At 72.1% G+C, this 54,563-nt stretch carries 55 protein-coding genes (1 of these 55 running past the window's edge); 30 read left to right on the top strand and 25 right to left on the bottom strand.

Features of this window, described 5'->3' with window-relative positions:
• Window positions 1–91 precede the first annotated feature (91 nt).
• On the bottom strand, window positions 92–1,117 hold the full coding sequence (locus ACGFYQ_RS15725) for an alpha/beta hydrolase family protein (RefSeq protein WP_393744079.1): 1,026 nt from the start codon (window positions 1,115–1,117) through the stop codon (window positions 92–94).
• A gap of 81 nt (window positions 1,118–1,198) precedes the next feature.
• Here ACGFYQ_RS15725 and ACGFYQ_RS15730 point away from each other — a divergent pair, with 81 nt between their 5' ends.
• From ACGFYQ_RS15730 to ACGFYQ_RS15740, 3 genes are all read left to right on the top strand, one after another.
• Complete coding sequence (locus tag ACGFYQ_RS15730; protein ID WP_393744081.1) at window positions 1,199–1,795, top strand: GNAT family N-acetyltransferase; 597 nt, start codon at window positions 1,199–1,201, stop codon at window positions 1,793–1,795.
• Window positions 1,792–2,625, top strand: a complete 834-nt coding sequence (locus ACGFYQ_RS15735; RefSeq protein ID WP_393744083.1) for a PaaX family transcriptional regulator C-terminal domain-containing protein — start codon at window positions 1,792–1,794, stop codon at window positions 2,623–2,625. Before ACGFYQ_RS15730 ends, ACGFYQ_RS15735 begins: the two co-directional genes overlap by 4 nt.
• 110 nt (window positions 2,626–2,735) lie before the next feature.
• Window positions 2,736–3,587, top strand: coding sequence for a SigB/SigF/SigG family RNA polymerase sigma factor (locus ACGFYQ_RS15740; protein WP_393744085.1), 852 nt, complete (start codon window positions 2,736–2,738; stop codon window positions 3,585–3,587).
• 31 nt (window positions 3,588–3,618) lie between these two features.
• On the opposite strand, the gene ACGFYQ_RS15745 is transcribed toward ACGFYQ_RS15740, so the two are convergent.
• On the bottom strand, window positions 3,619–4,029 hold the full coding sequence (locus tag ACGFYQ_RS15745; RefSeq protein ID WP_393744087.1) for an ATP-binding protein: 411 nt from the start codon (window positions 4,027–4,029) through the stop codon (window positions 3,619–3,621).
• 175 nt (window positions 4,030–4,204) lie between these two features.
• Here ACGFYQ_RS15745 and ACGFYQ_RS15750 point away from each other — a divergent pair, with 175 nt between their 5' ends.
• From ACGFYQ_RS15750 to pucL, 3 genes are all read left to right on the top strand, one after another.
• Entirely contained in the window at window positions 4,205–4,945 is a 741-nt protein-coding gene (locus tag ACGFYQ_RS15750) for an SDR family NAD(P)-dependent oxidoreductase (RefSeq protein WP_393744089.1), read from the top strand.
• Between the two features lie 71 nt (window positions 4,946–5,016).
• A complete protein-coding gene (locus ACGFYQ_RS15755; protein ID WP_393744091.1) occupies window positions 5,017–6,402 on the top strand; it encodes an aspartate aminotransferase family protein in 1,386 nt (461 codons plus the stop codon).
• Window positions 6,403–6,633: 231 nt separating this feature from the next.
• Window positions 6,634–7,551: a factor-independent urate hydroxylase gene (pucL, locus tag ACGFYQ_RS15760; protein WP_393744093.1), complete on the top strand. Its 918-nt coding sequence runs from the start codon at window positions 6,634–6,636 to the stop codon at window positions 7,549–7,551.
• A 13-nt stretch (window positions 7,552–7,564) separates the two neighbouring features.
• Here pucL and ACGFYQ_RS15765 read toward each other — a convergent pair whose 3' ends face one another.
• Window positions 7,565–8,002 (bottom strand): histidine phosphatase family protein, encoded by a 438-nt coding sequence (locus ACGFYQ_RS15765; protein ID WP_393744095.1) that lies wholly within the window; start codon window positions 8,000–8,002, stop codon window positions 7,565–7,567.
• Between the two features lie 189 nt (window positions 8,003–8,191).
• Between ACGFYQ_RS15765 and ACGFYQ_RS15770 the strand changes: the two genes are divergently transcribed.
• From ACGFYQ_RS15770 to ACGFYQ_RS15795, 6 genes are all read left to right on the top strand, one after another.
• A complete protein-coding gene (locus tag ACGFYQ_RS15770) occupies window positions 8,192–8,407 on the top strand; it encodes a CbtB-domain containing protein (RefSeq protein WP_388558490.1) in 216 nt (71 codons plus the stop codon).
• A gap of 52 nt (window positions 8,408–8,459) precedes the next feature.
• Window positions 8,460–9,221, top strand: a complete 762-nt coding sequence (locus ACGFYQ_RS15775) for a CbtA family protein (protein WP_393744098.1) — start codon at window positions 8,460–8,462, stop codon at window positions 9,219–9,221.
• Window positions 9,222–9,242: 21 nt separating this feature from the next.
• A complete protein-coding gene (locus ACGFYQ_RS15780; RefSeq protein WP_393744100.1) occupies window positions 9,243–9,500 on the top strand; it encodes a hypothetical protein in 258 nt (85 codons plus the stop codon).
• A gap of 259 nt (window positions 9,501–9,759) precedes the next feature.
• Window positions 9,760–10,404, top strand: coding sequence for a hypothetical protein (locus ACGFYQ_RS15785; RefSeq protein WP_393744102.1), 645 nt, complete (start codon window positions 9,760–9,762; stop codon window positions 10,402–10,404).
• 106 nt (window positions 10,405–10,510) lie between these two features.
• Complete coding sequence (locus tag ACGFYQ_RS15790) at window positions 10,511–10,867, top strand: hypothetical protein (RefSeq protein WP_393744104.1); 357 nt, start codon at window positions 10,511–10,513, stop codon at window positions 10,865–10,867.
• Between the two features lie 89 nt (window positions 10,868–10,956).
• Entirely contained in the window at window positions 10,957–11,139 is a 183-nt protein-coding gene (locus tag ACGFYQ_RS15795) for a hypothetical protein (protein ID WP_393744106.1), read from the top strand.
• A gap of 182 nt (window positions 11,140–11,321) precedes the next feature.
• Here the strand turns inward: ACGFYQ_RS15795 and ACGFYQ_RS15800 are convergent, their stop codons facing one another.
• On the bottom strand, window positions 11,322–11,732 hold the full coding sequence (locus ACGFYQ_RS15800; protein ID WP_393744108.1) for a hypothetical protein: 411 nt from the start codon (window positions 11,730–11,732) through the stop codon (window positions 11,322–11,324).
• A 69-nt stretch (window positions 11,733–11,801) separates the two neighbouring features.
• Window positions 11,802–12,146 carry a RidA family protein gene (locus tag ACGFYQ_RS15805; protein ID WP_393744110.1) on the bottom strand — a complete coding sequence of 115 codons (345 nt, stop codon included), beginning with the start codon at window positions 12,144–12,146 and terminating at the stop codon, window positions 11,802–11,804.
• Window positions 12,147–12,157: 11 nt separating this feature from the next.
• Between ACGFYQ_RS15805 and ACGFYQ_RS15810 the strand changes: the two genes are divergently transcribed.
• From ACGFYQ_RS15810 to ACGFYQ_RS15825, 4 genes are all read left to right on the top strand, one after another.
• Window positions 12,158–12,985 carry a hypothetical protein gene (locus tag ACGFYQ_RS15810; protein ID WP_393744112.1) on the top strand — a complete coding sequence of 276 codons (828 nt, stop codon included), beginning with the start codon at window positions 12,158–12,160 and terminating at the stop codon, window positions 12,983–12,985.
• An 81-nt stretch (window positions 12,986–13,066) separates the two neighbouring features.
• A complete protein-coding gene (locus ACGFYQ_RS15815; RefSeq protein ID WP_393744114.1) occupies window positions 13,067–15,058 on the top strand; it encodes an FUSC family protein in 1,992 nt (663 codons plus the stop codon).
• Between the two features lie 97 nt (window positions 15,059–15,155).
• Complete coding sequence (locus tag ACGFYQ_RS15820) at window positions 15,156–15,878, top strand: hypothetical protein (protein WP_393744116.1); 723 nt, start codon at window positions 15,156–15,158, stop codon at window positions 15,876–15,878.
• Window positions 15,866–17,149 carry a sensor histidine kinase gene (locus tag ACGFYQ_RS15825; protein WP_393744118.1) on the top strand — a complete coding sequence of 428 codons (1,284 nt, stop codon included), beginning with the start codon at window positions 15,866–15,868 and terminating at the stop codon, window positions 17,147–17,149. Before ACGFYQ_RS15820 ends, ACGFYQ_RS15825 begins: the two co-directional genes overlap by 13 nt.
• A 105-nt stretch (window positions 17,150–17,254) precedes the next feature.
• Here the strand turns inward: ACGFYQ_RS15825 and ACGFYQ_RS15830 are convergent, their stop codons facing one another.
• Window positions 17,255–19,342 carry a PhoX family protein gene (locus tag ACGFYQ_RS15830; protein ID WP_393744120.1) on the bottom strand — a complete coding sequence of 696 codons (2,088 nt, stop codon included), beginning with the start codon at window positions 19,340–19,342 and terminating at the stop codon, window positions 17,255–17,257.
• 309 nt (window positions 19,343–19,651) lie between these two features.
• Between ACGFYQ_RS15830 and ACGFYQ_RS15835 the strand changes: the two genes are divergently transcribed.
• Entirely contained in the window at window positions 19,652–21,007 is a 1,356-nt protein-coding gene (locus tag ACGFYQ_RS15835; protein ID WP_393744122.1) for a VWA domain-containing protein, read from the top strand.
• Between the two features lie 67 nt (window positions 21,008–21,074).
• On the opposite strand, the gene aspS is transcribed toward ACGFYQ_RS15835, so the two are convergent.
• Window positions 21,075–22,892, bottom strand: a complete 1,818-nt coding sequence (gene aspS / locus ACGFYQ_RS15840) for an aspartate--tRNA ligase (RefSeq protein ID WP_393744124.1) — start codon at window positions 22,890–22,892, stop codon at window positions 21,075–21,077.
• 159 nt (window positions 22,893–23,051) lie between these two features.
• Between aspS and ACGFYQ_RS15845 the strand changes: the two genes are divergently transcribed.
• Together ACGFYQ_RS15845 and ACGFYQ_RS15850 are read left to right on the top strand one after the other, a co-directional pair.
• A complete protein-coding gene (locus ACGFYQ_RS15845; protein ID WP_393744126.1) occupies window positions 23,052–25,259 on the top strand; it encodes a SpoIIE family protein phosphatase in 2,208 nt (735 codons plus the stop codon).
• A gap of 39 nt (window positions 25,260–25,298) precedes the next feature.
• Window positions 25,299–26,363, top strand: coding sequence for an AI-2E family transporter (locus tag ACGFYQ_RS15850; RefSeq protein ID WP_393744128.1), 1,065 nt, complete (start codon window positions 25,299–25,301; stop codon window positions 26,361–26,363).
• 62 nt (window positions 26,364–26,425) lie between these two features.
• Here ACGFYQ_RS15850 and ACGFYQ_RS15855 read toward each other — a convergent pair whose 3' ends face one another.
• Together ACGFYQ_RS15855 and ACGFYQ_RS15860 are read right to left on the bottom strand one after the other, a co-directional pair.
• Entirely contained in the window at window positions 26,426–27,418 is a 993-nt protein-coding gene (locus tag ACGFYQ_RS15855) for a pirin family protein (RefSeq protein WP_393744130.1), read from the bottom strand.
• A 166-nt stretch (window positions 27,419–27,584) separates the two neighbouring features.
• Complete coding sequence (locus ACGFYQ_RS15860; protein WP_393744132.1) at window positions 27,585–28,043, bottom strand: SseB family protein; 459 nt, start codon at window positions 28,041–28,043, stop codon at window positions 27,585–27,587.
• Window positions 28,044–28,217: 174 nt separating this feature from the next.
• Between ACGFYQ_RS15860 and ACGFYQ_RS15865 the strand changes: the two genes are divergently transcribed.
• The 3 genes from ACGFYQ_RS15865 (at window position 28,218) to ACGFYQ_RS15875 (ending at window position 32,296) form a co-directional block, all read left to right on the top strand.
• A complete protein-coding gene (locus ACGFYQ_RS15865; protein ID WP_393744685.1) occupies window positions 28,218–30,044 on the top strand; it encodes an acyl-CoA dehydrogenase in 1,827 nt (608 codons plus the stop codon).
• 130 nt (window positions 30,045–30,174) lie between these two features.
• Window positions 30,175–30,903, top strand: coding sequence for a hypothetical protein (locus ACGFYQ_RS15870; protein WP_393744134.1), 729 nt, complete (start codon window positions 30,175–30,177; stop codon window positions 30,901–30,903).
• Between the two features lie 100 nt (window positions 30,904–31,003).
• Window positions 31,004–32,296, top strand: coding sequence for a M18 family aminopeptidase (locus ACGFYQ_RS15875; RefSeq protein WP_393744136.1), 1,293 nt, complete (start codon window positions 31,004–31,006; stop codon window positions 32,294–32,296).
• 84 nt (window positions 32,297–32,380) lie between these two features.
• On the opposite strand, the gene ACGFYQ_RS15880 is transcribed toward ACGFYQ_RS15875, so the two are convergent.
• Window positions 32,381–34,225 carry an NHL domain-containing thioredoxin family protein gene (locus tag ACGFYQ_RS15880; protein WP_393744138.1) on the bottom strand — a complete coding sequence of 615 codons (1,845 nt, stop codon included), beginning with the start codon at window positions 34,223–34,225 and terminating at the stop codon, window positions 32,381–32,383.
• Between the two features lie 179 nt (window positions 34,226–34,404).
• Between ACGFYQ_RS15880 and ACGFYQ_RS15885 the strand changes: the two genes are divergently transcribed.
• The gene (locus ACGFYQ_RS15885) at window positions 34,405–35,076 is read left to right on the top strand and encodes an MSMEG_1061 family FMN-dependent PPOX-type flavoprotein (RefSeq protein WP_393744140.1); all 672 of its coding nucleotides are present in this window, start codon (window positions 34,405–34,407) and stop codon (window positions 35,074–35,076) included.
• Here the strand turns inward: ACGFYQ_RS15885 and ACGFYQ_RS15890 are convergent.
• The 4 genes from ACGFYQ_RS15890 to ACGFYQ_RS15905 form a co-directional block, all read right to left on the bottom strand.
• On the bottom strand, window positions 35,067–35,594 hold the full coding sequence (locus tag ACGFYQ_RS15890; RefSeq protein WP_393744142.1) for a DUF4240 domain-containing protein: 528 nt from the start codon (window positions 35,592–35,594) through the stop codon (window positions 35,067–35,069). The genes ACGFYQ_RS15885 and ACGFYQ_RS15890 overlap by 10 nt on opposite strands.
• Window positions 35,595–35,622: 28 nt before the next feature.
• On the bottom strand, window positions 35,623–36,426 hold the full coding sequence (locus tag ACGFYQ_RS15895; protein ID WP_393744144.1) for a hypothetical protein: 804 nt from the start codon (window positions 36,424–36,426) through the stop codon (window positions 35,623–35,625).
• A gap of 85 nt (window positions 36,427–36,511) precedes the next feature.
• Window positions 36,512–36,946 carry a hypothetical protein gene (locus ACGFYQ_RS15900; RefSeq protein ID WP_393744146.1) on the bottom strand — a complete coding sequence of 145 codons (435 nt, stop codon included), beginning with the start codon at window positions 36,944–36,946 and terminating at the stop codon, window positions 36,512–36,514.
• A 31-nt stretch (window positions 36,947–36,977) separates the two neighbouring features.
• Complete coding sequence (locus ACGFYQ_RS15905; RefSeq protein WP_393744148.1) at window positions 36,978–37,757, bottom strand: carbon-nitrogen family hydrolase; 780 nt, start codon at window positions 37,755–37,757, stop codon at window positions 36,978–36,980.
• Window positions 37,758–37,913: 156 nt separating this feature from the next.
• Between ACGFYQ_RS15905 and ACGFYQ_RS15910 the strand changes: the two genes are divergently transcribed.
• Complete coding sequence (locus ACGFYQ_RS15910; RefSeq protein ID WP_393744150.1) at window positions 37,914–38,738, top strand: maleylpyruvate isomerase family mycothiol-dependent enzyme; 825 nt, start codon at window positions 37,914–37,916, stop codon at window positions 38,736–38,738.
• Between the two features lie 231 nt (window positions 38,739–38,969).
• On the opposite strand, the gene ACGFYQ_RS15915 is transcribed toward ACGFYQ_RS15910, so the two are convergent.
• Both ACGFYQ_RS15915 and ACGFYQ_RS15920 read right to left on the bottom strand, forming a co-directional pair.
• Entirely contained in the window at window positions 38,970–40,295 is a 1,326-nt protein-coding gene (locus ACGFYQ_RS15915) for a nitrate/nitrite transporter (protein ID WP_393744152.1), read from the bottom strand.
• Entirely contained in the window at window positions 40,292–40,939 is a 648-nt protein-coding gene (locus ACGFYQ_RS15920) for a GntR family transcriptional regulator (RefSeq protein ID WP_393744154.1), read from the bottom strand. The genes ACGFYQ_RS15915 and ACGFYQ_RS15920 overlap by 4 nt, the downstream gene beginning before the upstream one ends.
• Window positions 40,940–41,105: 166 nt before the next feature.
• On the opposite strand from ACGFYQ_RS15920, the gene ACGFYQ_RS15925 reads away from it, so the two are divergent.
• Entirely contained in the window at window positions 41,106–42,299 is a 1,194-nt protein-coding gene (locus ACGFYQ_RS15925) for a DUF418 domain-containing protein (RefSeq protein ID WP_393744156.1), read from the top strand.
• Here the strand turns inward: ACGFYQ_RS15925 and ACGFYQ_RS15930 are convergent.
• From ACGFYQ_RS15930 to ACGFYQ_RS15940, 3 genes are all read right to left on the bottom strand, one after another.
• A complete protein-coding gene (locus tag ACGFYQ_RS15930; RefSeq protein ID WP_393744158.1) occupies window positions 42,283–42,609 on the bottom strand; it encodes a protease inhibitor I42 family protein in 327 nt (108 codons plus the stop codon). The two genes, ACGFYQ_RS15925 and ACGFYQ_RS15930, sit on opposite strands and share 17 nt — an antisense overlap.
• Before the next feature lie 17 nt (window positions 42,610–42,626).
• Complete coding sequence (locus ACGFYQ_RS15935; RefSeq protein WP_393744160.1) at window positions 42,627–44,516, bottom strand: C1 family peptidase; 1,890 nt, start codon at window positions 44,514–44,516, stop codon at window positions 42,627–42,629.
• A 349-nt stretch (window positions 44,517–44,865) separates the two neighbouring features.
• Window positions 44,866–45,975, bottom strand: coding sequence for an FAD-dependent monooxygenase (locus ACGFYQ_RS15940; protein ID WP_393744162.1), 1,110 nt, complete (start codon window positions 45,973–45,975; stop codon window positions 44,866–44,868).
• Window positions 45,976–46,142: 167 nt separating this feature from the next.
• On the opposite strand from ACGFYQ_RS15940, the gene ACGFYQ_RS15945 reads away from it, so the two are divergent.
• Window positions 46,143–47,102: a TetR/AcrR family transcriptional regulator C-terminal domain-containing protein gene (locus ACGFYQ_RS15945; RefSeq protein ID WP_393744164.1), complete on the top strand. Its 960-nt coding sequence runs from the start codon at window positions 46,143–46,145 to the stop codon at window positions 47,100–47,102.
• 4 nt (window positions 47,103–47,106) lie between these two features.
• Here the strand turns inward: ACGFYQ_RS15945 and ACGFYQ_RS15950 are convergent, their stop codons facing one another.
• Window positions 47,107–47,535: a nucleoside deaminase gene (locus ACGFYQ_RS15950; RefSeq protein ID WP_393744166.1), complete on the bottom strand. Its 429-nt coding sequence runs from the start codon at window positions 47,533–47,535 to the stop codon at window positions 47,107–47,109.
• Window positions 47,532–48,395, bottom strand: a complete 864-nt coding sequence (locus ACGFYQ_RS15955) for an LLM class flavin-dependent oxidoreductase (RefSeq protein WP_393744168.1) — start codon at window positions 48,393–48,395, stop codon at window positions 47,532–47,534. The genes ACGFYQ_RS15950 and ACGFYQ_RS15955 overlap by 4 nt, the downstream gene beginning before the upstream one ends.
• A gap of 94 nt (window positions 48,396–48,489) precedes the next feature.
• Here ACGFYQ_RS15955 and ACGFYQ_RS15960 point away from each other — a divergent pair, with 94 nt between their 5' ends.
• On the top strand, window positions 48,490–48,945 hold the full coding sequence (locus ACGFYQ_RS15960) for an Lrp/AsnC family transcriptional regulator (RefSeq protein WP_393744170.1): 456 nt from the start codon (window positions 48,490–48,492) through the stop codon (window positions 48,943–48,945).
• Here the strand turns inward: ACGFYQ_RS15960 and ACGFYQ_RS15965 are convergent.
• Genes ACGFYQ_RS15965 through ACGFYQ_RS15975 form a run of 3 tightly spaced genes read right to left on the bottom strand, consistent with a single transcriptional unit; the run spans window position 48,902 to window position 50,207 of the window.
• Window positions 48,902–49,177 (bottom strand): mycoredoxin, encoded by a 276-nt coding sequence (locus ACGFYQ_RS15965; protein WP_393744172.1) that lies wholly within the window; start codon window positions 49,175–49,177, stop codon window positions 48,902–48,904. The two genes, ACGFYQ_RS15960 and ACGFYQ_RS15965, sit on opposite strands and share 44 nt — an antisense overlap.
• The gene (locus ACGFYQ_RS15970) at window positions 49,174–49,344 is read right to left on the bottom strand and encodes a DUF397 domain-containing protein (RefSeq protein WP_393744174.1); all 171 of its coding nucleotides are present in this window, start codon (window positions 49,342–49,344) and stop codon (window positions 49,174–49,176) included. The genes ACGFYQ_RS15965 and ACGFYQ_RS15970 overlap by 4 nt, the downstream gene beginning before the upstream one ends.
• A complete protein-coding gene (locus ACGFYQ_RS15975) occupies window positions 49,341–50,207 on the bottom strand; it encodes a helix-turn-helix domain-containing protein (protein ID WP_393744176.1) in 867 nt (288 codons plus the stop codon). Before ACGFYQ_RS15975 ends, ACGFYQ_RS15970 begins: the two co-directional genes overlap by 4 nt.
• Window positions 50,208–50,436: 229 nt before the next feature.
• Between ACGFYQ_RS15975 and ACGFYQ_RS15980 the strand changes: the two genes are divergently transcribed.
• From ACGFYQ_RS15980 to ACGFYQ_RS15990, 3 genes are all read left to right on the top strand, one after another.
• Window positions 50,437–50,841 carry an ATP-binding protein gene (locus ACGFYQ_RS15980; RefSeq protein ID WP_393744178.1) on the top strand — a complete coding sequence of 135 codons (405 nt, stop codon included), beginning with the start codon at window positions 50,437–50,439 and terminating at the stop codon, window positions 50,839–50,841.
• 9 nt (window positions 50,842–50,850) lie between these two features.
• Entirely contained in the window at window positions 50,851–52,077 is a 1,227-nt protein-coding gene (locus tag ACGFYQ_RS15985; RefSeq protein ID WP_393744180.1) for a DUF1266 domain-containing protein, read from the top strand.
• A gap of 65 nt (window positions 52,078–52,142) precedes the next feature.
• A complete protein-coding gene (locus tag ACGFYQ_RS15990) occupies window positions 52,143–52,562 on the top strand; it encodes a PPOX class F420-dependent oxidoreductase (RefSeq protein WP_266943911.1) in 420 nt (139 codons plus the stop codon).
• A 76-nt stretch (window positions 52,563–52,638) separates the two neighbouring features.
• Here ACGFYQ_RS15990 and ACGFYQ_RS15995 read toward each other — a convergent pair whose 3' ends face one another.
• Window positions 52,639–54,563 carry the 3' portion of a PKD domain-containing protein gene (locus ACGFYQ_RS15995; RefSeq protein ID WP_393744182.1) on the bottom strand. Its footprint extends 832 nt past the window's final position, so the window shows 1,925 of its 2,757 coding nt (coding positions 833–2,757); the start codon falls outside the window, past its right edge — the gene reads right to left on this strand; the stop codon is at window positions 52,639–52,641.

Genomic DNA, 54,563 nt, shown 5'->3' on the forward strand with positions numbered 1-54,563 from the left:
GAGCTGCAGACCCTCCTCGCGACATGGACCGGCGTCTGCCCCACCTGTCACCGCGGCATACCCACACCAGCCCCGACCTGACCAAGCCCTACTAGCGGGGGAGCTCTTCGAGGAATCGCTGCTGGTCGGCGAGGAGGCCGGGCGGGAAGAGGGCGCGCGGCGCGAAGACCGCCGTCAGGGTCAGCCGCCAGGAGGAGTGCTCGACCGGGGTGCGGAGCAGGGAGTGCGTCGCCCCCGGGTAGCGGCGGACGGTGAGCGTGCCGGGCCGGAGCAGGTCCCGGTAGACGGCCTCGGTCTCGGCGCCGTCCACGTTCAGGTCGTCGGCGCCCGAGATCAGCAGCACCGGGACGGCCCCCATGGCCCGCATCGTCCGCAGGTCCCCGGTCGCGTCCGCGGTGTGGTTGCGGGTGATGAACGACCAGCGTTGCGGGGTGAGTTCCCGGTCGGCGCCGGGGCTCGCGCGGTACTCCTCGTACGAGGCCCCGCGCCGCAGCAGTGCCAGGGTCGACTCCCGGGTGCGCAGGGCGGCCGCCGTGCGGTCGGCGTCGGCCCCGGCCGCGCGGAGTTCGGCGCGCAGGTTGTACTCGCCCTGGCGGTCCCAGTTCACGGCGGTGCCGACCGCGATGACGAAGCGGACGCCCGGGGCGGGGGCCCGCGCCACCACCTTGGGCAGCACCCATCCGGCCTGGCTGGCGCCCCACAGGCCGATCCGGTCGGCGTCTATCTCGGGCCGGGTGCGCGCCGCCCAGGCGATGGCGTCGAGGGTCTCCCGGGCCCGGTCGTCCATGGTCTGGCCGAGCCAGTCGGCGGGTTTGTCGAGTGAGAGCGAGGCGTAGCCGGCGCGGGCGAAGGCCTCCCAGTACGGCCGGTAGAAGCCGTCGTGGGTGGCGTCGACCTCGCCGTCGCCGTGCACGAGGACGACCAGCGGGAAGGGGCCGGGGCCCTTGCCGGTGGGAGTGGCGAGCACCCCGGGCAGCTCGTGGCCGCCGGCGGGGACCCGGACGCGCTCCTCGTGGAGGTCGTAGCTCTGCTGCCGGAGGACGACGCCGGTGAGGACGAGGGCGGTGGTGAGGACGAGGAGCAGGGTGGTCAGCAGTGCCTTGCGGGGCTTGGTCATACGGGGCTCCCGGTTTCGCCGTTCACATTCGATCGAATTGAAAACGATCGTAGCGCCAATGAACGTATTAAGCTTGTGCGTATGACGACGGAGAGCGTTGACGTGCTGCGCGAGGTGCCCCAGGGCGCCGAGGCGCGGGTGGCCGAGCTGTACTGGGAGGCCTTCGGGGGCAAGCTGGGCGCCGCTCTCGGCCCCCCGGAGGCCGGACGGCGGTTCGTCGCCGGGCACCTGCACCGGGACCGGGCGGCGGTCGCGGTGACCGGCGGCCGGGTGGTGGGCGTGGCGGGGTACCAGCTGGCCGGGCGCGGCCTGGTCGGTGGCGACGCGGCCGCGGTCAGGGCGCAGTACGGGCGGGTCAGAGGCCTGTACCGGGTGTTCCTGCTGGCCCTGCTGGAGCGCACCCCCACCCGGGGCGAGCTGGTCATGGACGGCATCGCCGTGGACCCCGCCGAGCGGGGCCGGGGCATCGGCGGCCTGCTGCTGCGGGAGATCGACGCGGTCGCCGCGGAGCAGGGGTGCCGGCGGATCCGGCTGGACGTGGTCGCGGAGAACCCGCGGGCGCGGGCGCTGTACGAACGGCACGGCTTCCGGGCGGTCCGGGTGCGGCGGACGCCGTGGCTGCGGGACGTGCTGGGGTTCGGGGCCGTGACGACGATGCACAAGGAGGTGGAACGGTGATCCCCACCCGTCTGGTGGTCCACGCGCTCGTCCGCGAGGACGGCACCGTGGACGCCGCCGAGCTGTACGAGGTCGCGGGCGAGCTCGGCATGACCGACCAGCAGGTGCGGCTGTGCGTGAAGCGGCTGGTGGTGGAGGGGCGGTTCGCGGTGGAGGGGCGCGGACGGCGCGCCGTACTGCGGATGGCCGGGGCCGGGGCCGAGGCCGGGCTTCCGCTCGTACCGGAGGTGGACTTCGTACGGCACGCGTACCGGCAGGACCGGGGGCTGGAGCCGTGGGACGGGGTCTGGCACCTCTTCGCCTTCGCCGTACCGGAATCCGCGCGGACGGCCCGGGACGCCCTGCGGGACGCCCTGACGGGGCTGGGGGCGGCTCCGGTGCAGGGCGGGCTGTACGTCACGCCGAACGCCATCGGCCCGTACGTGCGGGCCCGCGCGGCGGAACTGGGCGTGGCCTCCGGGCTGACCTGCCTGACCAGCCGGGACCTGGAGGCGGGCGGGACCGCCGACCCGGTCGCGCTCGCGGACCGGCTGTGGCCGCTGGACGAGATCGCGGGGCGGTACGAGCCGCTGCTGACACTGGCGCGGCGCCCGGAGGCCGGGCTGGCGCACGCCGTGGCGCTGGCCGCGGCCTTCTCCGCCGCGATGCTCCCGGATCCGCTGCTCCCGCCGGAGCTGCTGCCGCAGCCGTGGCCGGGAACGGTGGCCCGGGCCGCCGCGGCCGAGGCCTGGACCCGGCTCCGGGCCGACACAGGGCGGGGAGGGCCGGGCGGGCCGGGCACGCCGGGCGGGCCGCGGCTGTTCCGGCTGTACGGCGAGGCCGTGGGCTGAGCCGGCGAGCGGGGGGTACGGGGTGGTTCGTACGGGTATATCCCCTGGGACAGCGCGACGACGTACCCCCGGGCACCCCCGGGGCCACCCCGTCGGAGGAGCGCAGCGCCATGCACCGTACAGACCTCACTGACGTCTCGACCCACGAGGCCCGGGCCCTGTCCGTGTCCCTGTTCCGGAGACTGGCCGAGCTGGAGGAAGGCGGTGCGGAGTACTCGTACGTCCGCAACACCCTCGTCGAGCTGAACCTGAGCCTCGTGAAGTACGCGGCCCGCCGGTTCCGCGGGCGGAGCGAGCCGATGGAGGACATCGTCCAGGTCGGCACGATCGGCCTGATCAAGGCCATCAACCGCTTCGACCCGGAGCGCGGGGTGGAATTCACCTCGTTCGCGATGCCGACGATCACCGGCGAGATCAAGCGGTTCTTCCGGGACACGAGCTGGGCCGTCAAGGTCCCGCGGCGGCTCCAGGAGCTGCGCATCGACTCGGCCAAGGCGCACGACGTCCTGGAGCAGGAACTCGGCCGGGAGCCCACGGACACCGAGCTCGCCGGACACCTGCACGTCACGGCCGAGGAGCTGGTCGAGGGCCGCAAGGCCGCGTCCGCGTACTCCGCGCGCTCCCTGGACGCGCCGGTCCAGGAGGACGGCGACCGCGACGGCGGCGCCGACCGGCCCTCCCTCGGCGAGGAGGAGGAAGCGTACGACCGCATCGAGTGCCTGGAGTCCCTCAAGCCGATGCTGGCCGGCCTGCCCGAGCGCGAGCGCGTCCTGCTCTCGCTGCGGTTCGGACAGGAGCTGACGCAGTCCGAGATCGGCGACCGGCTGGGGCTGTCCCAGATGCACGTGTCCCGCCTGCTGGCCCGCACCCTGGAGCGACTGCGCACCGGGCTGCTCACGGACGCGGCCGCGGAGGAGGCGGAGGAGGCGGGCGTTACGACCGCGGAGCCAGCGGTCCGCTAGGCCCTAGGTGTGTCATGCGCAGGGGCTCCGGCTACGGGGCGTCCTGGCCGGACACCTCCAGCCACACGGTCTTGCCCGGCCGTCCGTCGGCCGACGGCTCCCAGCCCCAGCCGCGCGAGAGCCGATCCAGCACGATCAGCCCGTGCCCTCCCGGCAGCGCGCGGTCGCCGGGCGGGCGGCGCCGTGGCGGCTCGGAGCTGTCGTCGCTGACCTCGACGCGCAGCCGGTCGGGGGTGTGCCGCAGGACCAGTTCCCGCGGCCCGCCGCCGTGCAGGCAGGCATTGGTGATCACCTCGGAGACCAGCAGCAGCACGTCCTCGACGGCCTCGGTCTCCCCCGGCCACTGCCAGTCGGCCAGCGCCCGGCGGGTGAAGTCCCGGCACCGGCCCACGACACCGGTCGTGGCGCCTCCCAGGACCAGCCTCCGCGTCTGCTCGGCCACAGGGCCTCCCGTCTCCGCGCGCGCCGCTCAGCGCCGCACCTACCCCTACCCCGGGCCGCCAATCCTAGGGCGGCGGCCGTCACCCCACTCCCCACTGATTTCACATCTCGGAAACAAGATTCCGCGATACGATAAATTAAGATCCAATCCGCTCGACGACCCCTGGAGGAAAGCAATGGCCGAGAGCCGCGTCGCCCTGATCACCGGCTCCTCTTCCGGCATCGGCGCAGCCATCGCCCGCAGGCTGAGCGCCGAAGGCATCCGCGTCGTCGTCAACTCGGCGCGCAGCGAGAGCGCCGGAAAGGCCCTGGCCGCCGAGCTGCCGGGCGCGGTCTACGTACGGGGCGACGTCGCCGACGCGGCGGACGCGCGGCGGATCGTGCGGAGCGCCGTGGACGCACACGGGCGGCTCGACATCCTGGTCAACAACGCGGGCGTCACCCGCTTCATCCCCCTGGACGACCTGGACGCCGCGGACACCGACGCCTGGCGCGAGATCTTCGACGTCAACGTCGTCGGCACCTGGCAGATGATCACCGCCGCCGCCCCCCACCTGCGTAAATCCGGGGCGGCCTCGATCGTCAACATCTCCTCGGTCTCCGCCACCCGCGCCCTGGGCAGCTCCATCCCGTACGCCGTCAGCAAGGCCGCGGTCAACCACATGACCCGACTGCTCGCCTCCCGGCTCGGCCCGGCCGTCCGGGTCAACGCGGTCGCGCCCGGCCTCATCGACACCCCCTGGTACGAGGACGCCGAGCAGGTCTGGGAGAGCTCCCGCGACTGGATCACCGAGAACACCCCGCTGCGCCGCGTCGGCACCCCCGAGGACGTGGCCGAGGCCACGCTCTACCTGGTGAACGCCGCCTACACCACGGGGGACGTCCTCACCGTCGACGGCGGCCGCCACATCGTCTGAGTCCGCCCCTGGGCCCGCCCGCCCACCGGACGCCACCCCCATTCCGCATCGTGGACTACTACTCTCGTTTTATGAACGCAGAAGCCGACGCCCTCGCCGCCGCGAAAGACACTGCGAACGACGCAGTGAGAGCCGCCGTGAAAGACGCTGACCGGAAGCACGTCTTCCACTCGTGGTCGGCGCAGGAGCTCATCGACCCGCTCGCCGTCGCCGGGGCCGAGGGCTCGCACTTCTGGGACTACCAGGGCAACCGCTACCTCGATTTCTCCAGCGCCCTCGTCTACACGAACATCGGCTACCAGCACCCCAAGGTCGCCGCGGCCATCCAGGAGCAGGCTGCCAAGCTGTGCACCGTCGCGCCCGGCTTCGCCGTCGACGTCCGCTCCGAGGCGGCCCGGCTGATCGCCGAGCGCACGCCCGGCGACCTCGACAAGATCTTCTTCACCAACGCCGGGGCCGAGGCCGTCGAGAACGCCGTCCGCATGGCCCGGCTGCACACCGGCCGGCCCAAGGTGCTCTCCGCCTACCGCTCGTACCACGGCGCCACCTCCACCGCCATCAACCTGACCGGTGACGCGCGGCGCTTCGGCAACGACACCGCCACCGCCGGTGTCGTGCACTTCTGGGGCCCCTTCGCCTACCGCTCGCCCTTCTACGCGACCACCGAGGCCGAGGAGTGCGAGCGCGCCCTGCGCCACCTCGAGGACACCATCGTCTTCGAGGGCCCGCAGTCGATCGCCGCGATCATCCTGGAGACCGTCGGCGGCGCTCCGGGCGTGCTCGTGCATCCGGCCGGCTACCTGCCGGGCGTGCGCGCGCTCTGCGACCGCTACGGCATCGTCTTCGTCCTCGACGAGATCATGGTCGGCTTCGGGCGGACCGGTAAGTGGTTCGCCTCCGAGCACTGGGGCGTCACCCCCGACCTGCTCTGCTTCGCCAAGGGCGTGACCAGTGGCTACGTGCCGCTCGGCGGGGTCGCCATCTCGGCCGCCATCGCCGAGACCTTCGCCCGCAGGCCCTACCCGGGCGGGCTGACGTACTCGGGGCACGTGCTGGCCTGCGCGGCCGCCGTCGCCACGATCAACGTCATGGAGGAGGAGGGCATCGTCGAGCAGTCCGCCCGCACCGGCGCCGAGCTGCTCGGCCCCGGGCTGCGCGCGCTCGCCGAGCGGCACCCCTCGGTCGGGGAGGTCCGGGGGCTGGGCACCTTCTGGGCCCTGGAACTCGTACGGGACGCGGCGACGCGGGAGCCGCTGATTCCGTACAACGCCTCGGGCGCCGACAACGCGCCCATGGCGGAGTTCGGGGCGGCCCTGAAGAAGGGCGGCCTGTGGCCCCTGCTCGCCGGGAACCGCATCCACGTCGCTCCGCCGTGCAACATCTCGCCCGAGGACGTGGCCAAGGGCCTGGCGATCCTCGACGAGGCCCTGTCGGTCGCCGACGCGCACACAGCCTGACCCGCACAGACGTACGGTCGCCCAATCCGTGGGTGCCGCTCTCGGAGGATCCGCGCCATTCCGAACAGCACGTGAACGTGCTGAAATCCGACAGAGCACCTACGGACCGGGATGCACGTCAGTCCCGGGGCGGTCCCGCGGGACCGAACGGCGGGGAGCGGGCCGACCGCTGGACGCCGGGCGTACGGGATCCAGTCCGCCGGACTCCGTGTACCCGAAGGAAGTCATCCCATGAGCAAGCACGTCCTGGCCCAGAACCAGTACGGCAAGGCCGAGAACCGCATCGTCAAGGTCACCCGCAAGGGCGGCGACGGTTCCTGGCACGAGATCCGCGACCTCAACGTCTCGGTCGCGCTCCGCGGTGAGTTCCGCGACGTCCACCTGACCGGCGACAACGCCAATTGCCTGCCGACCGACACCACCAAGAACACGGTGTACGCCTTCGGCAAGGAGCACGGCATCGACTCCCCCGAGGCCTTCGGCATCCTGCTCGCCAAGCACTTCGTCTCCTCGCAGCAGCCGATCCGCGAGGCGCAGATCCGCATCGAGGAGTACGTGTGGGACCGCATCCCGGTCCCGACGCGCAAGGAGCAGCACTCCTTCGTCCGCAAGGGCCAGGAGGTCCGCACCGCGCAGATCACGTACAGCGAGACGACCGGCCTCCAGGTCATCTCGGGCCTGAAGGACCTGACGGTGATGAACTCGACGAACTCCGAGTTCCACGGCTACATCAAGGACAAGTACACGACCCTGCAGGAGGCGTACGACCGCATCCTGGCGACCAAGGTCACCGCGCGCTGGGCGCACTCGGCGCTGGCCGCCGACGACGCCGGGTACGACTGGGACCAGTCGTACAAGAAGGTCCGCAAGAACATGCTGGAAGCCTTCGCGGAGACGTACTCGTACTCGCTGCAGCAGACCCTGAACCAGATGGCCGAGCGGGTGCTCGACAACTGCGCCAAGGTCAACGAGGTGCGCCTGAACCTCCCCAACAAGCACCACTTCCTCGTGGACCTGGAGCCCTTCGGCCTCAAGAACGACAACGAGGTCTACTTCGCGGCGGACCGGATGTACGGCCTGATCGAGGGCACCGTCCACCGCGACGGCGTGCAGCCGGTCATCGCGACCTCCGACTGGATCGTCGCCTAGGCCCCGGGCCCTGTCAGACCTCGTCGGGGAACGGGTTCCCGATGCGCAGGTTCCACCGCCCCGCGCGCCCGCTGAGTTCGGTGAGCGTGCGGGGTCGCGCGTCCAGCCGCCAGAACGCGTGCGGCGGCAGCTCCAGCGCGTGTACGACGGCCGCCCGGACGAAGGCCTGATCGGCGGTCACCCGGTGGGTGCCGGGCTCCAGGCCGGTCAGCCAGCTCCCGGCGCGGGCGACGAGCGCCTCGACGGACTCGCCGCCGGGCGGGGCGTACGCGGGGTCCGTGAGCCAGCTGTGCACCGCGGCCGGGTCCTCGGCGGCCACCTCGTCCAGGGTCCGCCCGGCCCACTGCCCGGTGTCCGGGGCGTACGGCCCGCCGTGGCCGAAGCGGTGCTGCCGCATCGAGCCGTCGAGGGCCGGGGTGACCAGGTGAACTCGTACCGAAGAGGGGTTCATAAAGGGAGCGTAAGCGCGGTACCGTCTCGGACGACATAACTACATGACGACGGTACGACGGAAGCACGGTGAGAATCCGGCACGGTCGCGCCACTGTGAAACCTCCCCGCGGGGGAGGCAAGTCAGACCCGCCGCCGTCGTCGCGAGCACCACTGACCGGGACGCGTGTTCCCTCTGGAGGTACCTGCCATGGCCGCTCACACCGCCGTGCCCACGACGGCTCCCGCCGTCGCCCCGATTTCGCTCTCCGCGCTCGCTCCCTGGGCGGCCTTCGTCGCCGTCCTCATGCTCGTCCTGCTGTACTTCATCGGCGTCGAACAGGGCGCCACCGCGGTCTTCGAGGGCGAGACCATCCACGAATGGCTGCACGACGGCCGCCACCTGCTCGGCTTCCCCTGCCACTGATCTCCTGATCGTCCGATCACCTGATCCCCGCCTCGCAAGGGAACCCGCACCAATGAACTCTGTCTCCCCCCGCGTCCTTCTCGTCAGAGGCATGCTCGCCGGCCTGCTGGCGGGCGTCGCCGCATTCCTCGTCGCGTACCTCCTCGGTGAGTCCAAGGTGGACGCGGCCATCGCCATCGAGGAGGCCGGCCACCTCGCGGCCGGCCACGACCACGGCGCCGAGGAGGCCCCGGTCAGCCGGGCCCTCCAGGCCACGGCCGGCCTCGGCACCGGCGTCCTGCTGTACGGGGTCGCGCTCGGCGGAATCGCCGCGCTCGTCTACTGCTTCGCGCTGGGCCGCATCGGCCGCTTCGGCCCGCGGGCCACGGCCGCGCTGGTCACCGGCGGGCTGTTCGTCACCATCACGCTGGTGCCGTTCTTCAAGTACCCCGCCAATCCGCCGGCCGTCGGCGACCCCGAGACGGCCGCCCGGCGGACCGCCCTCTACCTCCTGATGATCGCGCTGAGCGCGCTGCTGGCGGCGGGCGCGCTGATCCTGGGCCGACGGCTCGCCCCGAAGCTCGGCAACTGGAACGCGTCGGCCGCGGCGGGCGCGTTCTTCGTCCTCGCCGTCGGGATCTCGTACGCGTTCCTGCCCGGCATCAACGAGGTTCCCGCCGACTTCCCGGCCGCGCTGATCTGGGACTTCCGCCTCGCGTCCCTGGCCATCCAGACCGCACTGTGGACGACTTTCGGCCTCGCCTTCGGTTTTCTAGCCGAACGTGCCCTTGTGCCGGGCGCCGCACCCAAGGAGGCTGTGCAGCCGACGAGTTGACCATGAGGGGGCCGGTAGTACATGCCGTACGTGCCGACGGCGATAAGGCAGTGGCGAGGCTGGACGGGCGCCGCCCCGTTCTGGCTGAACTCGTTCCTGCTGCTCCTGGCCCCCTTCACCGCCGTCACGCTGTTCGGGCAGATCGGCGTGATCGCGGCCCTGGCCGCGCTGGGCGGCCTGGCCCGCCACCTCTGGTCCGGCGACTACGGCCACCCGGCCGTCCACCTCGCCGCCATCCTCATGGGCGCGACGACGGCAACGCTGGTCGCGGTGTGTTGACGCTGACGGAATGATCTTCGCCGTCCACGCCCGCCGCGTCCGGGATCCGCGGCGGGGAACTCACCTGTTCGGGCGTACGGACCCCCACCCCACGACGGAGGCGGCCGGACCCGGCGTCAGCTGCGAAGACGCCGGAAATCCGAGGCGACACGCCCGTGACGTCCCGTCAGCCTCCCGTGTTGCACCACGTGCAGGCGGGCAGAGGAGGTGTCCACTGCACACATGATCCGGCCGCCCGAGCCGGACAGGAGGGATTCCCATGCCCCGCGCCAAGTGGGCCGTCGCCGCACTGACGGTGGTTCTGCTGTCCACCGGCATCAGCGTTCTGCAGCGCACCGAGGGCGCCACCCCCTCGGCCACGACCACCGACGACGCGCTGCCCTCGCGGGCGCTGGGGCTGTCCGACCACCGGCGTCTCGCCCGGCAGCGGGAACACTCCGGCGAGCACACCCCCGGCCAGGGCGCGCGCTCGCCGAGGACGGCCCCCGGTCCGCTGCGGCCGGTCACGAGACCCATGCGGCCCGCCCGCCCGGTGCGGTTGCGCGTCCCGAGCATCGGCATCGACGTGCCGCTGGCCGCGGAGCGCGAGGGGTACGAAGGGCGCGAGGGGCGCGAGGGGCGCGAGGGGCGCGACGAAGCCTCCTGGGACACCGCCGGTCCGCCGCCGGGCTCGGCCGGCACCGCGGTGATCACCGGACCCGGTCTGGACCTCGCCGGCCTTCAGCGCGGCCGGACCGTCGAGGTCTCCCGCGCGGACGGCCGTACGGCCGTGTTCACCGTCATCCGGATCTCGCCCGGCGAGGCCACCGGCCACGAGGACCGGGCCGGACGGGCCCAATTGCGTCTGATCGGCGGCGAAACAGCCGTGCTGGCCCGGCTGACGGGACAGCGGCGGGGCCGCTGACCCGCCCCCGCGGGCCGTCATCCGTGAGGGGTGTCTTCGTCCCCCGGTCGGGGGCTTCTGCGGGCCCATCCGGGAGCCGCCCCGCGTGGCGGGGCACACCCCCCGCATGAGCGGGAGGCAACGCGCGCGTGCGGCACTGACCCGGGCCCTGACGGCGGCCTGTGTCGTGCTGCTGTGCGTGTTCGGCGCCGGTCCGGCCGCCGCGACGGTCGCCGAGTCCCGGGCCTCCTCCACCGCGCCCGCCGAGCCCACCGAGGGACAGTCGGATCCGGCCGCGGACCCCGAAGTACGGGCCGCCGTACGGTGGCTGCCGCGCGGGGTGCCCGGCGTACGGCGGACACCGCTGCCGGTGTTCCACGTGAAACACGGGGGCCGGTGTGCGGGCGCGCCCGCACCCGGCCCGGGGAGGACCGAGCCGGCGCCGGCCCCGCCGACGGTGCGGAGTGTGGTCCTGCGCTGCTGAGCGGGCCCGGGGCCCGGTCCGGATCGACCGGCCCTGACCGGCAGCAGCGCTGTCCCCCCACACCCCCTTGAGCACCGTGAGGTTCCGCCATGCCCATCGACCCGTTCGCCGCCCTGAACGCCATGCTCCGCGCCGAGGCCGCCCGCTTCACCCCGCCGGTACGCCAGGCCGATCCGGCCGCGCCGGAGAAGACCCCGGCCACGGCCGCCGAGCCCGACAGCGAGAGCGAGAGCGAACCGCAGCACACGGCCGCGGCGGACTCGGCCGCGTAGGAGCCCGCCGCAGACAGGGAAGAGCGCCGGTTCCCGCGCCCTCGGCAACGGAGAGTGGTCAGGTGAGGTTCGACCACGGGCACGGGAACCGGCGCCACCTTCAGTCTCCGCCGGGCGCCCGCGGGGCCGCCTCGGGCAGAGGCACGGAGTCGCCCGGCCGAAAGTACGGCAGGCCGGTACGGCTAGGGCTCCCGCGTGTAGTAGCGGTAGAACGCCGCTGCGCCGACGCCCGCGCCCGAGAAGAGGCCGATGACGCTGGAGCTGAGCACGCTGGCTCCGGTGAGGCTGTGGAGGTAGCCCACGGCGATGCCCGCGAAGGCTCCGTACGCGGTGGCGTGGACCTCGCGCATGAGGCGGGGACCGACGCGGTTGAGGCCGAACATGCAGGCGGCGAAGAGCACGCCGCACAGGATCCCGTAGAAGACGTTGCCCGCGTCCACCCCGCCCGTGTCGCGCCTGATGAAGGCGCACCAGACTCCGTAGACGAGTCCGAGGAGCAGGGCGCGGATGAGGGCGTTCCTGCCGGAGTGGTCCATGACCGCCGACTGGCGGTAGGGGTGCCGCCGGAGGGCGGTGGGTGCCGCATGTGCCATGACGGGCTCCTCTCTCCCATCCTCCAGGGCACACCCGCCACCCCCGACCGGCAAGTGGATCACGGGCTCTCAGGAGGGGCGCACCGCCACGGCGTCGATCTCGAAGAGCATGCCGGGCAGGGCGAGTGCGGCCACCCCGATCAGGGTCTGCGCGGGCAGTTCGGTGCCCCAGGTGGCGTGCAGCTCCTTGAGCAGCACCTCCAGCTTCTCCTGGTCGTGGCCGACGATGTACGTGCCGATGCGGACGACGTCGGCCGGGCCGAGCCCGACGGCGGCCAGGGCGGTCCGGAGGTTGGCGAAGGCCTGCGCGACCTGGTCGGCGAAGTCCTCGGAGACGACGAAATAGAACTCGCAAGGGTGACACCCGCACCCGCCCGCAGCAACAGCGCTCGCGCCGGTGCCCCTCCCCGGCATTCCCTGGTGACGTGCGCACCATCCTGTCGGCGGTCCTCATCGTGCTCGCGGCCCTCCTCGTGCCCGCGAGCGCCGTCGCGTACTGGGCCGACCGCGAACTGGGTGACGCCGACCGCTACACCGCCGCCATGTCCCCGCTCGCCGCGAACCCCGCCGTACAGGGCGTCGTCGTCACCCAGGCCACCCGCGCCCTCGCCGGGCAGATCGACGTGGGCCCCTTCCAGGGCGGCCTGGACGCCCTGCTCGGCGAGGCCCTGGGCTCCTTCGCCGGCACTCCGGCCTACCGCACCGCCTGGGACGCGGCCAACCGCGCCGCCCACGCCGCCTTCCTGGAGGCGCTCACCACCGGTGACGGCGACGCCGTCACCATCGACCTCGCGCCCGCCATCGCGCAGGTCAAGGCTGAACTCGTCGCCGACGGCGTGCCCTTCGCCGACCGCATCCCGGTGACCCACGTCTCCGTGAAGGTCATGGAGTACGACAACCTCGGCGCACTCAGGGAAGGTTTCCGCATGCTCCAGATCGCCGGCATCTGGCTTCCCGTACTGACCGTGGTCCTGGCCGCGACGGCCATCGCGGTCGCCGTCCACCGCCGGCGCGCCGTCATCGCCACCGGCCTGGGGCTCGCGGTCGGCGCCGCACTCCTGTGGATCGCGGTGGACCTGTGCCGCCGCCTCACCCTGGACGACCTGCCGGCCGACATCGACCGGGCGGCCGCCGGGGCGGTGTACGACGCGCTCACCGCGTTCCTGCGCACCACCGCCTGGGTCGTGCTGGCGATCGGGCTCGCCGCCGCGCTGGGCGCCTGGCTGATGGGCCGACTGCGCCGCACCCCATAAGCTCGGAAGGTACCAACGTACGCAGAACGACGCAGAAGATCCCAGAAGAACCGATTCGCGAGCGGCGGCACGGAAGCTGGAATGAGCACCGAACGCACCGAACACATACCGTCCGGGCGAGACCGGCACCATTCGCTGGCTCCACCCGCCTGGCTGCTGGGCGGACTGCGGCCGAGCACCGCACCGATCCCGTGGGCCGCCGCGGCGCGGGCGGCGGTCGCAATGTCCGTCCCGCTCGCCGTGGGATTCGCCCTGGACGAGCCCGAGTACGGCGCGCTCGCCTCCATGGGCGCCCTCTCCGGGGTCATCAGCGACACCGCCGACGCCTACCGGATGCGGGTCCTGAACATCGCCGTACCGCAGCTCTTCGGCACCGTGGGCGTCTCACTGGGCACCCTGGTCTTCGGACACGGCTGGCTGGCCGTCGGCGTCCTCACGCTCATCGCCCTGGTCTCCGGGATGATCTCCTCCATCGGCACGGTCGCCTCCGTGTCCGGGCTGCTGCTCCTGCTCAACGCCGTGATCGGCGCCGGTCTGCCGCTGCCGCAACCCTGGTGGACGGCGCCCCTGCTGCTGAGCGCGGGCGGCCTGTTCGTCCTCGCACTGACCCTGCTGGGCTGGCCGTTGCGCGGCCGTCAACCGGAACGCGCCGCCGTCGCCGCCACCTACCGGGCCCTGGCCGACGCCCTGCAAGCCGCCGGCGGACCGGACTACTCGGAGCGCCGCCAGCAGGTCACGCAAGCCCTGAACCAGGCCTACGACCTGGTGCTGGGCAGACGGGCCCGGGTCCACGGGCGCAGCCCCTCGCTGGTGCGGATGCTGGCCCAGCTCAATGTGGTGATCCCGCTGGTGGAGGCCGCGCCCGCCGCGCACCTGCGCGGCCGGCCGCTGCCGCCGGAGATCCCGGCGGCCGTACGGGACCTGGCGGCCGCCGTCGAGGAGGGCCGCACGGGGACCCCCGTACTGGAACTGCCCGCCCCGCACACCCCGGCCGAGCGGGCCGTCGACTCGGCCCTGCGGCATGCGGCGACCACGGTGTACCTCGCCGAACCGGACCTCCACAACGTCGACGACCGGCTCGGCCGGCCCGCCGCCCTGCGGGTCCGGGCCCGGCACGCGGTACGCGACATGATGCTGTCCGGAGCCTCATGGCGGTACGGGCTGCGGCTCGCGCTGTGCATCGGGCTCGCGCAGTCCCTCGTCTCGCTCGTCGAGGTCGAACGCTCCTACTGGGTCGCTCTGACCGTCACCTTCGTCCTCAAGCCCGACTTCGGCTCGGTGTTCTCGCGGGCCGTGCTGCGCGCGCTGGGCACCGCGGCCGGGCTGGTCATCGCGGCGGCGGTGCTGGCCGAGGTGCCGCGAGGCTGGTGGGACGTACCGGTGATGATGGTCCTGGCCGCCCTGATCCCCGTCTTCTCCGCCAAGGGGTACGCCTTCCAGACCGCGGCGATCACCCCGGTCATCCTCCTCCTCTCGGACCTGCTCAACCACCAGGGCTTCGACCTGATCCGCCCCCGGCTGCTGGACAGCCTGATCGGCTGCGCCATCGCGCTGGTCGCGGGCTACCTGCTGTGGCCCGAGAGCTGGCACACCCGCATCGGCGACCGGCTCGCCGACACCGTGGACGACGCCGCCCGGTACGTGGAGCGGGCGTTCGGCGCCCACCCGCAGACGGAAGCGGGCCTGGAGGCGGCCCGCACGGCCCGTCTCCAGGCCCGGCGCCGGATCTACCGCGATCTGTCGGGCGTCCGCAGCGAGTTCCAGCGAGCACTGACCGAACCGCCCCCGACGGGCGCGCGGGCCGCCGCGTGGTGGCCCCTGGTCGTCGCCGTCGAGCGCATCGTGGACGCGACGACCGCCGCCCGCGTCCGCGTCAACCACGGCGCCGCGCCGCCCGCGGCGGGCGAGGTGGAGGGGATCATCCGCCAGCTGCGCTCCCTGGCCGAGGCGGTCCGCACGAGCGGCACCCCTGCGCCGGCCGAGGTGGAGACGGAGTCCGACGACTCCGGCGTCCTGGCCCCGGTCCACCAGGAGATCGCGGCGGCCCGAGCCATTGCCCGTACGGGAAGCTGACCGGTCCCCGGTGCGGCCGTAGGCCGGTGTTCTCGGCGGGCCCCCCGAACGGCCCCACGGCCAGGCCGGGTGCCGGCCGGCGGGGGAGCATCGGTACATGCGCAGCCCCCGTGTCCTGGCCGGCACGGCCATCGCCGCCCTCCTGGCGGCCACGGCCGGGTGCGCCGATGTGGAGGGGCTCCAGAGCGAGGGCGACCTCGGTATCGTGCACGCCCCGCAGAGCCTGTGGAAGAGCATCCGCCCCGACCCGCCCGGCCCGGGCCAGCAGCCGGGCGCGGCCGCCCTGGTGCCCGGGCTCCCCAAGGTCTCGGAGAAGAGCAAGGGCATGCGCGGCGTCGACGCGCTCGCCGTCGTACGCGCCGACATCACCGCCGCCGTCACCGAGGACGGCGGCACCGGCCGCCTCGTCGACCCCCGGGCCGCACAGCGGCTCGCGCTCTGCACACAGGCTGTGGGCGGCGGCCCCGACTGCCCGGTGCGCCCCGGCGTCCTGCACGACCTGACGGGCGACGGCAAGGAGGAGCTGATCACCGCCCTGGACATCGACGGCCGCGTCAGTGAGCTGCGCGTCTACGCCGTCCGCGACGACGGCGCCGTCGCCCGGGTCCTGGCCCGCCGCGGGGTGCTGGAGGGCGTGGAGGTGGCCGCCGAGCACCTGGCGGTACGCGAGCCCACCTCGAACCCGAAGTACGTCTCCGTCTCCGACTACGTGTGGGACCCCAAGGCCCGGAGCATGAACCTGTCGCAGCTCACCCTCGACGAGTGCCCCGCGCTCACGGAGATCCCGCTGAGCGGGGACGGGTCCCGATGCGCGCGCTGAGCAGCCTGCGCTGGAAGATCGCCCTGACCACCACCATGGTGTGCTGCATGGTCGCCGCCGCGCTGGGGATCCTGGTGCACAACGTGGTCGCCCGGCAGATCGTCGGGGAGGTCCGCAAGGAGGCGGACGGGGAGTTGGACCATGCCCTCGGCCACTACGAGTACGGCACCGCGCACGGCGATGTGAACGCCGCCCTGGACCCGCCCGACCTGCCCCGGCGACTGCGCGAGCTGGTCGCGCGCGGGGACACCGGCAGCATGGTCGGCCGGCACGAGGACAAGCCCGTCATGTGGGCCGCCGGACCCGCCGACGAACACGCCCTCGCCGTCTGGATCCCCTACGAGAGCACCCGTGACCGGCTGCGGGACATCGACGCGGCGATCCTCGCCTCCTCGGTGCTCGCGGCCGGGGTGGTCGCGCTGGCCGGCTTGTTCCTCGCCAACCGGATCAGCCGGCGGCTCACGACCACGGCCGCCGTGGCCCGCCGGATCAGCGCCGGGGACCTGGACGCCCGGGTGGACTTCCCGGCCGACGGGGACACCCCCACGAAGGAGGACGGGGACGATCCGCGGCCGGCCCGCTCCCGGGACGAGGTACGGGACGTGGCACACGCGCTGGACTCGATGGCCGGGTCGCTCCAGGACCGGCTGGAGGCGGAGAAGCGCTTCACGGCGGATGTCGCGCACGAGCTGCGCACCCCGCTCACGGGCTCACTGGCCGCGGCGGCGCTGCTACCGGAGGGCCGCCCCAAGGAGATGATCAACGACCGGCTCAAGGCCCTGCACCTGCTCACCGAGGACCTGTTGGAGATCTCCCGGCTGGACTCCGGCGTCGAACGGGCCGAGCTCGCCCGGGTGGAACTGGGCCGGGCGGTGCGGCGGGCCGTCGCCGCGACCGGACTGGACGTCTCCGTACGGGTCCTCCGTGACACGGTCGTGCTCACCGACCGGCGCCGCCTGGACCGGATCCTGGCCAACCTGCTGGTCAACTCCCACAAGCACGGCGGGCCGCCCGTCGAGGTGACCGTGGAGGGCCCGGTGGTGGTGGTCCGCGACCACGGGCCCGGTTATCCGCCCGAGCTGATCGAGCAGGGCCCGCAGCGGTTCCGCACCGGGGACCCGGGGCGCGGGCGGGGCCACGGGCTGGGACTGACGATCGTGGCCGGACAGGCGGCGATCCTGGAGATCACGCTCAACTTCGCCAACGCCCCGGACGGGGGTGCGGTGACCACGCTCCGGCTGCCCGTCGGGCGCCTGACGGACGGGAGTTGACCGGCAGGAGGAAAAGCGCGAGGAATGCGCAAGGGAAAGCGCGAGGGGATGTTTCACGTGAAACACCCCTCGCGCCGGTTCAACCTGGCGTGCTCATCGGCGGGATCAGACGCCGATGTTCTTGCCGTCCTTGCGCCAGACGGAGACGACCGCCGGACGGACGATCTTGCCGGGGCCGTCGGGCCACACGGACTGCGGCTTCTCGACGGACGCGCCGTCGATCTCGCCCGGGTGCTGCACGGACACCAGGACGCGCTTGTCCTGGATGAGCGGGCCACAGGTCTCGGCGCCGCGCGGAACGGTCAGGAACTGCTTCAGCTCACCGCGGCGGTCACCGGCGGTCGCGACGCCGAACAGGCCGTCGTGGGAGCCGAGCTGGTTGCCGTCCGTGGAGATCCACAGGTTGCCGTGCGGGTCGAAGGCCACGTTGTCCGGGCAGGAGATCGGGCTGACCTTGTCCTTCGGGAAGCCCGCGAAGTAGGTCGCCGGGTCGTTCGGGTCACCGGCGACGAGGAAGAGCCGCCAGGCGAAGCCGTCGCCGGCCGGGTCGTCGAAGTTCTCGGCGAGCTCCAGGATCTGGCCGTGCTTGTTCAGGTTGCGCGGGTTGGCCTCGTCCGCGGCCGCCTTGCCGGGCTTGCCCCGGTCGGTGTTGTTGGTCAGCGCGATGTAGACGCGACCGGTGCGCGGGGACGGCTCGACGTCCTCGGGACGGTCCATCTTGGTCGCGCCCACCTTGTCGGCGGCCTGCCGCGTGAAGACGTAGACCTCCTCGGCGGTCATGCCCTCGACGTGCGAGACGTTGCCGGTGGCGAGCTTGATCCAGACGCCCGAGCCGTCGAACTCGCCGTCGGCGGGGAGCGTGCCGGAGCCGTCGATCGCGGCGGCCGGGGAGTCGCCGGTCAGCTTGGCGACGTAGAGGGTGCCCTCGTCGAGCAGCGTGAGGTTGTGCTCCTTCGCCGCGCGCGAGTTGCCCTTCTTCATCTGCTTCGACGAGACGAACTTGTAGAAGTAGTCGAAGCGCTCGTCGTCGCCCATGTAGATGACGGGACGGCCGTCCTCGGTCAGGCGGGGCTGCGCGGCCTCGTGCTTGAAGCGGCCGAGCGCGGTGCGCTTGCGCGGGGTGGAGTTCGGGTCGTACGGGTCGAGCTCGACGACCCAGCCGAAGCGGTGCGACTCGTTGGGCTCCTGCGCGACGTCGAAGCGCTTGTCGAACCGCTCCCACTTGCGCTCGGTGGCACCGGCGGTCACGCCGTAGCGCTTCAGGCGGGCGGCCTGGGTGGGGTCGGTGACCTGGCCGGCGTTGCCGAAGTACTGGTTGAAGTTCTCCTCGCCGTGGAGGGTGGTGCCCCACGGGGTGGTGCCGCCGGCGCAGTTGTTGAGCGTGCCGAGCACCTTGGTGCCGGTCGCGTCGACCGAGGTCTTCAGCAGGGCGCCGCCCGCGGCCGGGCCGGTCAGCTTGAACTCGCTGGTGGCGGTCAGGCGGCGGTTGAGCTGGTGGCGGGTGACGGCGGTCAGCTTGCCGGTGCGGTGGTCCTCCTGGACGACGACCACGGACAGGCCGTGCGCGGCCCAGGCGATCTCGACCTGCTCGCGGGTCGGGTTGGCCGGGTCGTACCCCTTGAACATGAGGTTCTCGTCCGTGTACTCGTGGTTGGCCACGAGCAGCTGCTGGCGCTCGTAGTCGCCGCCGAGCGGGAGAAGGCTCAGGAAGTCGTTGTTGTAGCCGAACTGACCGGCCTGCGCGGCGGCGGTCTGCTTGTCGGCGTTGAAGCCCGGGGCACCCTTGACGATCGGGTCGCCCCAGCGGATGACCACGTTCTGGTCGTGGCCCTCGGGGATCGTGACCTTGTCGTCGGTGTTCGGCGCGACGGCCTTGAAGCGCAGACCGCGGGCGGGCTCACCGCTCTTGGAGGCACCGGCGGCCTCGGCCTCGCCGACGGGGGTGGCGTTGGCGGTCTGGCCGGGACCCGAGAGGGCGACGGCGGTGCCGGCCGCGGTGGCGACGGTCACGACGGCGGCGGTACGCAGCATCGAGCGGCGGGAGTACGCGCGGGCTATGACATCGCCGGCGTACTCGTTGTCGCTGGTGTTCGGCACCTCGTGGAAGCAGGCGTCGCCACAGCGGTAGCGGCAGGTGAGAGCGGAACGGCCGCTCCCATGCGGGTTGCCGATGAGCGGCAGGAGCTTGCGCACGAGTGTCCTCCGAGTAGCTGCGTGGGCGCCGACAACGTGTCGGAACAATCCAGCGGTGACGCTAGGCGGGAGTTGCGCCGAAGCGGCGGCGCGGGGATGAACGGCCGGTGAACCCGGCGCGTCGGAGCGGGAGTTCGGGAGGGGGGTGAGCGCGTCCGGAAGCCGGACGCCACGAAAGGTGCCCCTCCCGAAGATCCAGCCGGGCGGCCGATAACCTTACGTGTCCACTCTGGGCAGGGATCATCCGCGCAGCACGGACAAATGACGCACGCACTCATGCGAAAGGCCTGGCCCATGGGTATTCGGAGCTTGTTGCGCAAGGTATTCGGACGATCGGCGGAACCCGTTCCGGAGACTTCGGACGCCCCCTCGGCGAACCTCCCGAGCCAGACGGAACGCACCCCACTGGACGTTGCGGCCGAACTGGTGGCCGCGTCCTTCGACAACCCCACCGTTCCCCCGCAGTCCGCACCTCGGGACCGCGAACCGGGCACGGTCCTCACGGCCCCGGCCCCGGACCCGTCCCCGGCGGCGGCCCCGCCGTCGGACCCCACGGTCCCGGAAGCCCGCCGCCCTTCGCCTCCGGCGGTTCAGCAGGGCCCCACCGAGCCGGTGGCACCCGCGTCCGAGGCCGCACCGGCCGAGGCCGCACCGGCCGAGGCCGAAGTCGCCGCCCCCGCGGCGGAGCCCGAAGCCAAGGCTGAAACCACGCCGAAGGCGGAGCCGGTCGCCGCCGAGGCCGAGGCCGAGCCGGCCGCGGAGGCCGAGCCGGTCGCCGCCCCCACGGCGGAGCCTGAAACCGCACCGGAGGCGGAGCCCGTGGCCGCCGAGGCCGACGTACCGGCGCCGGAGGCGGAGCCCGAGGTCGAGCCCGAGGCCGCCGCCCCCGTGGCGGAGCCCGAGACCGCGCCCGAGGCGGAGCCCCTGGCCGCCGAGGCCGAAGTCGACGCACCCGAGGCCGAGGCCGAGGCCGAGCCCCAGACCCCGCCGGAGGCGGAGGCGGAGGGGCCCGCGCACCCCGCGGCCGCGGTGCGGCGGCGGGCGCCCGGGGTGGCCGGGGCCCACAAGGCCGCCGGGCAGGTGCTCAAGGGCAAGGGGAAGGCCGGGGCGCGCGCCAAGGTGTACCTCGTCCTGGACCGGTCCGGATCGATGCGCGGGTTCTACAAGGACGGCAGCGCCCAGTACCTCGCCGACCACGCCCTCGCCCTCGCCGCGCACCTCGACGAGGAGGCCACCGTCCACACGGTGTTCTTCTCCACGGAACTGGACGGCACCGCCGACCTGTCCCTCGACAGCCACGACGAGGCCTGGGTCGAGGCCCGCCACGCCGAGCTCGGCCGGATGGGCCGCACCAGCTACCACGTCGCCGTCGAGGCCGTCGTCGAGCGCTACCAGAAGGACGGCGGTGAGGGCCCGGCCCTCGTCGTCTTCCAGACCGACGGCGCCCCCGACAACCGGCAGCCCGCCAAGGCGGCCCTGGCCGAGGCGGCCACCACCGCCCCCGGCATTCACTGGCAGTTCGTCGCCTTCGGCGACCACGACGCCAAGGCCTTCGACTTCCTGCGCAAGCTGGACGCCGACAACGCCGGCTTCTTCCACGCCGGCCCGGCCCCCCGTGAACTGACCTCCGCCGCCCTCCTCAAGGGCATCCTCGAGCGGTTCTAGTCCGGACACGACACACGAAGGGCCCGGGATCCAAGGATCCCGGGCCCTTCGTCACACCTCGTACGCGTTACCGCGCGGCGTCCGGGTGGACGGCCTCGGCGATCGGCTTGGCCTCCGCCGGCTTCGTCTCCACCGGCTTGCGCAGCGCGATGTTCAGCTCGCGCAGGCGGGACTCCTCCAGGACGGTGGGTGCGCCCATCATCAGGTCCTGCGCGTTGCCGTTCAGCGGGAAGGCGATGGTCTCGCGGATGTTCGGCTCGTCGGCCAGCAGCATCACGATGCGGTCCACGCCCGGGGCGATGCCGCCGTGCGGCGGGGCGCCGAGGCGGAAGGCGCGCAGCATGCCGGCGAACTCGCGCTCGACGGTCTCGGCCTCGTAGCCCGCGATCTCAAAGGCCTTCAGCATGACCTCGGGCTCGTGGTTGCGGATGGCGCCGGAGGACAGCTCGATGCCGTTGCAGACGATGTCGTACTGCCACGCCAGGATGTCGAGCGGGTCCTTCTCCTCCAGGTCCTTCATCCCGCCCTGCGGCATGGAGAAGGGGTTGTGGGAGAAGTCGATCTTGCCGGTGTCCTCGTCCTTCTCGTACATCGGGAAGTCGACGATCCAGCAGAAGCGGAAGACGTTCTCCTCGAACTGGCCGGCGCGCTTGGCGGCCTCGACGCGAACGCCGGACATGATCTTGGAGACCTCGTCGAAGTCGCCCGCGCCGAAGAACACGGCGTGGCCGGGGACCAGGCCCAGGCGCTCGGTGAGGACCTTGACGTTCTCCTCGGTGAGGAACTTGGCGATCGGGCCGGTCAGGGCACCGTCCTCGCCGACGCGGACCCAGGCCAGGCCCTTGGCGCCCAGCGAGATCGCGTACTCGCCGAGGCCGTCGAAGAACTTGCGCGGCTGCCCGGCGGTGTCCGGGACGGCCAGGGCGCGCACGTGCTTGCCGGCGAAGGCCTTGAACTCCGAGCCCTCGAACACGTCGGTGATGTCGACGAGCTCCAGCTTGGCGCGCAGGTCGGGCTTGTCGTTGCCGTACTTCAACATCGACTCGCGGAACGGGATCCGCGGGAAGGGGGAGGTGACCTCGCGGCCGTTGCCGAACTCGGTGAAGAGCTCGGTCATCAGGCGCTCGATCGGCTGGAAGACGTCCTCCTGCTCGACGAAGGACATCTCCACGTCGAGCTGGTAGAACTCGCCCGGCGAGCGGTCGGCGCGGGCGTCCTCGTCGCGGAAGCAGGGCGCGATCTGGAAGTACCGGTCGAAGCCGGAGATCATCAGCAGCTGCTTGAACTGCTGCGGGGCCTGCGGCAGGGCGTAGAACTTGCCCGGGTTCAGACGGGACGGCACCACGAAGTCACGGGCGCCCTCGGGGGAGGTCGCGGTGAGGATCGGGGTCGCCATCTCGTTGAAGCCGAGGGCCACCATCTTGTGCCGGATGGCCGCGATGACGGCCGAGCGCAGCATGATGTTGCGGTGCATGCGCTCGCGGCGCAGGTCGAGGAAGCGGTACTCCAGGCGCCGCTCCTCGTTCACACCGTCGTCGGTGTTGATCGTGAAGGGCAGCGGGGCGGCCGCGCCGAGCACCTCGACCTCGGCGGCCTCGATCTCGATCTCGCCGGTCGGCAGCTCGGAGTTGATGTTCTCGGCGCCGCGCGAGACGACCTTGCCGTCGACCCGGACCACGGTCTCCTTGGAGAGCTTGTCCAGAACGGCGGCGGCAGCGGTGCCGGGACGGGCCACGAGCTGCGTGATGCCGTAGTGGTCACGCAGATCGATGAAGAGGATGCCGCCCAGGTCTCGACGGTTGTGCAGCCAGCCGCTCAGCCGGACGTCGGCGTTGACGTCAGAGGCGCGGAGCTCGCCGCAGGTGTGGGACCTGTACCGATGCATCAGTCATCCAGTTCTTCGCGATACCAGGGTGGATTCAACCCTCACAAGGTTACCGTCCGGGCGGGGGGCGGGTCGGGCACGCCCGCCGGGCCTGCCCGAACGTACCCGCCGGGGCCGGTGAACGGGCACGTACGTGTGACGACCTGTAAAGATGGCCGGGTGCGCACCGAGGACGTCCTGGCCGCCATCGCGACCGGCCTGTGGCGATGGGACAACGCCTCCGGGACGGTCACCCTCGACAGCGAGGCCGCCCGGCTCCTCGGGCTGCCCGCCGAGCCCGTGGTGCTGCCGGAGGTCGCCGTACGGTCGCGCTTCCACCCCGTGGACTGGAACGAGATCAACGGCATCGTGAACCTGGCCGTCGCCGAGGGCACGCTCGCCGAGGCCAGGCTGCGGATCATGGACGAGGACGGGCGGGTCCTGCGGACCGTACGCAGCCGCTCCAAGCCGCTGGAGAACCGCGGCCCCGACGGCCGCGTCGACTACGAGCTGATCGGCACCATCCAGGAGATCGCCGAGCCGCAGCCCGGCACCACCGCCGCGCACACCCCGATCACCGGCGACTGGCGGCGCTCCCGCGAGGCCTTCCTGCTGGACGCGGGCCGCGCACTGGCGGAGGCCCGCTCCACCGCGGAGGTGCTGCGGGTCGCGGCCTCGCTGTCCATGCCCGGTTTCAGCCCGGACGGCCTGGCCGTCTTCGGCGTGGCCGGGGACCGGCTGTCGATCATCGGGCACCACGGGCACGGCCAGGGGGACGAGGGCCCCTTCGCGGACATGACGCTGGAGACGGACTACCCGGCCGCGGAGGTCGTCCGTACCGGCAGGGCGATCTACCTGCCCAGTCCGGAGGACTACAAACGGCGCTTCCCGGCCACCTGGCCGCTCGCCCAGCGCTTCGGCCGGGTCTCCTGGGCCTTCCTGCCGCTGATCGTGGCCGGACGGACCATGGGCGCCTGGATGGCCGCCTTCAAGCACCCGGTGTCCTTCTCCCCCGACGAGCGGTCCGTCCTGACCACCGTGGCCCGGATGCTCGCGCAGGCCCTCCAGCGCGCCGGGGTGGCCGAATCCGAGCGGGAACTCACCACGGGCCTGCAGCGGTCGATGATGCCGCAGCTCGGCCCCGAGATCCCCGGCATGCGGATCGCCGCCCGCTACGTCCCTACCGGCGGCGGGCTCCAGGTCGGTGGCGACTGGTACGACATGATCCCGCTGCCCTCGGGACGGTTCGCGCTGGTCATCGGCGATGTGCAGGGCCACGACGTGCGCGCGGCCGGGCTGATGGGCCAGCTGCGGATCGCGGTGCGGGCGTACGCCTCGGAGGGCCACCGCCCGGACGCGGTGCTCTCCCGCGCCTCCCGCTTCCTGGCCGGGCTGTGCTCCTCGCAGGATTCCCCCGAGGACCCGGACCTCGACCGCGACGTCGACCCGGACTTCCAGAGCCCGCGGTTCGCGACCTGCCTGTACGTGGAGTGCGACCCGCGGACCGGACTGCTGGAGGTGGCCCGCGCCGGCCACCCCGACCCCGCGATCCGGATGACGGACGGCACCGTCCTGATGCGCCCCACGGCGGGCGGCCTCCCCCTCGGGATCGTCCCGGACACCGACTACCCCACCACCCGGTTCACCCTGGAACCCGGCGAGACGATGATGCTCTGCACCGACGGGCTCATCGAGACCGGCGGGCACGACCTGGAGACCGGCTGGGCCCGGCTGCGCGCGATCCTGGAGGCCGAGACGCCCGCCGACGGCGGGCACCTCGACGGCGGACGTCTCGACGGCGGACACCTCGAAAAGCTGGCCGACCTGCTGGTCCAGGCCGTCCACGGGCCCTCCTCCCACCACACCACCGGCCCGTTGGCCGACCGCCGCGAGGACGACATAGCCGTGGTGCTGCTCTGCCGCGAGGGCGGCGGCTGCGGCTGCGGTTCCCCGCTGCCGCACCCCGGCCGCCCGGCCCGCCGCACGATGCTGACCGTGGCCCAGGCCGAACCGGAGCGGATCGCGGGCGCCCGCCGCCAGATCCGTGAGCTGCTGCACGACTGGGCCGACCCCGAGCAGGTGGACTCGGCGGTGCTGATGGTCTCCGAGATGGTGACGAACGTACTGACGCACACCGACGGCGACGCGCTCCTGGTCGCGGAGGCGGTGGGCGAGCTGGGCGGACGCCGGCTGCGCATCGAGGTCGCGGACTCCAGCGACGAGCTCCCGCACAAGCGGCACCCCGGCGAGATGGCATCCAGCGGCCGCGGCGTACTGCTGATGGAGATGCTGGCCGACACCTGGGGCGTGGACCCGCGCGGCGAGGGCAAGTCCATCTGGTTCGAGGTCCACGAGCAGTCGAAACCCGATCCCGACCCGCTGGACTGACCCCGGAATGCGGCCCGGCGGCCGTGCTTGGATACAGCCGTGCCGACTCCCCTGCTGCCCGAGCCCGTGCGGCGACTCGCCGCCTGGTGCGCCGTCGTCCTCCTCGTCACCGCCGTGCTCGCCGTCGTGGTCTGGCTGTGCGTCGTCTTCCGCACGGTCGTGACGCCCGTGCTGCTCGCCCTGCTGGGTACGGCCCTGCTCGGACCGATGCACCGGCGGCTGGTCCGCGTGAAGGTCAACCGCTCGCTCGCCGCGGCCCTCACCTGCCTCGCCGTGGTCGCCGTCGTCGGCGGGGCCTCGTACATCGTCGTCCTCGCGCTCATCGAGACCGGCGACCAGATCGTCGACTCGCTCCGGCGGGCCGGCGAGTCCCTCGCGGCGCACTTCGGGGCGCTCGGCACCTCTCTGGAGGACGTCGCGAAGAACTCCAGGGACCTGCTCGCGAAGTTCGGCGGTACGGCCGCCTCGGGCGTGGTCGCCGGGCTCAGCGTGGTGGGGACGACGGTCGCGACGGCCCTGCTGGCGCTGGTGCTGATCTTCTTCTTCCTCCGCGACTCCGACCGGGCGGTGGGAACGCTGCGCGCACTGGCGCCCAGCCGCTCGGGGGACCTCATGGAGGCGATGGGGCGGCGCGCCTTCGAGGCCGTCGAGGGCTTCATGCGCGGGACCACCTTCGTCGCGCTCGTCGACGCCGTGCTGATCGGAGCGGGTCTGCTGGTGCTGCGGGTGCCGGGCGCGCTGGGCCTGGCCGCCCTGGTGTTCGTGACCGCCTACATCCCCTACCTCGGCGCCTTCCTCTCGGGCGCCGTGGCGGTCCTCGTCGCCCTCGTCGACCGGGGCTGGGCCATCGGCCTGTGGGCGCTCGGTCTGGTGCTGGCGGTCCAGATGATCGAGGGGTACGTGCTCCAGCCCCTGGTGCAGAGCCGCACGGTCCAGATGCACCCGGCCGTGGTCATGCTGGCCATCACGGCCGGGGCGAGCGTCGCCGGGATCCTCGGGATGCTCCTCGCCGTGCCGCTGACCGCGGCCGCCTTCGGGGTGCTCTCGGAGCTGCGGACCCGGTACGCCGCCGGTACGGCGCCCGGACCCGTGGACCCCGCGTAGCGGAACGGGCTCCCGGCCGGGAGCCCGTTCCGCTACGGGGGGCGTTCAGTCCTCCGGGCCGGTCAGTCGTCCGCCTCGCCGGCGCCGCGGTGGCCGAGCCCCGTGCGCGCGGTGGTGGGGATGCGCCCCAGCCGGCCGGCCTGGAAGTCGTCGAAGGCCTGCTGGAGTTCGTGCTTGCTGTTCATGACGAACGGGCCGTAGTGCGCCATCGGCTCCCGTATCGGACGCCCGCCGAGGAGGACGACCTCAAGGTCCGGGGCGTTCGAGTCCTGGGACTCGTCCGCCCGCACCGTGAGCGAGCCGCCCTCGCCGAAGACGGCCGTCTGCCCGGTGTGGACCGGCCTGCGGTCTTCGCCGACCGACCCGCGCCCGGCCAGCACGTACGCCAGGGCGTTGAAGTCCTCGCGCCACGGCAGGGTGATCTGCGCGCCCGGTGTGACGGTCGCGTGGATCATCGTGATCGGGGTGTGGGTGATGCCCGGGCCCTGGTGTCCGTCCAGCTCACCGGCGATCACGCGGAGCAGGGAACCGCCGTCCGGGGTGGACAGCAGCTGGACCTGGCCGCCGCCGATGTCCTGGTAGCGCGGGGGCATCATCTTGTCGGAGGCCGGCAGGTTCACCCACAGCTGGAGGCCGTGGAACAGGCCGCCGCTGACGACGAGGGACTCCGGCGGAGCCTCGATGTGCAGCAGGCCCGACCCGGCGGTCATCCACTGCGTGTCACCGCCGTTGATGACACCGCCGCCGCCGTTGCTGTCCTGGTGGACGAAGGTTCCGTCGATCAGGTACGTGACGGTCTCGAAGCCTCGGTGCGGGTGCCACGGGGTGCCCTTGGGCTCGCCCGGGGCGTACTCCACCTCACCCATCTGGTCCATCATGATGAACGGGTCGAGGTACTGGTAGTTGATCCCCGCGAACGCGCGGCGCACCGGGAATCCCTCACCCTCGAACCCACCGGGAGCGGTGGTGACGGCCAGCACCTTGCGCGGAACGACCGCCTGCGGCTCGGCCACGCGAGGAAGCGTCAACGGGTTCTCAACAGTCACTGCGGGCATGGTCAGGACCTCCTTCTGCGTCGAGTTTAGTTGAAACTCGAACTTTCTGCCACACCCGACAGAACAGAGCGGCCCCCGGGGACATTCCCCCGGGGGCCGTAGGTGTGAAAGCGCAGGTCAACCGCCAGCGCGGCAAGGCGTCCAGCCGCCTGCGCGGCAAGGGCGCCTAGCCGTACATGCGGCGCATCGCGTAGTCGACCATCTGCTCGACCGCCTTCGCGTCGAAGACCATCCGGTGGTCGCCCTCCATGTCGAGGACGAAGCCGTACCCGGTCGGCAGCAGGTCGATGACCTCCGCGCCGGTGATCACGAAGTACTTGGACTCCTTGCCCGCGTACCGGCGCAGCTCCTTGAGCGTGGTGAACATGGGGATGACCGGCTGCTGCGTGTTGTGCAGCGCCAGGAAGCCCGGGGTCTCGCCGCGCGGGCAGTAGACCTTCGAGGTGGCGAAGATCTGCTGGAAGTCCTCGGCGGACAGCGAACCGGTGGTAAAGGCCCGTACCGCGTCGGCGAGCGACGGCGGCGAGGGCTCGGGGTAGAGCGGCTGCTCGCCGTACCCGCCGCCCATCTGCTGCGGGGCCGCGTACTGCTGCCCCGCGCTCACGTTCTGGTCGTAGCCGTACATGAGGCGAAGACTACCGACCGGCCCCGGCCCCCAGAGCCGCAATCACGCCAGGCTTGACGCTGGTCACAGTTGCCCGGCAAGGGTTGCGTCTTATTACCGGTGGGTAGCATCATTACGTTACCGATTGGTATGTACGAGGAACCTGTCTCCCCGAGCCTTAACGGAGCCGTCGCCATGGGGCACTACAAGTCGAATCTCCGCGACATCGAGTTCAACCTCTTCGAGGTGCTCGGCCGCGACAAGCTGTACGGCACCGGTCCGTTCGAGGAGATGGACACCGAGACCGCCAAGAGCGTCCTCTCCGAGCTCGCCCGCCTCGCCGAGAACGAGCTGGCCGCCTCCTTCGAGGACGCCGACCGCAACCCGCCGGTCTTCGACCCGGCCACCAACACCGCGCCGGTCCCGGCCTCCTTCAAGAAGAGCTACGAAGCCTTCATGGACTCGGAGTACTGGCGCCTGGGCCTGCCCGAGGAGATCGGCGGCACCACCTCGCCCCGCTCCCTCATCTGGGGCTACGCGGAGCTGCTGCTCGGCTCGAACCCGGCCATCTGGATGTACTCCTCCGGCCCGGCGTTCGCCGGCATCCTCCACGAGGAGGGCAACGAGGCGCAGAAGAAGGTCGCCCAGATCGCCGTCGAGAAGCGCTGGGGCTCCACCATGGTCCTCACCGAGCCGGACGCCGGCTCGGACGTCGGCGCCGGCCGCACCAAGGCGATCCAGCAGGCCGACGGCTCCTGGCACATCGAGGGCGTGAAGCGCTTCATCACCTCCGGTGAGCACGACATGGAGGAGAACATCCTCCACTACGTCCTCGCGCGCCCCGAGGGCCACGGCCCGGGCACCAAGGGCCTGTCCCTCTTCCTCGTCCCGAAGTTCCACTTCGACTGGGAGACCGGCGAGCTGGGCGAGCGCAACGGCGTCTACGCGACGAACGTCGAGCACAAGATGGGCCTCAAGGCCTCCAACACGTGCGAGATGACCTTCGGCGACCAGCACCCCGCCAAGGGCTGGCTGATCGGTGACAAGCACGACGGCATCCGCCAGATGTTCATGATCATCGAGTTCGCCCGGATGATGGTCGGCACGAAGGCCATCGCCACCCTCTCCACCGGCTACCTCAACGCGCTGGAGTACGCCAAGGAGCGCGTGCAGGGCCCGGACCTGGCCAACTTCATGGACAAGACCGCGCCCAAGGTCACCATCACGCACCACCCCGACGTGCGCCGCTCGCTCATGACGCAGAAGGCGTACGCCGAGGGCATGCGCGCCCTCGTCCTCTACACCGCCTCCGTCCAGGACGAGATCCAGCTCAAGCAGGCCGCCGGCGAGGACGCCTCCTCCCTCATCGGCCTGAACGACCTGCTCCTGCCGATCGTCAAGGGGTACGGCTCGGAGAAGTCGTACGAGCAGCTCGCGCAGTCCCTGCAGACCTTCGGTGGCTCCGGTTACCTGCAGGAGTACCCGATCGAGCAGTACATCCGCGACGCCAAGATCGACACCCTCTACGAGGGCACCACGGCCATCCAGGGCCAGGACTTCTTCTTCCGGAAGATCGTCCGCGACCAGGGCGCCTCCCTGAACGTCCTCTCCGAGACGATCAAGAAGTTCCTGGCCGAGGCCGTCGGCGGCGAGGAGCTGGCGGGCGCCCGCGACGCGCTCGCCAAGGCCGCCGTGGACCTGGAGGCCATCGTCGGCCAGATGATCGTCGACCTCACCGCCACCGGCGAGGACGTCAAGAACATCTACAAGGTCGGCCAGAACACCACCCGCCTGCTGATGGCCTCCGGCGACGTGGTCGTCGGATACCTGCTGCTCAAGGGCGCGGCCGTGGCCGCCGAGAAGCTCGCCACCGCCTCCCCCAAGGACGTGCCGTTCTACACCGGCAAGATCGCCGCCGCGAAGTTCTTCGCGTCGCAGGTCCTGCCGGGCGTCTCGGTCCAGCGCCAGCTGGCCGAGGTCGTCGACAACTCCCTCATGGAGCTCGACGAGGCCGCGTTCTAGGCCTCAGCGCGCGCTGAACGTCCAGCGGCCGGGTCCTCCCGCACGGGGGCCCGGCCGCTGCCGTACCCCACCGCAGGCCTGTGTCCTGCGGCTTTCCCCGTTGTCGGTCGTTCATGGGACGCTCGTACGCATGAGTCCACAGGATCAGCACGGCAGCAGGGGGTACTCCGTCCCCACCGGGCGGCCGTACGCCCTCAAGGAGCTGCAGGCGAGCCTGGGCAGCCTCGGCGACCACCAGCGCGAGCTGTACGACGGCTCGCACCCCGCCGAGTACGACGGGATCGCCGACGCCCTCTACGTGGCCTTCCAGACCGCCGCCGGGCTGGCACCCGCCAAGAGCTACACCGGCTGCCCCGAGCACCCCAACGGCGCCCTCGACCCCGAGGCGCCCGAAGGCTGGGGCCGCTGCCTCATCTGCAACGACCGGCGGCGCCTCGGGCAGCGGCTGCAGGGCGGCCGGGCGGCCGGCCCCGCCGGGGAGCAGCGACGCCTCGGCTACCCCGTGCCGGAGGGCCCGTACACGCTCCAGGCGCTGCGCACGTGCCTGCGTACGGTCGAGGACCAGCGCTTCCACCTGAGCCTGTCCTCGCCCGCCGAGGACTTCGTCCGCATCGCCGACGACCTGCACCGCGCCTTCATCGTCGCCCGCGAGCTGTCCCGGCCGCGCAACGCCTCGGGCTGCTCCGAGCACCCCGGCGCTCCCATCGATCCCGACGCGCCGCCCGGTGAGGCCTGTATCTTCTGCGCCGGACGCAAGAGACGCGCGCAGCGCTCCGCGCAGACCCCGGAGATGCTCCCGCGCATCCGCCGGGGCGAGCGCAGACAACTGCACCGCAGATTCGAGCGCCCGCCGGGCTGAGAATCGACGGGACCGCAGATCACACACCCCGCGGTCCGACCTCTCGGCTATCCGCCGCAGTCCGGCCATGGCGAACACGACCGTCGTTAAGGTGAACCACATGAGCTCTCCCGCCCGCTTCGACCGCGGCCACACCGACGACCTGATGACCTTCCTGACGGCCAGTCCGTCGCCGTACCACGCCGTGGCCAACGCGGCCGAGCGGCTGGAAAAGGCAGGTTTCAGGCAGTTGTCGGAAACGGACGCCTGGGATGCGGGCACCGGGGGCAAGTTCGTGCTCCGCGGCGGCGCGCTCATCGCCTGGTTCGTCCCGGAGGGCGCGGCCGCGCACACCCCCTTCCGGATCGTCGGCGCGCACACCGACTCGCCCAACCTCCGGGTCAAGCCGCTGCCTGACACGGGCTCACAGGGCTGGCGGCAGATCGCCGTCGAGATCTACGGCGGGACGCTGCTCAACACCTGGCTGGACCGCGACCTGGGCCTGGCCGGGCGGCTGACCCTGCGGGACGGCTCCGAGCGCCTGGTGAACGTGGACCGCGCGCTGCTGCGCGTGCCCCAACTGGCCGTGCACCTTGACCGGTCGGTGAACACGGACGGGCTCAAGCTCGACAAGCAGCGGCACATGCAGCCCATCTGGGGTCTGGGCGAGGCCCAGGAGGGCGACCTGATCGCGTTCCTGGAGGAGGAAGAGGGCCTGGCGCAGGGCTCGGTGGCCGGCTGGGATCTGATGGTCCACTCGATCGAGCCCCCCGCCTACCTCGGCCGCGACCGCGAACTGCTCGCCGGTCCCCGGATGGACAACCTGCTGTCGGTGCACGCGGGCGTCGCGGCGCTGGCGGCCGCGTCCACCGCCGGGAAGCTCGACCACATCCCGGTGCTGGCCGCCTTCGACCACGAGGAGAACGGCTCGCAGTCGGACACCGGCGCGGACGGGCCGCTGCTGGGGAACGTGCTGGAACGTTCAGTCTTCGCCCGCGGGGGCTCGTACGAGGACCGGGCACGCGCCTTCGCGGGCACCATCTGCCTGTCCTCCGACACCGGCCACGCCGTGCACCCCAACTACGCGGAGCGGCACGACCCCTCGCACCACCCGCGGGCCAACGGCGGACCGATCCTGAAGGTCAACGTCAACCAGCGGTACGCGACGGACGGCAGCGGGCGCGCGGTGTTCGCGAACGCCTGCGAGCGGGCCGGCGTGCCGTGGCAGACCTTCGTCTCCAACAACTCGATGCCGTGCGGCACGACGATCGGCCCGATCACGGCCGCCCGCCACGGCATCCAGACCGTCGACATCGGCGTCGCGATCCTCTCGATGCACAGCGCCCGCGAACTGTGCGGCGCGGACGACCCGTTCCTGCTGGCGAACGCCCTGCTGGCCTTCCTGGAGGGCTGAGACCCGGCCGAGCCCGGCCGGGCTGCCGAGCCAGGCCGGGCCACCAGGAAGGCCGCGGGCGGCCACGGGCTGTCGCGGTCCGGGTTACCCCTCGTCGTCCATCCCGGCGAGGACGAGGGGAAGCCGGGCGGCGCCGCCGTCGGTGACGCGGACGGGTACCCCCCAGTCCTGCTGGTGGACGTGGCAGGCCGGGTACTCGTTGGCGGGGTCGTCGTCGCAGGACGCCGCCATCGCGGAGACGTGCAGCACGCCCTCGGTGACGTCCGGGTTCAGCGCCAGCTCCCGGAAGAGGTCCGTCCCGGCGCCTTCGCCGCCGGCGAGGAGCTCGGGCGGGGTCGAGGAGACCAGCAGGCGCGTCGAGGGCCCGTAGCGGGTGTCGAGCTTCTGCCCGCTCGGGGCCTGGAAGACCACGTCGAGGCGGAGCGTGCCGGGGGCCACCTCGGTGGCGGCGCGCTGCGTGCGGTGGGCGACCGCGTCCACCCGTACCGCCTCCTCCGGGAGCCGCAGCCGGGTCAGCCGGTGCCGGGCGGACTCGACGACCACGATGTCGCCGCCGACCAGCACGGCGTCGCTGGGCTCGCGCAGGTCGGTGGCGAGCGTCGAGACCTCGCCGGTGGCGGGGTCGTAGCGGCGCAGCGCGTGGTTGTACGTGTCGCACACCGCGACCGAGCCGTCGGGCAGGGCGGTCACGCCGAGCGGGTGCTGGAGCAGGGCCTGGCCCGCGTCGCCGTCCCGGTGTCCGAAGTCGAATAGCCCGGTGCCGACGGCAGAGGTGACGGCGTAGCCGGCGTCGGTGGGGTGGACGTACCTGAGGGCGCTGGTCTCGGAGTCGGCGATCCACAGCCGGTCCCCGGCGGCCGCGAGCCCGGAGGGCTGGGCGAACCAGGCCTCGGCGGCGGGCCCGTCCAGCAGCCCCTCGTTGGTCGTACCGGCCGCGACCTCGACCGTCCCCGTCTCCGGGTCCCAGGTCCACAGCTGGTGGACGCCGGCCATGGCGATCCACACCCGGCCCTGCCACCAGGCCACGTCCCACGGCGAGGACAGGTCCACCTCCAGCGCGGGCCCGGAGGTCGGCGAGCCCTGCCACCACTGGCGGCCGGTACCGGCGACGGTCTCGACGGCCCCGGTGGCCGGGTCGAAGCGGCGCAGCGCGTGGTTGACGGTGTCGGCGACGACGACCGTCCCGTCGGGCAGCAGCGCCAGCCCCTGCGGCTCGCTGAAGGTGTCGGCGGTGAAGCCGCGCTTCCCGCTGCCGACGCGCCGTACGACGCTCTCCCCGTCGGCGGCCAGCTCCACGAGCTGGTGCCGCGTCGAGTCCGACACCAGGAAGTTCCCGGAGGGCAGCAGCAGCGCCTTCCCGGGGAACCGCAGATCGGTCGCCACCGGTTCGGGCGCCACGTACGGCCCGTCGCCGCGCCGCAGGGTCCCCTTGGCCTCGTGCGCGGCCTCCAGCTCCTCGACGAGCCGCTCGATGGCGTGCGCGTGCCCCTCACCGGCGTGCTGCGCGACGATGTACCCCTCGGGGTCGATCACGACGAGCGTGGGCCAGGCCCGTACGGCGTACTGCTTCCAGGTCGCGAGCTCCGGGTCGTCCAGCACGGGGTGGTGCACCTCGTACCGCTCGACGGCGTCGACGACGGCGGCGTGCTCGGCCTCGTGCGCGAACTTCGGCGAGTGCACACCGATGATCACGACGGTGTCGCGGTGCTTCTCCTCCAGCTCCCGCAGCTCGTCGAGGACGTGCAGGCAGTTGATGCAGCAAAACGTCCAGAAATCAACAACAACGCACTTACCTCGCAGGTCGGCGAGGGTGAGCTCTTTGCCTCCGGTGTTGAGCCAGCCGCCCTTGCCGATCAGCTCGGGGGCACGGACACGGGCACGTCGGCGGGGCGCGGGCGCAGGGGTGGGCGCCGGGGCAGCATCGTTCATCCTTCAAGCTTGCCATCCGGGTATGAATGCCGGATTACACGCGTCCGGCAAGGCCTACGACAGAGGAGCCCCGGCCGGCGACGCGTCGCGGCGGGCCGTGCTGCGCTGGACCGTCCCGCCGTATGGGGATGCGGACAGCCTCTAGCGCGCCTTTCTTTGGATCAGATCCGATAGCGTGCATGTACGTGACAGCCACCACGCCGCCGAGCGGGCGGATATTCGATGCCGTGAACGCCACCGCCGTCCGGAGCGCGGCCCAGTTGCGCGAGCTCTACGAAGAGCCCGGTGAGCTGGCCCGCCGCAAGGCCGTTGACCGGATCCACGACGCCGCCCGCGCGGTCATCGGACGGTCGTCGTTGGTGTTCGTCGCCAGCTCCGGCGCCGACGGGAGCTGCGACGTGACTCCGCGGGGCGGGCCGCCCGGCTTCGTCGCCGTTCTGGACGAGTTCACCCTCGCCGTTCCCGACGCCACCGGCAACAAGCGGCTCGACACCGGCCACAACATCGTGGAGACGGGCCGGGCCGGTCTGATCTTCGTCATCCCCGGCCGGGCCACCACCCTGCGCGTGAACGGACGCGCCTGCGTCTCCGCCGACCCGCGTCTGCTGGAACAGCTGACCTCCGTCGGCAAGCCCCCGCGCAGCGCGATCGTGGTGGAGGTCGAGGAGGCCTACCAGCACTGCCCGAAGGCGTTCCTGCGCAGCAACGCGTGGAAGCCCGAGCAGTGGCTCGCCGAGGACGCCGTCCCGAGCTCCGCCGAGGTCACCCTCTCCCACCTGGACCTGCCCGGTCTGACCATCGAGGACATCCGGCAGCAGGAGCGCGAATCGCTGCTGTACCGCTACGAGTAGTCGAAGAGGGCGCTCAGGCGGGGGAGGCGGGCGGTGGTCTCCTCGGTGTCGTCGAAGTCGAAGTCCCAGGCGGGGTCCAGCGGCGGGTAGCTGATCGTGAAGGAGTCCGCCGGGAGTTCGCGGCCCGTGGCGGTCTCGTAGGCGCTCCAGGCGATCGAGAGGGCCTCCTCGTCGCACAGTTCCAGGCCTTCCAGCGCGGCCTCCAGGACCGCGGGGTGGGCGGCCAGGGAGTCCGGGTCGGCCAGGGCGGCCTCGAAGGCCGCCTCGCCCTGGGTCAGGAGCCAGCCCCGGAAGTAGTCGAAGCCGTCGTCCGAGCAGCCGCCGTTGATCACGTAGGCCGCGGCCCAGAGCGGGCTGCGGTAGGACTCCGCCAGCAGGTCCCACAGCACCTGCTGGGCGGCGGCTATCTCGGCCTCCGGGAGGCGGGCGAGCAGCGCCGTCGCGTGCTCCGCCACCTGGTCGTCCGCCGCCTCCGCGCGGGCCGTCTCGATCAGCTTCCAGAAGGTCTGCTTGTCCATGGAACGAGCCTCGCACCCGGGTCTGACATCAGGTGAGGAAGGAGTGGAGAGATCCCGTGAGCGATGTGATGAAGGTGTCCTGGACCTCGGAGGGGACCAGGTCCAGGGACAGGTACGGGTTCAGGTCCTCCAGCTCGACCAGCAGGAGTTCGCCCGAAGGGGCCCGGCAGGCGTCCACCCGCTGGATGCCGTGGGAGAGGGTGTTCCAGGCGACGAAGGCGCGCGCGAAGGCCAGGTCCGCCTCGGTCGGGGCGTAGGGGCGCAGCTCCCAGCGGCGGGCCGGGTCCGGGGCGTGGAGGGCGTACTGGAAGGCGTCGTCGACGAAGTAGAAGGACACCTCGTACGCGAAGTCGATGCGCGGCTGGATGAGGATCTCCCCCGCCGGGCCCGTCGGGTCGGCGGTGAAGGTGAGGCCGATGGAGTCGGCGCCCTGCTTGGGCTTGACCGCGTACTGCGGCACCTGCGGCAGCTCCGACAGCCGCGCCGGGTCGTCGATCGTCGGGATCACCGGGTAGCCGGCGGCCGTCAGGTCGAGGAGGTACTGCTTGCCCGCCATGTCGCCGCGGCCGGTGAGCGGGTTGTAGACCCGGGTGCCCGCGGCGAGCGCGGCCTCGCGGAAGGAGTCGTAGGCCTCCTGGTAGTGCAGGACCGGGCCGCTGTTGCGGACGATCACCGCGTCGAAGCCCATGGGTATGAGCGCCTCCGCGTCCGCGGGGTGGCACAGGGCCAGGTCGAAGTGCGCCCGCAGCCGCGAGGTGAGGAATACGTCCTCGTCGCCGTAGCGGCGGCCGCGCGCCGGGTAGGCCAGGTCGGTCACGTAGAGGAGTGGCATGACGGAAACCTATCGCGGGCACTGATCAGCGCATGAAATACCTCGTACGGGACAAAGTGCTGGCCATCGGGGACGACGACGGGCTTCAGGACCGAGAGGCCACCGCGACGATGCCGTAGACGATCCCCCAGGCCGTGCACAGGCCGATCACGCCCGCGAGGCCGGCCCGGACCCACGCCCCCACGGGGTGGCGGCGCGGGTCGGCGCCGCGGGCCAGCAGCAACAGCACGGCCGACGGGACCATCAGGAACATGCCGACGAGGAACAGGAGGAGGCCGAAGGGGATCAGTACGACGGGCAGCCAGGTGCAGAGCCACCGGAACCCGACGCGGTTGCGCACGAGGACGGGGGCCATGAGGGCGAGGAAGGGGAAGACGAACGCACCCGTGGTGCCCACGCCCAGGCTCCAGCCCGTCGCGAGCCCGCCCAGCAGCAGCGCGCATCCGGCGATCGCCCGCTGGACGGCGTGCACCTGCGTCCGCGCCTGATCGGTCTCCGCCGTCTCCCCCGCCACTGCCATGTCCGCGAGCGTAGCCCTACCCGGACACCCCCTAGCGGCCGAGGCGGCGGTCCTTGAGGGCCGGGAACTGTTCGCGGGTCTCGGCGACCTTCGCCGGGTCGAGGTCGACCGTGAGGACGTCCTCGCCCGGGCCCGCCTCCGCCAGGACCTCGCCCCACGGGTCGACCACCAGGCTGTGCCCGGCCTGTTCGACGCCCGCGTGGGTGCCGGCCAGCCCGCACGCGAGCACGTACGACTGGTCCTCCACCGCGCGCGCCCGGCTGAGCAGGGTCCAGTGCGAGCGGCGGCGCGCGGGCCAGCCGGCCGCGACGACCATGGTGGTGGCCCCGGCGTCGACCAGGCCGCGGAACAGCTCGGGGAAGCGCAGGTCGTAGCAGGTGGCGATGCCGAGGGTCTGCTCGGGCAGCTCCACCGTGGTCAGGGACTCGCCCGCCGACATGAGCACGGCCTCGCCCTGGTCGAAGCCGAACCGGTGGATCTTCCGGTAGGTGGCGGCCAGCTCGCCCTCCGGGGAGAGGACGAGGGTGGTGTTGTAGAGCGAGCCGTCGCCCGCGCGCTCCACGACCGAGCCCGCGTGCAGCCAGACCCCGGCGTCGGCCGCCGCCTTCGACATGGCCTCGAAGGTCGGGCCGTCCAGCGGTTCCGCCTCGGTCTCGAACTGCTCGTAGGCGAAGGCCCCGACCGTCCACAGTTCGGGCAGGACGACAAGGTCGGAGGCGGCCTGTTCCCGTACGAGATCAGCCGCGCGGGCGCGCCGGGAAACCACCGACTCGCCCTCATTCACTGCGATTTGGATCAGCGAGGCGCGCACATTACCACCGTCCTGGCGTTCAAGCCGTCAACTCGGGCCTACGATCGTCACACGAAAGCACTGCCGGGGTGCTCACCGGCAGCGTAGTTTTGGAAACCGAGTCTGATGTCCAGAGCTTCCAGAACGCGCCACTGAACAGCACCGCGAGGGGTCCCGTTGACCGTCCATCCCAGCCTTCAGCCCTATGCCGACGCGTGGACGCACTCCATCGAGGCGATATCCGAGCTGGTCCTCCCGCTGACGGAGGGCGAGTGGAACCGGGCGACGCCGTGCCCGGGCTGGTCGGTCCGTGACGTCGTGTCACACATCATCGGCATCGAATGCGAGCAGCTCGGAGACCCGCGGCCGATCCACACCGTGGCCAGGGACCTGCGGCACGTGGTGGACGAGTTCAGCCGGTACATGGAGGTGCAGGTCGACGTACGCCGTCACCACACCGCCCCCGAGATGACCTCGGAGCTGGAGTACACGATCATCCGCAGGTCCCGGCAGCTGAGGAACGAGAAGCGGGATCCGGCCACGATGGTGCGCGGGCCGCTGGGTGACCAGGTGACGCTGGAATTCGCGCTGCGGCTGCGGGCGTTCGACGTGTGGATCCACGAGCAGGACCTGCGGACGGCGCTGGGCGTGCCCGGGAACTGGGACTCGCCGGGGGCGTACGTGGCGCGGGACATCCTGCTCGCCGGGCTGCCGAAGGTGGTCGCGAAGCTGGCGGGGGCGCCGGCGAACTCGGCGGTGGTGATCGACGTGCACGGGCCGGTCGAGTTCATGCGGACGGTACGGGTCGACGCGGAGGGGCGGGGGTCGGTGGACAAGGCGCCGTCGCTGGGTCCGGCGGTGACGCTGACGCTGGACTGGGAGACGTACGTCCGCCTCGCCGCGGGCCGGGTCCGGGCGCACGCCGTCGCCGACCGGGTGAAGGTCGAGGGCGACGCGCAGCTGGCCGACGCCATCCTGGCCAACTTCGCGGTGACCCCGTAGCGAAGCCCGGCTCCGCCGAAGCCCGCGCGACGCGGGGCCGAGGCGGCGAAGCCCGGCTCCGCCGGGACCTGGGGCTCCGCCCCGGACCCCCGCGCCTCAAACGCCGGCGGGCTGGATTTGACTGATGCCGGCCGCCGGGCACAACCCAGCCTCGCCGGCGTTTGAGGCGCGGGGGTCCGGGGGCTGGCCCCCGGCAGCGGCGCCGCACCGGCTTCGGGGGCGGGCGGGGCCTTAAGCCCGGCTCCGCCGGGACCTGGGGCTCCGCCCCAGACCCCGCGCCTCAAACGCCGGCGAGGCTGAAATCACGCGCTCCCGTTCGCGGGCCAGCGCGCGCGGGCGCAGGCGCAGGATCTGTGCGATGCCGAGCGCCTCCAGGACGAACACCGTCGAGAAGGCGATGCGGTAGTTGTCCCCGGTCGCGTCCAGCAGGACGCCCACCGCCAGCAGGGTGGTCATCGAGGCGATGAAGCCGCCCATGTTGGTGATCCCGGAGGCGGTGCCCTGGCGCTCCGCCGGGTTGGCGGGGCGGGCGAAGTCGAAGCCGATCATCGACGCCGGGCCGCAGGAGCCCAGAACCAGGCACAGGGTGACCAGCAGCCACATCGGCGCCCGGTCGCCCGGGTAGACCAGGACCGACGCCCAGAGCAGGGCCGTCAGGCCGACCGTGCCCAGGGCCAGCGGTATCCGCGCCGACTGCCGGCGGCCGACGATCTGGCCGTAGACCAGGCCGAGCGCCATGTTCGAGGCGACCACCAGCGTCAGCAGCCCGCCCGCGGTGCTCCGCGACAGCCCCTGCGCCTCGACCAGGAACGGCATCCCCCACAGGAGCAGGAACACCATCGCCGGGAACTGCGTGGTGAAGTGCACCCACAGGCCGAGCCGGGTCCCGGGCTCGCTCCACGATGCGCGTATCTGGCGGCGTACGAACCCCCCGGAACCCCCCGTACCGCGCGTCGAGGGGGACGGGCCGTGGCCCTCCGGGTGGTCCCGCAGGAACAGCACCAGCGGGACCAGGACGACCAGCCCCGCCACCGCGCTCCCCGCGAAGGCGGGCACCCAGCCGGCCCCGTGCAGTACGGGAGCCAGCACCAGCGTGGAGACGAGGTTGCCCGCCATGCCCACCAGCCCGGCCAGCTGGGCCATCAGCGGCCCGCTCCGGGCCGGGAACCACCGGGTGCCGAGCCGCAGCACCGAGATGAAGGTCATGGCGTCGCCGCAGCCCAGCAGGGCCCGGGCGGCCAGTGCCATTTCGTACGTGGGGGACAGCGCGAAGCCGAGCTGGCCGACGGTGAAGAGGACCGCGCCCAGGGTCAGCACCTTCTTGGTGCCGAGCCGGTCGACCATCAGCCCCACCGGTATCTGCATCCCCGCGTACACCAGGAGCTGGAGCAGCGAGAAGGTCGCCAGCGCCGAGGCGTTGACGTGGAAGCGGTCGGCGGCGTCGAGTCCGGCGACGCCGAGGCTGGTCCGGAAGATCACCGCGACGAAGTAGACGGCGACGCCTATGCCCCAGACGGCGACGGCCTTCCTGCCGCCGGGAGGATCGAGGGCGCTCACCGGGCGTCGCCGCGCATCAGGCTTCCGACCCGGCCCACGTGCGCCCGTACGCACGTCGCCGCCCGGTCGGCGTCGCCCGCGCGCAGCGCCGTCAGGATCTCGCGGTGCTCGACGAGGTTCTGCGCGACCCGGTCCGGGTGGGCGTGCATCACCGCGACGCCCATCCGCAGCTGCCGGTCGCGCAGTTGGTCGTACAGGCGGGACAGGATCTCGTTGCCGGCGTGCCGGACGATCTCGGCGTGGAAGCACCGGTCCTCGGCCGCGAACGCCGCGAGGTCACCGCTGTCCGCATGCCGCTCCTGCGCCCGCAGCAGCTCCTCCAGCCGCCCGAGCAGCGCGGCCGGAGCGGGAACGGCCCGCCGTACGGTGAACTCCTCGACCAGCAGCCGGGTCTCGACGACATCCGCGATCTCCTGCGCCGACACGGCCAGGACCAGCGCGCCCTTCTTCGGGTAGAGCCGGATCAGCCCCTCCGTCTCCAGGCGCAGCAACGCCTCGCGCACCGGCGTGCGGGAGACGCCCACGGCCTCGGCGACCTCGCCCTCGGTGAGGAGCGTGCCGCCCTCGTACCGGCGGTCGAGAACGCCCTGCTTGATGTGCCGGTAGACGCGGTCGGCGGCTGGTGCGGGTGCGGGAGCTGACATGGGCACAGCATAGATACATGAGGGGTGCACCCGTATCGCGTCTCAGCATCCAAGACCGCGCCGAGGACGGCGCCGACGACCGCATCGAGGACTGCATCGAAGGATGTACCGCGAGTTCGTCCACCGGCACGACGTACGGCGCCCCGCGCGCAGGGACGCTGAAGTCATGGCCGACACACTCATCGCCCCGGTGGACCGGAAGACCGCACGGCTCCCCCTCCTCGACGTCCTGCGCGGCGCCGCCATCCTCGGCACGCTCATGACCAACGTCTGGATCTTCGCCTCGCCCGGCTCGGAGTGGAGCGTCCTCACGGGCGGGCTCGCCTCCCCCGACCCGATCGCCGACCCCTCCGCCGCGACCGTCGCGGAGTCCGTCTTCCGCTTCCTCGCCGACGGCAAGTTCCTGGCCCTGCTCACGGTCCTGTTCGGGGTGGGCCTCGCCATCCAGTACGACTCCGCCGCGCGTCGCGGCGACCCCTGGCCCGGCCGCTACCCGCGCCGCGCCGCCTTCCTCTTCGTCGAGGGCACCGTCCACTTCGTCCTCGTCTTCGCCTGGGACGTGCTGATGGGGTACGCCGTCACCGCCCTCCTCGTCGCCTGGCTGCTGGCCCGCTCCGAGAAGGTCCGCAGGCGGGCGATGCGGGTGGCCGCCGCGGTGCACCTGACCCTGGTCGCCCTGGTGACCCTGGCGGCCGTGACGAAGCCGGAGAAAGCGCCGGAGGGCATGGCGAAGGCCCCGTCCGCCGACGCCGTCGAGCTGTACGCGCACGGCGGCTACGGTGCCCAGATCGCCTTCCGCCTGGAGCACTTCGCCGCGCTGCGCATCGAGCCCGTCTTCTCCTTCGGCCTGCTGGTCTTCCTCTTCCTCCTCGGCGTGCGCCTCCACCGCGCGGGCGCCTTCACCGCCACCGCCGACGGCCGCCGCATCCGGACCCGGATGGCGGCCTGGGGCCTCGGCCTCGGACTGCCGCTGAACGTGGCGACCGCCCTCGGCGGCGACGACCTCTTCGTCCTGGGCCGCTACGGGGTCGCGCCGCTGGTCGCCGTCGGCTACATCGGCCTGATCGGCGTCGCCCTCGACCGGCTGTGGATCCCCCGGCCCGTCACCACCGCCCTCGGCTCCGTCGGCCGCACCGCCCTGTCCTGCTACGTCGCCCAGAACCTGCTGTGCATGCTGCTCTGCTACGGCATCGGGCTGGGCCTCGCCGACCGGCTCGCCGGGACCGGCCCCTGGTGGGTGATGGCCCTGTGGGCGGCCGTGGCAGTGACCCTGGCGGCCGGGTCGTGGCTGTGGCTGCGCCGCTTCGACCGCGGCCCGCTGGAGTCCGTACAGCACGCGGCTCTCAGCCCGCGTCGGTGACCTCCGCGTCCGTGACCTCCACGTCCAGCACGAACTCGTCGTACGGGGCCTCGTCCGGGTAGGGCGGCCGGACCTGCGCGAAGCGGATCCGGGCCCGGCCGCCGCCCGGCGGGCGGCCCCGGACGACGTACGTGCGCTCCACCGCCGCGCCGGGCAGGCTCTCGTCGGACACCGGGGGCCCCACCGACACCGCCACCACGTCCGTGTCCCCGCTGACCTGCCAGGTCCACACGTACCCGCGCGCCCCGCGTCCGGTGAGCCGCAGCTCGTACGGCTCACCGGGGCTCAGCACGACGCTCCGTACCTCCACCTTGCCCCCTGCTCGTCTCAGGCCGGGCCGATCACCGACCCCTCATGCCAGCCCGCGCCGTCGCGCCAGTAGTGCTGGAGCAGGCGGTCGGTGCGCAGGACCACGACTTCCAGGTTGAACCCGAAACTGCCCTGGAGCATCCCGGTGACCGCGAGGACGTCGTGCCCGAAGACCGCGCCACGTCTCCAGGCCGAGCCGGCCGCGTTGCCGCGCCACCAGTGCTCGACCCGCCCGCCCGCGACGGCCACGCACAGCTCGTAGTTCCCGGCCGTGTCCTCGTCCACGGCCCCGTACTGCCCCTCGATCAGGCAGGGCGCGGAGGTGGCCCCCTCCCCGAACACCTCCCCGGCCCGCCAGACGAAGGCGTTCGCGTCGTCCCGCCACCACAGCTGCATCCGGCCGTCGGCGCGGGTGGCGACGAGGTCGAGCCGGCGGCCGCGGGTCTGGACGAGGGCGGGCCCGTAGTGGGCGATGCCGGAGGCGAAGCGGCCGCCGTCGTTCCAGGACCAGGGGGCGCCGTTGATCCGCCACCAGTGGTTGAGGCGGCCGTCCGCGGTCCGTACGACCACCTCGAAGTTGCCCGGCTTGCCGTAGTCGCTCTGGATGAACCCCGGGGTCGAGCCGATGGCCGCGTCGCCGGGGCCGAAGGCGCCGCCGTCGCGCCAGACACCGGCGGACTGCTCGTAGTACCAGTGGCGCAGCCGGCCACCGGTGGTCACGTGCAGGGACTCCATGTTCCGGTTGTACGTGGTCCCGGTGAAGGCGGGCTGGCTCGAGGCGTCGTTCGCGAAGGTGCCCGCGCGGCCCCACGCGAAGGGGGCGTCGCCCTCGCGCCACCAGTGCTGGAGGCGGCCGCCGCCGGCCCGCGCGAGCATCTCGAAGTTGCGGTGGGCGCGGCCGTTGCCGCTCTCGTAGACGTTGCCGGTGTGCAGGCGGCGTTTGGTCCACGGGTCGATGTTGGTGCCGCGCAGGCCGCACTTGGCCCAGTAGTCGACGTTGACCTCGCCGTAGGCGATCCGGCCGTAGCCGCCGACGTGGTAGCCCGTCCCCCAGGAGTTCTTGAACAGCCAGCAGCCGGCCGCGTCGTCGTAGCCGACGATCAGCACGCAGTGGCCGCCCGCGAGTTGGTCGCTGGTGCGGTGGTAGACGCCCGCGCCCAGGGCGAAGAAGTCGTCGTACACGTCGAAGCAGGCGGTCAGCGGGCCGACCGTGTCCAGCCAGACCTTCTGCTGCTCGACGTCGCCGAGGCGGACGTAGTCGGTGATCCGGACGGTCCGGCCCGAGCGGTCCCAGCTGGGCGTGTACTCGGCGCGCCAGGCGTCGCGCCGGGTGGCGGGCAGTCCGGCGGGCGGGGTGCTGTACGGCCAGCAGTCCGGGTCGGCGAGCCCGCCGTTGGTCTTGATCCAGTCCAGGGCGGTCTCCGGGTTGCTCCCCTGCCCGCAGCTGGACTTCAGGCCGTCGTGCACGTCGCCCTCGGAGCGCGTAGCCCACACGCCGTGCTCTATGCGGGCCATCGACTCCACCAGGCCGGCGGCGCCGAACGCCCAGCAGGAACCGCACGGGTTCTGGTCCTTCACCTTGGTGATCCAGGGCCGGCCCCAGCGGCTGCGCCAGTCCACGGCGGCGGGCCGGGCGGCCCCGGCAGCCACCGGCGTGCCCGGGAGCAGCCCGTGGGCGGCCCGGCGCCGGGTCAGGTGCGGGTTGGCGCTCTCCCGGCCGATGAGCGCCCGCAGGTCGACGACCCGTACCGCCTCGGCGGGCGTCAGGTTCGCGCCGGGCTCCAGGCCGAGCGAGGGGCGCGGTACCGGCTCCTCGTCGGCCAGGTGCTCAAGGACCGACCACCGGGCCCCGCGCGCCGCGAGCCGTGCCCGCAGTTCCCCCACCGTCTGGACAGATTCCTCCGGCATGGCGGCCCCCCAGCTGCAACCGTTCGGATCCCCGACCCGGGAGCCTCCCGCCGCCACCGGGGACCGTCAAGGGGGTCCGTACGGTCGCGCGGTGGCACGAGGGGGCTCCACACGGCGCTCGCCTCAGGCTGTGCCGGTGAGCTCGGGGACACGTCGTCGGCTGTCACCACGGGCGGAGCGCATGTCCCGGCATCATCCAGAGCGCGTCGCTGTCACGGCCCGCCCCCGCCGCCTTCCGGCCGAAAGGTCCGCCCCGTGCCCGGGGTCACCGGGCGCTGAGACAGGGGCGGACGAAGGGCCCCGACCACGTCGCGGTCGGGGCCCTTCGTCGGATCGCGGCCTGCCCGGATCAGCCGTCCAGCGAGAGCGCGTTCTTGGCGTGCGCCACGGACTCCTCCGACGCGGGTCCCCCGGGATTCTCCGTGGCCAAGGCCTGGTTGAGGGTGACGAAGGGGCGCATCCGCCCCTCGTAACTGGCGTACGCGCTGCGGTGGTCGCCGTTCGCCCCGGCGAGGCAGTCGGCCAGCACGTGGGCGCCCACGAGGGCCAGGCTGGTGCCCTGCCCCGAGAGGGGGGAAGGGCAGTAGCCGGCGTCCCCGAGCAGGGCCACCCGGCCCCGCGACCACTGGTCCATGCGGATCTGAGCCATGGCGTCGCAGTAGAAGTCGGGCGCATTCCGGGCGGCCTCGGCCAGGCGGGCCCCTTCCCACCGCAGCGACGCGAGCCTGTCCACGACGAGCTGCCGGAGGGCGCCGCCGTCGCGGAGGTCGTGGGCGAGGGGGGCGGACTCGAAGCCGAAGGCGATCCTGAGCTCGGTGTTGTCGCGTACGGGCATGATGCCGAAGCCCACGTCGCCGTCCCGCAGCCACATCTGCCAGTCGTCCAGGCCGAGGAAGTTGTCCGCGCCGAACACCGAGAGGTAGCTGCCCAGGTGGTGCGCGAAGCCCTCCTCCGGGCCGAAGGCCAGGCGCCGTACGGTGGAGTGAAGGCCGTCGGCCCCGACCACGAGGTCGAAGGTGCGCGGCGCCCCGTGCGCGAAGTCGACGCGTACGCCGGCCCCGTCCTCGTCGAGCGCGGTGACGCTGTCGCCGAAGAGGTACTCGACGTCCGCGCGCGTGTGCTCGTGCACCATCCGCACCAGGTCCTCGCGCAGCACCTCGATGTCCTCGCTGTCGAGCCGGCCGCTGCTGAAGGTCGCCTCGGTGGAGCGGTCGACCTCACGGCCCTCGGCGTCGAGGATCGACATGCCGCGCATCCGGGTCCTGACGCCCCTCGCCCGCTCCAGGAGGCCCATCCGCTCCACGACGTCGAGCGCGACGCCGCGGATGTCCACGGCCTGGCCGCCGGGGCGCGGGCCCGGGGCACGTTCGACGACGGTGGGCACGAAGCCGTGGCGGCGCAGCCAGTAGGCGAGGACGGGCCCGGCGATTCCGCCGCCGGAGATGAGTACGGTCCGCATGAGTAGCTCCTTCAGCCCCTTGTACGGTGTATGCGCTCTGAACGTACGGCGTACGCGCACCCACCTCAACTGGCCAAATAGCAGCCCTGCACTAGGACAGACACCCCTCCGGACGACATTGCCGCTGCTACCCTCTGCACTAGTACAGGACAGGAAGGCGGCAGGACGTGACGAAGCCCACAGGCACGGCGGGTGATCCGCCCTACCTGCGCATCGTCGGCGCGATCCGGCGGCGCATCGCGGACGGTGAACTCGCCCCCGGGGACCGGGTCCCCTCGACCCGGCAGATCGCCGGGGAATGGGGGGTCGCGCTCGCCACCGCCACCAAGGCCCTGACCACCCTGCGCCTGGAGGGACTCGTCGAGGCCCGGCCCCGCATCGGCACGGTCGTCGCCGGTACCGCTCCGGCCGCCCCCGTCACGCCGCCTCGCAGGCGCCCGTCCCCCGCCCCGGACCCCGAACAGGAGCTGAGCCTCGACCGGATCGTCCGCACCGCCATCGGGATCGCCGACGCCGAAGGGCTCCCGGCGCTCTCCATGCGCGGCGTCGCGGCCCGCCTCGGCGTCGCGGCGATGTCGACCTACCGGTACGTCCCGAGCAAGGAGGACCTCGTCCTGCTCATGGCCGACGCCGCGTTCGGCGAGGAGTCCTGCCCCGCGACCGCCCCCGAGGACTGGCGTACCCGCATCGAGCTGGGCGCCCGGACCCTGTGGAGCCTGTACCGGAAGCACCCGTGGCTGGCGCAGCTCGGCTCCCTCACCCGCCCGTTGCTCGTGCCCAACCTGATGGTCCACGGCGAGTGGATGCTGGGCGCCCTCGACGGCCACGGCCTCGACCCCACCACGCTGTTCGACATCCACGTCCTGCTCTACAGCCACGTCCAGGGCCTGGCGGTGCACCTGGAGATGGAAGCGCACGCCGAAGCCGCCACGGGCCAGTCGGAGGACCAGTGGATGGACAGCCGCGCCCCCGCCCTCCGGGACCTGGTGGAATCCGGCCGCTTCCCGACCTTCACCAAGGTGGTCGGATCCTTCGAGGACGGCTACGACCTGCGGCTGGACTCGCTCTTCGAGTTCGGCCTCAAGGCCCTCCTCGACGGCCTGACCCCCGTCGTCGAAGGACGGTAGGCGGTCAGCGGTAGTACCCCTCGACCACGGCCCGCACCTCGTCGAGCAGCGCGGGGCCGTCCTGGGGCACGGGCTGCCGGCCGCTGCCCGGCCTGATGTCCAGGAGCTGTTCGTCGGACAGGGCGAACACCACCCGCCGCAGGCCCGCCTGTTGGATGACCGCCTCGCACATCCCGCACGGCTGGCAGCTGGTGTACATCGTGGTCCGTGCCGCCGTGTCCGCGTCCAGCTCCCTCGCGGCCCACCTCGCCAGCTTCAGTTCCGGGTGCGCGGTGATGTCGTCGTCGGTGAGGGTCGTGTTGTGCTCCTCCGCCAGGACCGTCCCGTCCGGTCCCGACAACAGCGACCCGAACGGCGGGTTGCCGCCCGCGCGTGCCTCGGCCGCGAGCGCGATGGCCCGCCGGAGGAGGGCGTGGTCGTCGGGTGTGGTCATGACTGCTCCGATCTGGTGCGGGGTGGGTAGAAGTGCGCTGCCACCGTGGCCAGTGCCTGCCACGCCGCCTGCGGGTGGCACGTCTCGCGGGGGTCGCCGTCGTACGGGTCGAGGACGACGGCCTCGGCGCCCAGCTGCCGCAGCTGGTCGAGGTCGTCCATGATCTGGTCGATCGTGCCCTCGCCGGCGAGTCGCCGCGGTCCGCCGACCGGTGCCGCGGTGAGTTTCAGAGCGATACGGGGGGCCAGGGCGGGCACGGGGAAGTGCTGCTCGTCCGCGTACGCCTTCAGCCTGACCACGGCTTCGCGCAGCCACGGCACGGTGCACCGCAGCGGATGCCATGCGTCCCCGAGCCGCACGGCCCGGCGCAGCCCCGCGTCGCTGTTGCCGCCGACCCACACCGGGATCCTCCGGTTGCCGTAGGAGGCGGTGTCCGGCCAGGCCGCCCGGATGTCCCGCAGGTGGCCGTCGGTCAGTCGTCCACGCTGTTCGAACGGGATCCCGAGAGCGGCGAACTCCTGCCGTGCCCAGCCCACCCCCACGCCGAGGACCAGCCGGCCGCCGCTCAGCTCGTCCAGGTTGGCCGCCATCCGGGCGGTGAGCAGCGGGTGCCGGTAGGGAGTGATGAGGACCGTCGTGCCGAGCCGGACCCGGGTGGTGAGGCCGGCCAGCCAGGACAAGGTGGTGAAGGGCTCGTAGAAAGGTGCCGGATAGCGCTCGGCGACGTCGGCCGTGATGGCGACGTGGTCCGAGACCATCAGCAGGTCGAAGCCCAGGCCCTCCACGGTCTGGGCCCAGCTCCGCAGGACTCCCGGGTCGGTGCCGGGGCCGAAATTGAGGACGTTGACTCCGATCTTCACAACGCCGAGCCTAGCCAGGCCGCGCCGGTCGCCAGAAGTAACTCCCGCCTGTTCAGGCGCGATTCACCCGTGGATTCGCCGGTAATCTGGCCGGATGACCGAGAGTCTCGACGCAACGGACTGGGCGATCCTGAGGGAAGTCCAACGGGAGGGCCGGATCGCGTTCACGGAGCTGGCACGGCGGGTGAACCTGAGCGCGTCGGCGACGAAGGAACGGGTGCGGCGGCTGGAGGCGGCCGAGGTGATCACCGGGTACCGGGCGGAGGTGGACCTGGAGCGGACCGGGTACGGCGTGCTCGCGGTGGTCCGGCTGAAGTACCCGGGTCCGGGCACCCGGCACGAGCCGTTGCGCCGCCTGCTGGAGGAGCGCGCGGAGATCCTGGAGTGCCTGCGCACCACCGGGGACGACTGCTACGTCCTCAAGGTGGCGACCACCTCGATGGCCCACCTGGAGGAGATCGTCGACGAGCTGGCCCAGTTCGGGAGCACGACCACCAACCTCGTCCTCAGCCGGCCGCTCCCGTTCCGCGGCCCGCGAGTGCCTTCCTGATCCGGGCGAGCGAGGGGTTCACCATCACCGACTCGTGGCCGGCGGCGGACGTCACGCGCACCGTGGGGACGGTCTCGTTGCCGTCGGCGACGCTGCGCACGAACGCCGCCGCGTCCGGGTCCCGCCAGATGTTGACCTTCCGGTACGGGGTCCCGGTCAGCCGCAGCTGTGCGCGCAGCTTGATGCAGTACGGGCACCCGGGCCGCCAGTAGACGGTGACCTCGGCCGTCACTGCGCCCCCGCGAAGGCCGCCCACGCGGTGTCGGTGACCCGGATGACGGGCCCGTCGCCCTGCTTGCTGTCCCGGACGGCCACCGTGCCGGCCACGTTGGTGGCCACCTCGACGCATTCGCCGCTGGACGCGCTGTAGCTGGCCTTCACGAACTCGAACTGCGTCATGCCTGGAGCCCTTTACGAATGCTGTCGATCAGATCGATGGAGTCACGAGGAGCCAGACTCAGCCTGGCGGTGCGGTCGAAGTACCTGCTGTAAACGGCACTCTGTTCGCGGCTCTCCACCCACACAGTAGATCCGATGACATCCACATGGACCACATCCATGGCCTCCGCCTCCGCGAATGAGACGACGTTGAACGGACCGACGATGCACGGATGTCCGCCAGCCCGGAACGGCAGCACCTGTACGTGGACGTTGGGCATCTGGGCAAGCTCAACCAAGTGGGCCAGCTGGGCCCCTATCACGGCTACGCCGCCGACCTCCTGCCGGAGCGCTCCCTCCCAGATCACCGCGTGGACCTGGAGCGGCACCTCGCTGCGCAGCCGGTGCTGACGCTTCACGCGCACGGCCACAATGCGCTCGATATCGTCCGGGTCCTGCCAGAACTCGTCGCTGACGGCGAGTGCGCGAGCATAGTCGGCGGTCTGGAGCAGGCCGGGGACCAGGGACAGCTGCCAGGTGCGCACCCGGGTGGCCACGTCCTCCATCGCGATGTACTCCGCCATCGAGCCCGCGTCGGGTGAGTGCTGCCACCAGCCCTTGGCCTTGCGGCGCTCGCGGTCCAGCTTGGCGAGGGACAGCAGGCCCTGGACGACGGCCTCGTCCGTTTCTCCGTAGAGCTTGCACAGGGCGACGACATCCGGATCCCGGAACGGGACCCAGCCCCTTTCCATTTTGGCGATCTTCGCCGCAGTCGCGCTGAGCACCTGGGCGGCCTGTGGCTGCGTCAGGCCCGCCGCGTCGCGCATCCGCAGCAGCTCTCCGCCCAGCCGACGCGCCAGCACCGTGGATACCCGGTTGTCCATGGGCACTTGGTCCCACCTCCTCGTACCCAAGGCAGTCTTCCGCGCCCGGCGCGAACGGCACAACTACTCCCTGGGGATAGATTTCCCCGGAAGAGATTGCATCCCACGGCACGACACCCCTACCGTCGGTGACGAACTGCTCACCGCACAGCGACAGTTGGCGGAAGTGCACCGGCCTGCCCCCGCACGGCACCGGCATGCCACCGCCCGCACAGGAGGTGCCGCACAGATGCTCGAACCCATCCGGTACGACGTACGGAACTACCCGCCCCGGCAGGACTCCGTCCCGGCTGCGCGGCGGCGAGCCGCGTGGCTGGCCGTGGCGTGGGGGCAGCCCGGGCTGGCTTCGGACGTGGCGCTGCTGACCAGCGAGTTGACCACGAACGCGCTGCTGCACGGCTCCGTGTGGGACCGGTACCTCCGGGTCGAGGTGGAGCTCACCGGAGCAGTGCTCCGCATCGCGGTCACCGATCCGAAAGGAGAGCGGCGGCCCGAACTGCGAGCGGCGGGGGACGACGAGCAGTACGGGCGGGGGCTGCACATCGTGGATCTGCTCTCGGAGCGGTGGGGCGCCGCGGACCGGGTCGTCGGCAAGACCGTATGGGCCGAACTGGCGCTCGACGCCTCCGGCTAGGGTTCCCGCATGGGGAACTGGACCGCTCCGAGCGCGATTGAACGAGAGCTGCACGAGACCAGGGCACGCGGCGACTGGGCCGCCTTCTTCGACGTCCTCGCGCTCACCGAGCTCTTCATCCCCCAGTCCCGCGCCTACCAGGACGCGCATCCCGACCTGATCCGACGGGAACGCACCTACTTCCCGCAGGTCGGCGCCGACGCCTACGTCACCTTCACGGCCGGCATGCTCCCCGTCCCGACCCCCGACCTGGTCTTCGAGCGCGAGACCCTCAGCTGGTTCGTCGACGCCTTCCCGGCCACCGGCGGCCCCGCGTACCTGGCCGTCAACCCCGGCACCCCCTTCGAGGTCTTCCTCCCCGCCACCCCGGCCCACCGCGCCACCTGGGCCTTCCACCGTGACCGGAGGCCCCGCTACGCCGGCTTGGAGCAGCGCAAGGTCCACGCGCTCCACCTCGGCGGCCCGCTGCACGGGCCGGTCGCCTTCGGGCTGGCCTGCGGCGCGCACCTGGCCGTGAACAACGGGATGTTCTGGAACGCCATCGGCTACCACGGCGACGGCTACAGCGCCGAGCGCCGGAAGCTCAAGGAATGGTGGGGCATCACCACCCGCGAGGAGTGGCTGGAGAGCACCGAACGGCTCCTGACCGCCGACATGGTCAGCTCCGTATGGGAGTTCGCGCTCCGCGTCCGCCGTGCCCTTGCGAAGGAGTTCGCCGGACCGGTGGACATCGAGCACTGGCGGCACGCCACGGCGTCCGTCCTCCGGGCGAACGCCGAACGGGCCGCCGAGCCGCGGATCACCCCCGACGGCGTCACCCTGGCCGAGCCGCGCCCGGCCGCCGAGGTCGAGGGCGAGATCGCGGGCATCCAGCGGGTCATCGGCCGGATCGCCCGCTACGAGCAGCGCTTCCGGGCCGACGGGCTGCTCGCCGAAGGGAAGTACGTCCGGTCCGTCGAGGCCTGGGACTACGGCCGGGCCTCCCAGATGGCCCGCTGGGGCCTCGGCGCCCGCTTCGGCAGCCTCTCCGAGACCGAGGACGCCGTCGTACGGGCCGGCCGCGCCTGCAAGCTCGCGTACCGCTCGTGGGAGGACCTGTCCGTCGGCTACGTCCTCGGACGCTGCCTGCACTTCGACGAGGAGGAGTTCGGGCACTGGTACGAGGAGATGGTCGCCACGCACCGGGCGCTGACGACCGATCCCGGCAGCCCGTGGCTCAACATCCCCTGGACGTGACGAAGACGCATCCGCCCCGGCGTACTCCCGGCGACCACCCCGTCACGGCAATTAGCCTCTCAGGCATGACTGTTGAGCTGAACGAGACCGTGCGCGGACTGCTGGACGCGCCGCACCCCGCCGTCCTGTCGACCATCAACCCCGACGGAAGTCCGCAGAGTTCCGTGGTCTGGGTGTCCCGCGAGGGCGCCGATCTGCTGATCTCCACCGAGCAGGGCCGTCGCAAGGAGCGCAACATCGTCCGCGACGGGCGGGTCGGCCTGACCGTCTTCGACCTGGCCAATCCCTTCCTCTACGCCGAGATCCGCGGCACGGCCACCGTTGCCGAGGACGCGGGCCGCGCGGTCGCCGTCCGCATCGCCGAGGAGTACCTCGGCCCGGGCGCCGGCAAGGAGTACCAGGACGCCCCGGCCGACAACGTCCGCGTGGTCGTCCGCATCACCCCGACCAAGGTCCTCGGCAACGCCGCCAAGGCCGGGGGCTGAGCCATCCCGGACAGCCGGGAGCCCCGGCCCTCGCAGTGCGCGGGGGCCGGGGCTCCGGTGTGTGCTGCCGCTGCGGCTAGCCCTGGGTGAAGTAGCCGAGCAGGTCGGTGATCACGTGGTTGCTGCCGCCCCAGCTGTTGAAGACGCTGACCTTGCCGTCCCCGACCGGGGTCGTGACGTGGTTCGGAACGGTCAGACCCGGGAGCGTGTTCAGGCTGCTCGCATCCGTACGCGGAGTCCCGAACCCGTGCACGGTCAGGAAGCCGGGGCCTGTGGTCTCCGTCGCGGTCACGTTCAGGACCGCACCGACGGCGTTGGCCGGCAGGCCGGCCACGGTCGTCGTGGCGCCCGGGGCGAGCTTGCCGGTCGTACGGGTGTCGGCGAGCCGCTTGGGCACGACCGGGGTGAAGAGGGCCTTGGCATCCTTGCCGTAGTAGCCGACCGCGTCGACCACCAGGTGGGTGGAGCCGGAGTTGGTGAACAGCGTGATGGTGCCGTTCGGCCCGACCGGGACGATCGCCTGGTTCGACTTGTCCTTGCCCGGCTCCACGTTCAGGTTCGAGGTCGTCGGACGCTTCGCCGGATCCGGGTAGGCGATGACGTGCGCCTGCTCGGTCGCACCGGTACCGGTCAGGTTCAGCGCGACCGCCGTGGCATCCGCCGGGATGCCGTTCACACCCGCGACCCTCACCGTGCGGGTCTGGCCACCGCCCAGCGCACCACCGGTGGCGCGGGTGTCGACGACACGGGTCGGGGTCACCGGGCTGAACCGCTGCCCGATGTTCGGCTGGTAGTAGCCCACGAAGTCCACGATCAGCGAGGCCCTGCCGGAGTTGAGCTGCGCGGAGACCTTGCCGTCGGCGCCCACCGGGACGGTGACCGTGTTGGACGAGGTACCGCCCGCCTTCACGTTGACGTTCGAGGTCACCGGGCGGGGCTGACCCGACGGCCAGACGCTGAGGTGGGTGTCCTCGGTGGCACCGGTAACGGTCACGTTGAGGACCGCCGCCGCCATGCTTCCGGAGAGCTCATGACCCGGTACGGCGAGGCCGACGGGCAGCACCACGGGAGTGGCCACGCCTCCCTGCACGGGCGCGTTGGTGGCACGGGTGTCCAACACCCGGAACGGCGCCGTCGCCACATACCCGGACGCCGCGTAGTCGACCCGGACGTTCCGGCTGACCTTGGACGTGCCGCTCTTCGAGTCATAGAGGGTGAACGTCACCTTGTAGTCGCCGGGCTGACTGTAGGTGTGCCGGTAGGCGCGGTCCATGTGGTCGCTGTGTTCGGAGGAACCGTCACCGAAGTCCACGTACACGTCCGTCACCGGCCACGGCGCCGCGGTGGCGGGCCGGGGGTCGAACGACATGGTCAGCGGGGCGCCGTTCCCGATCGGGCTGTCCGAGGTCGGCAGGACCGGCGTGGCGGTGAAGCCCGCCGTCAGCGGGCCGGCGGCGGTCACCTTGGTCGTCTGCGGCTCGGCGGAGACCTTCTTCCCCACTCCGTTGACCGCCGTCACATTGACCACGTAGTCGCCCGGCTTGCCGTAGGCGTGCGCGGCGCTGCGCTCCTTGGTGACGACCGGAGCCGTCCCGTCACCGAAGTCGTAGTGGTAGGTCAGGGCGGCGGACCACGTGCTGTTCGGGAAGGCCTTGGCCGTCACCGTGGTGCCGGCCGGAGCCCAGAGCGGGTCGAGCTGCATCGAGACGCCGCGCAGGTCGTCCTGGGTCTCGCGGGCACCGCGGTCGATGAAGCCGCCGTCCTTGCCCGTGTTGGGCACGCGCGGGTCGTCCGCGGTCGGGAAGAACCGGTTGTCCGAGGGCAGCACGCCCGGCGCCGTCAGGTCACCGGAGTCGACGGCCATGGAGCCTTGGTCCCCGTGGATGGTGCCAGGGGCGGACGGGGTCACGATGTCGTGCGCGCCCTGCCCGGTCGCGGCCTGGAACGCCGCGGCGGTCTCGTATGCGGTGCCGGCCCAGTTGTAGGCGTTCAGCTGGCTCG

The sequence above is a fragment of the Streptomyces sp. NPDC048258 genome, assembly GCF_043201995.1.
Taxonomy (GTDB): Bacteria; Actinomycetota; Actinomycetes; order Streptomycetales; family Streptomycetaceae; genus Streptomyces.

Bases quoted from the DNA above. Each gene is read 5' to 3' on its own strand.
- ACGFYQ_RS15860 (WP_393744132.1), bottom strand. From the start codon at position 28,043: ATGTACGGCTACGACCAGAACGTGAGCGCGGGGCAGCAGTACGCGGCC.
- ACGFYQ_RS15895 (WP_393744144.1), bottom strand. From the start codon at position 36,426: ATGCCACTCCTCTACGTGACCGACCTGGCCTACCCGGCGCGCGGCCGC.
- ACGFYQ_RS15775 (WP_393744098.1), top strand. From the start codon at position 8,460: ATGAACTCTGTCTCCCCCCGCGTCCTTCTCGTCAGAGGCATGCTCGCC.
- ACGFYQ_RS15825 (WP_393744118.1), top strand. From the start codon at position 15,866: ATGCGCGCGCTGAGCAGCCTGCGCTGGAAGATCGCCCTGACCACCACC.
- ACGFYQ_RS15815 (WP_393744114.1), top strand. From the start codon at position 13,067: ATGAGCACCGAACGCACCGAACACATACCGTCCGGGCGAGACCGGCAC.
- ACGFYQ_RS15750 (WP_393744089.1), top strand. From the start codon at position 4,205: ATGGCCGAGAGCCGCGTCGCCCTGATCACCGGCTCCTCTTCCGGCATC.
- ACGFYQ_RS15855 (WP_393744130.1), bottom strand. From the start codon at position 27,418: ATGCCCGCAGTGACTGTTGAGAACCCGTTGACGCTTCCTCGCGTGGCC.
- ACGFYQ_RS15970 (WP_393744174.1), bottom strand. From the start codon at position 49,344: ATGACGCAGTTCGAGTTCGTGAAGGCCAGCTACAGCGCGTCCAGCGGC.
- pucL (WP_393744093.1), top strand. From the start codon at position 6,634: ATGAGCAAGCACGTCCTGGCCCAGAACCAGTACGGCAAGGCCGAGAAC.
- ACGFYQ_RS15920 (WP_393744154.1), bottom strand. From the start codon at position 40,939: ATGTCAGCTCCCGCACCCGCACCAGCCGCCGACCGCGTCTACCGGCAC.
- ACGFYQ_RS15975 (WP_393744176.1), bottom strand. From the start codon at position 50,207: ATGGACAACCGGGTATCCACGGTGCTGGCGCGTCGGCTGGGCGGAGAG.
- ACGFYQ_RS15770 (WP_388558490.1), top strand. From the start codon at position 8,192: ATGGCCGCTCACACCGCCGTGCCCACGACGGCTCCCGCCGTCGCCCCG.
- ACGFYQ_RS15890 (WP_393744142.1), bottom strand. From the start codon at position 35,594: ATGGACAAGCAGACCTTCTGGAAGCTGATCGAGACGGCCCGCGCGGAG.
- ACGFYQ_RS15940 (WP_393744162.1), bottom strand. From the start codon at position 45,975: ATGCGGACCGTACTCATCTCCGGCGGCGGAATCGCCGGGCCCGTCCTC.
- aspS (WP_393744124.1), bottom strand. From the start codon at position 22,892: ATGCATCGGTACAGGTCCCACACCTGCGGCGAGCTCCGCGCCTCTGAC.
- ACGFYQ_RS15790 (WP_393744104.1), top strand. From the start codon at position 10,511: ATGAGCGGGAGGCAACGCGCGCGTGCGGCACTGACCCGGGCCCTGACG.
- ACGFYQ_RS15925 (WP_393744156.1), top strand. From the start codon at position 41,106: ATGGCCGACACACTCATCGCCCCGGTGGACCGGAAGACCGCACGGCTC.
- ACGFYQ_RS15960 (WP_393744170.1), top strand. From the start codon at position 48,490: ATGACCGAGAGTCTCGACGCAACGGACTGGGCGATCCTGAGGGAAGTC.
- ACGFYQ_RS15985 (WP_393744180.1), top strand. From the start codon at position 50,851: ATGGGGAACTGGACCGCTCCGAGCGCGATTGAACGAGAGCTGCACGAG.
- ACGFYQ_RS15765 (WP_393744095.1), bottom strand. From the start codon at position 8,002: ATGAACCCCTCTTCGGTACGAGTTCACCTGGTCACCCCGGCCCTCGAC.
- ACGFYQ_RS15865 (WP_393744685.1), top strand. From the start codon at position 28,218: ATGGGGCACTACAAGTCGAATCTCCGCGACATCGAGTTCAACCTCTTC.
- ACGFYQ_RS15730 (WP_393744081.1), top strand. From the start codon at position 1,199: ATGACGACGGAGAGCGTTGACGTGCTGCGCGAGGTGCCCCAGGGCGCC.
- ACGFYQ_RS15990 (WP_266943911.1), top strand. From the start codon at position 52,143: ATGACTGTTGAGCTGAACGAGACCGTGCGCGGACTGCTGGACGCGCCG.
- ACGFYQ_RS15900 (WP_393744146.1), bottom strand. From the start codon at position 36,946: ATGGCAGTGGCGGGGGAGACGGCGGAGACCGATCAGGCGCGGACGCAG.
- ACGFYQ_RS15880 (WP_393744138.1), bottom strand. From the start codon at position 34,225: ATGAACGATGCTGCCCCGGCGCCCACCCCTGCGCCCGCGCCCCGCCGA.
- ACGFYQ_RS15875 (WP_393744136.1), top strand. From the start codon at position 31,004: ATGAGCTCTCCCGCCCGCTTCGACCGCGGCCACACCGACGACCTGATG.
- ACGFYQ_RS15805 (WP_393744110.1), bottom strand. From the start codon at position 12,146: ATGCCGGGGAGGGGCACCGGCGCGAGCGCTGTTGCTGCGGGCGGGTGC.
- ACGFYQ_RS15870 (WP_393744134.1), top strand. From the start codon at position 30,175: ATGAGTCCACAGGATCAGCACGGCAGCAGGGGGTACTCCGTCCCCACC.
- ACGFYQ_RS15800 (WP_393744108.1), bottom strand. From the start codon at position 11,732: ATGGCACATGCGGCACCCACCGCCCTCCGGCGGCACCCCTACCGCCAG.
- ACGFYQ_RS15780 (WP_393744100.1), top strand. From the start codon at position 9,243: ATGCCGTACGTGCCGACGGCGATAAGGCAGTGGCGAGGCTGGACGGGC.
- ACGFYQ_RS15885 (WP_393744140.1), top strand. From the start codon at position 34,405: ATGTACGTGACAGCCACCACGCCGCCGAGCGGGCGGATATTCGATGCC.
- ACGFYQ_RS15820 (WP_393744116.1), top strand. From the start codon at position 15,156: ATGCGCAGCCCCCGTGTCCTGGCCGGCACGGCCATCGCCGCCCTCCTG.
- ACGFYQ_RS15950 (WP_393744166.1), bottom strand. From the start codon at position 47,535: ATGACCACACCCGACGACCACGCCCTCCTCCGGCGGGCCATCGCGCTC.
- ACGFYQ_RS15725 (WP_393744079.1), bottom strand. From the start codon at position 1,117: ATGACCAAGCCCCGCAAGGCACTGCTGACCACCCTGCTCCTCGTCCTC.
- ACGFYQ_RS15795 (WP_393744106.1), top strand. From the start codon at position 10,957: ATGCCCATCGACCCGTTCGCCGCCCTGAACGCCATGCTCCGCGCCGAG.
- ACGFYQ_RS15755 (WP_393744091.1), top strand. From the start codon at position 5,017: ATGAACGCAGAAGCCGACGCCCTCGCCGCCGCGAAAGACACTGCGAAC.
- ACGFYQ_RS15785 (WP_393744102.1), top strand. From the start codon at position 9,760: ATGCCCCGCGCCAAGTGGGCCGTCGCCGCACTGACGGTGGTTCTGCTG.
- ACGFYQ_RS15980 (WP_393744178.1), top strand. From the start codon at position 50,437: ATGCTCGAACCCATCCGGTACGACGTACGGAACTACCCGCCCCGGCAG.
- ACGFYQ_RS15935 (WP_393744160.1), bottom strand. From the start codon at position 44,516: ATGCCGGAGGAATCTGTCCAGACGGTGGGGGAACTGCGGGCACGGCTC.
- ACGFYQ_RS15740 (WP_393744085.1), top strand. From the start codon at position 2,736: ATGCACCGTACAGACCTCACTGACGTCTCGACCCACGAGGCCCGGGCC.